The 57340-nt window shown below is 61.0% G+C and carries 54 protein-coding genes and 3 tRNA genes (2 of these 57 cut by a window edge); 37 read left to right on the top strand and 20 right to left on the bottom strand.

Features of this window, described 5'->3' with window-relative positions; all coding sequences use genetic code 11:
• From CENROD_RS11550 to CENROD_RS11530, 5 genes are all read left to right on the top strand, one after another.
• A protein-coding gene (locus tag CENROD_RS11550) for a type I restriction-modification system subunit M (RefSeq protein ID WP_022776554.1) crosses the window boundary here: on the top strand, positions 1–667 show its end. Its footprint begins 1772 nt before the window's first position; only the last 667 of its 2439 coding nucleotides appear in the window; its start codon lies beyond the left edge, outside the window; its stop codon occupies positions 665–667.
• A gap of 41 nt (positions 668–708) precedes the next feature.
• A complete protein-coding gene (locus tag CENROD_RS11545; protein ID WP_022776553.1) occupies positions 709–2088 on the top strand; it encodes a restriction endonuclease subunit S in 1380 nt (459 codons plus the stop codon).
• Positions 2075–3136: a PDDEXK nuclease domain-containing protein gene (locus CENROD_RS11540; protein ID WP_022776552.1), complete on the top strand. Its 1062-nt coding sequence runs from the start codon at positions 2075–2077 to the stop codon at positions 3134–3136. Before CENROD_RS11545 ends, CENROD_RS11540 begins: the two co-directional genes overlap by 14 nt.
• A complete protein-coding gene (locus tag CENROD_RS11535) occupies positions 3133–6258 on the top strand; it encodes a type I restriction endonuclease subunit R (RefSeq protein WP_022776551.1) in 3126 nt (1041 codons plus the stop codon). Before CENROD_RS11540 ends, CENROD_RS11535 begins: the two co-directional genes overlap by 4 nt.
• Positions 6259–6775: 517 nt before the next feature.
• Positions 6776–9226 (top strand): chemotaxis protein CheW, encoded by a 2451-nt coding sequence (locus tag CENROD_RS11530; RefSeq protein WP_022776550.1) that lies wholly within the window; start codon positions 6776–6778, stop codon positions 9224–9226.
• A gap of 119 nt (positions 9227–9345) precedes the next feature.
• Here CENROD_RS11530 and CENROD_RS11525 read toward each other — a convergent pair.
• The 8 genes from CENROD_RS11525 to folC all read right to left on the bottom strand — a co-directional run bounded on the left by CENROD_RS11525 (position 9346) and on the right by folC (position 15491).
• Positions 9346–9422, bottom strand: a tRNA-Asp gene (locus CENROD_RS11525).
• Positions 9423–9560: 138 nt separating this feature from the next.
• A tRNA-Glu gene (locus CENROD_RS11520) sits at positions 9561–9636 on the bottom strand.
• A 31-nt stretch (positions 9637–9667) separates the two neighbouring features.
• Positions 9668–9743: transfer RNA gene (locus tag CENROD_RS11515), tRNA-Ala, on the bottom strand.
• Between the two features lie 40 nt (positions 9744–9783).
• Positions 9784–11187 (bottom strand): glutamate--tRNA ligase, encoded by a 1404-nt coding sequence (gltX, locus tag CENROD_RS11510; protein ID WP_022776549.1) that lies wholly within the window; start codon positions 11185–11187, stop codon positions 9784–9786.
• Positions 11188–11217: 30 nt separating this feature from the next.
• Positions 11218–12711: an amidophosphoribosyltransferase gene (purF, locus tag CENROD_RS11505; protein ID WP_022776548.1), complete on the bottom strand. Its 1494-nt coding sequence runs from the start codon at positions 12709–12711 to the stop codon at positions 11218–11220.
• A 52-nt stretch (positions 12712–12763) separates the two neighbouring features.
• Positions 12764–13246: a CvpA family protein gene (locus CENROD_RS11500; RefSeq protein ID WP_022776547.1), complete on the bottom strand. Its 483-nt coding sequence runs from the start codon at positions 13244–13246 to the stop codon at positions 12764–12766.
• Between the two features lie 49 nt (positions 13247–13295).
• A complete protein-coding gene (locus CENROD_RS11495) occupies positions 13296–13982 on the bottom strand; it encodes an SPOR domain-containing protein (protein WP_022776546.1) in 687 nt (228 codons plus the stop codon).
• 87 nt (positions 13983–14069) lie between these two features.
• Complete coding sequence (gene folC, locus CENROD_RS11490) at positions 14070–15491, bottom strand: bifunctional tetrahydrofolate synthase/dihydrofolate synthase (protein WP_022776545.1); 1422 nt, start codon at positions 15489–15491, stop codon at positions 14070–14072.
• A 218-nt stretch (positions 15492–15709) separates the two neighbouring features.
• Here folC and CENROD_RS11485 point away from each other — a divergent pair, with 218 nt between their 5' ends.
• Positions 15710–16243, top strand: a complete 534-nt coding sequence (locus CENROD_RS11485) for a hypothetical protein (protein WP_151194629.1) — start codon at positions 15710–15712, stop codon at positions 16241–16243.
• Positions 16244–16283: 40 nt separating this feature from the next.
• On the opposite strand, the gene CENROD_RS11480 is transcribed toward CENROD_RS11485, so the two are convergent.
• Positions 16284–17189, bottom strand: a complete 906-nt coding sequence (locus tag CENROD_RS11480; RefSeq protein ID WP_022776543.1) for a DHH family phosphoesterase — start codon at positions 17187–17189, stop codon at positions 16284–16286.
• 137 nt (positions 17190–17326) lie between these two features.
• On the opposite strand from CENROD_RS11480, the gene CENROD_RS11475 reads away from it, so the two are divergent.
• The 11 genes from CENROD_RS11475 (at position 17327) to CENROD_RS13995 (ending at position 25006) form a co-directional block, all read left to right on the top strand.
• Positions 17327–17788 (top strand): nucleotidyltransferase substrate binding protein, encoded by a 462-nt coding sequence (locus tag CENROD_RS11475; RefSeq protein ID WP_022776541.1) that lies wholly within the window; start codon positions 17327–17329, stop codon positions 17786–17788.
• Complete coding sequence (locus CENROD_RS11470) at positions 17775–18119, top strand: nucleotidyltransferase family protein (protein WP_202961158.1); 345 nt, start codon at positions 17775–17777, stop codon at positions 18117–18119. The genes CENROD_RS11475 and CENROD_RS11470 overlap by 14 nt, the downstream gene beginning before the upstream one ends.
• 42 nt (positions 18120–18161) lie before the next feature.
• Entirely contained in the window at positions 18162–18905 is a 744-nt protein-coding gene (locus CENROD_RS11465) for an AAA family ATPase (RefSeq protein ID WP_022776539.1), read from the top strand.
• Positions 18906–18935: 30 nt separating this feature from the next.
• A protein-coding gene (locus CENROD_RS11455) for an IS3 family transposase (RefSeq protein ID WP_238551782.1) occupies positions 18936–20164 on the top strand; the annotation gives its coding sequence in 2 pieces (ribosomal slippage) (positions 18936–19233 and positions 19233–20164; 1230 coding nt in all).
• Positions 20165–20433: 269 nt separating this feature from the next.
• Positions 20434–20727 carry an AAA family ATPase gene (locus tag CENROD_RS11445; protein WP_041193591.1) on the top strand — a complete coding sequence of 98 codons (294 nt, stop codon included), beginning with the start codon at positions 20434–20436 and terminating at the stop codon, positions 20725–20727.
• Entirely contained in the window at positions 20724–21275 is a 552-nt protein-coding gene (locus tag CENROD_RS11440) for a hypothetical protein (protein WP_022776536.1), read from the top strand. Before CENROD_RS11445 ends, CENROD_RS11440 begins: the two co-directional genes overlap by 4 nt.
• Before the next feature lie 158 nt (positions 21276–21433).
• The gene (locus CENROD_RS11435) at positions 21434–23176 is read left to right on the top strand and encodes a class I SAM-dependent DNA methyltransferase (protein WP_022776535.1); all 1743 of its coding nucleotides are present in this window, start codon (positions 21434–21436) and stop codon (positions 23174–23176) included.
• On the top strand, positions 23173–24246 hold the full coding sequence (locus CENROD_RS11430) for a PDDEXK nuclease domain-containing protein (protein ID WP_022776534.1): 1074 nt from the start codon (positions 23173–23175) through the stop codon (positions 24244–24246). The genes CENROD_RS11435 and CENROD_RS11430 overlap by 4 nt, the downstream gene beginning before the upstream one ends.
• 144 nt (positions 24247–24390) lie before the next feature.
• Positions 24391–24552 carry a hypothetical protein gene (locus CENROD_RS13340; protein WP_022776533.1) on the top strand — a complete coding sequence of 54 codons (162 nt, stop codon included), beginning with the start codon at positions 24391–24393 and terminating at the stop codon, positions 24550–24552.
• 128 nt (positions 24553–24680) lie between these two features.
• Positions 24681–24854: a type I restriction enzyme-like protein gene (locus CENROD_RS14000; protein WP_022776532.1), complete on the top strand. Its 174-nt coding sequence runs from the start codon at positions 24681–24683 to the stop codon at positions 24852–24854.
• A complete protein-coding gene (locus CENROD_RS13995; protein WP_187292305.1) occupies positions 24851–25006 on the top strand; it encodes a hypothetical protein in 156 nt (51 codons plus the stop codon). The genes CENROD_RS14000 and CENROD_RS13995 overlap by 4 nt, the downstream gene beginning before the upstream one ends.
• A gap of 83 nt (positions 25007–25089) precedes the next feature.
• On the opposite strand, the gene vapC is transcribed toward CENROD_RS13995, so the two are convergent.
• The 3 genes from vapC to CENROD_RS11410 form a co-directional block, all read right to left on the bottom strand.
• Positions 25090–25491: a type II toxin-antitoxin system VapC family toxin gene (gene vapC, locus CENROD_RS11420; protein WP_022776531.1), complete on the bottom strand. Its 402-nt coding sequence runs from the start codon at positions 25489–25491 to the stop codon at positions 25090–25092.
• Positions 25488–25682 (bottom strand): type II toxin-antitoxin system VapB family antitoxin, encoded by a 195-nt coding sequence (locus tag CENROD_RS11415; protein WP_022776530.1) that lies wholly within the window; start codon positions 25680–25682, stop codon positions 25488–25490. The genes vapC and CENROD_RS11415 overlap by 4 nt, the downstream gene beginning before the upstream one ends.
• A gap of 141 nt (positions 25683–25823) precedes the next feature.
• Positions 25824–29621, bottom strand: a complete 3798-nt coding sequence (locus tag CENROD_RS11410; RefSeq protein WP_022776529.1) for a ribonucleotide reductase N-terminal alpha domain-containing protein — start codon at positions 29619–29621, stop codon at positions 25824–25826.
• Positions 29622–29982: 361 nt separating this feature from the next.
• Here CENROD_RS11410 and CENROD_RS11405 point away from each other — a divergent pair, with 361 nt between their 5' ends.
• Complete coding sequence (locus CENROD_RS11405; protein WP_022776528.1) at positions 29983–30225, top strand: hypothetical protein; 243 nt, start codon at positions 29983–29985, stop codon at positions 30223–30225.
• 253 nt (positions 30226–30478) lie between these two features.
• Here CENROD_RS11405 and CENROD_RS11400 read toward each other — a convergent pair whose 3' ends face one another.
• A complete protein-coding gene (locus CENROD_RS11400) occupies positions 30479–30832 on the bottom strand; it encodes a DUF5615 family PIN-like protein (RefSeq protein ID WP_022776527.1) in 354 nt (117 codons plus the stop codon).
• Positions 30829–31059, bottom strand: a complete 231-nt coding sequence (locus CENROD_RS11395) for a DUF433 domain-containing protein (protein WP_022776526.1) — start codon at positions 31057–31059, stop codon at positions 30829–30831. The genes CENROD_RS11400 and CENROD_RS11395 overlap by 4 nt, the downstream gene beginning before the upstream one ends.
• 242 nt (positions 31060–31301) lie before the next feature.
• Between CENROD_RS11395 and sucC the strand changes: the two genes are divergently transcribed.
• The 12 genes from sucC to acpS all read left to right on the top strand — a co-directional run bounded on the left by sucC (position 31302) and on the right by acpS (position 43234).
• A complete protein-coding gene (gene sucC, locus CENROD_RS11390; protein WP_022776524.1) occupies positions 31302–32474 on the top strand; it encodes an ADP-forming succinate--CoA ligase subunit beta in 1173 nt (390 codons plus the stop codon).
• A gap of 2 nt (positions 32475–32476) precedes the next feature.
• Positions 32477–33370 carry a succinate--CoA ligase subunit alpha gene (sucD, locus tag CENROD_RS11385; protein ID WP_022776523.1) on the top strand — a complete coding sequence of 298 codons (894 nt, stop codon included), beginning with the start codon at positions 32477–32479 and terminating at the stop codon, positions 33368–33370.
• Positions 33371–33384: 14 nt separating this feature from the next.
• Positions 33385–34560 carry a glutamate 5-kinase gene (gene proB / locus CENROD_RS11380; protein ID WP_022776522.1) on the top strand — a complete coding sequence of 392 codons (1176 nt, stop codon included), beginning with the start codon at positions 33385–33387 and terminating at the stop codon, positions 34558–34560.
• 177 nt (positions 34561–34737) lie between these two features.
• Positions 34738–36186 carry a DegQ family serine endoprotease gene (locus CENROD_RS11375; RefSeq protein ID WP_022776521.1) on the top strand — a complete coding sequence of 483 codons (1449 nt, stop codon included), beginning with the start codon at positions 34738–34740 and terminating at the stop codon, positions 36184–36186.
• Positions 36187–36328: 142 nt separating this feature from the next.
• Complete coding sequence (gene lepA, locus CENROD_RS11370; protein ID WP_041193589.1) at positions 36329–38140, top strand: translation elongation factor 4; 1812 nt, start codon at positions 36329–36331, stop codon at positions 38138–38140.
• Positions 38140–39105 (top strand): signal peptidase I, encoded by a 966-nt coding sequence (gene lepB, locus CENROD_RS11365; protein ID WP_041194745.1) that lies wholly within the window; start codon positions 38140–38142, stop codon positions 39103–39105. Before lepA ends, lepB begins: the two co-directional genes overlap by 1 nt.
• 26 nt (positions 39106–39131) lie before the next feature.
• Positions 39132–39500: a DUF4845 domain-containing protein gene (locus CENROD_RS11360; protein ID WP_022776518.1), complete on the top strand. Its 369-nt coding sequence runs from the start codon at positions 39132–39134 to the stop codon at positions 39498–39500.
• 5 nt (positions 39501–39505) lie between these two features.
• The gene (gene rnc / locus CENROD_RS11355) at positions 39506–40210 is read left to right on the top strand and encodes a ribonuclease III (protein WP_041194744.1); all 705 of its coding nucleotides are present in this window, start codon (positions 39506–39508) and stop codon (positions 40208–40210) included.
• A 45-nt stretch (positions 40211–40255) separates the two neighbouring features.
• Positions 40256–41179, top strand: coding sequence for a GTPase Era (era, locus tag CENROD_RS11350; RefSeq protein ID WP_022776516.1), 924 nt, complete (start codon positions 40256–40258; stop codon positions 41177–41179).
• Positions 41180–41202: 23 nt separating this feature from the next.
• Positions 41203–41952 carry a DNA repair protein RecO gene (gene recO, locus CENROD_RS11345; RefSeq protein WP_041193588.1) on the top strand — a complete coding sequence of 250 codons (750 nt, stop codon included), beginning with the start codon at positions 41203–41205 and terminating at the stop codon, positions 41950–41952.
• A gap of 6 nt (positions 41953–41958) precedes the next feature.
• On the top strand, positions 41959–42819 hold the full coding sequence (locus CENROD_RS11340; RefSeq protein ID WP_022776514.1) for a pyridoxine 5'-phosphate synthase: 861 nt from the start codon (positions 41959–41961) through the stop codon (positions 42817–42819).
• A 7-nt stretch (positions 42820–42826) separates the two neighbouring features.
• Positions 42827–43234: a holo-ACP synthase gene (gene acpS, locus CENROD_RS11335; protein ID WP_022776513.1), complete on the top strand. Its 408-nt coding sequence runs from the start codon at positions 42827–42829 to the stop codon at positions 43232–43234.
• Here the strand turns inward: acpS and CENROD_RS13990 are convergent.
• Positions 43231–43371: a hypothetical protein gene (locus CENROD_RS13990; protein WP_187292304.1), complete on the bottom strand. Its 141-nt coding sequence runs from the start codon at positions 43369–43371 to the stop codon at positions 43231–43233. The genes acpS and CENROD_RS13990 overlap by 4 nt on opposite strands.
• A gap of 287 nt (positions 43372–43658) precedes the next feature.
• On the opposite strand from CENROD_RS13990, the gene CENROD_RS11330 reads away from it, so the two are divergent.
• Positions 43659–45002 carry an OmpP1/FadL family transporter gene (locus CENROD_RS11330; RefSeq protein ID WP_022776512.1) on the top strand — a complete coding sequence of 448 codons (1344 nt, stop codon included), beginning with the start codon at positions 43659–43661 and terminating at the stop codon, positions 45000–45002.
• Between the two features lie 138 nt (positions 45003–45140).
• Here the strand turns inward: CENROD_RS11330 and CENROD_RS11325 are convergent, their stop codons facing one another.
• Both CENROD_RS11325 and CENROD_RS11320 read right to left on the bottom strand, forming a co-directional pair.
• The gene (locus tag CENROD_RS11325) at positions 45141–45767 is read right to left on the bottom strand and encodes a lytic transglycosylase domain-containing protein (RefSeq protein WP_022776511.1); all 627 of its coding nucleotides are present in this window, start codon (positions 45765–45767) and stop codon (positions 45141–45143) included.
• 6 nt (positions 45768–45773) lie between these two features.
• Positions 45774–47525: a proline--tRNA ligase gene (locus CENROD_RS11320; RefSeq protein ID WP_022776510.1), complete on the bottom strand. Its 1752-nt coding sequence runs from the start codon at positions 47523–47525 to the stop codon at positions 45774–45776.
• 123 nt (positions 47526–47648) lie between these two features.
• Between CENROD_RS11320 and CENROD_RS11315 the strand changes: the two genes are divergently transcribed.
• Complete coding sequence (locus CENROD_RS11315) at positions 47649–48245, top strand: RNA pyrophosphohydrolase (protein WP_022776508.1); 597 nt, start codon at positions 47649–47651, stop codon at positions 48243–48245.
• A 52-nt stretch (positions 48246–48297) separates the two neighbouring features.
• A complete protein-coding gene (gene pdxH / locus CENROD_RS11310; protein WP_022776507.1) occupies positions 48298–48960 on the top strand; it encodes a pyridoxamine 5'-phosphate oxidase in 663 nt (220 codons plus the stop codon).
• A 13-nt stretch (positions 48961–48973) separates the two neighbouring features.
• Here pdxH and CENROD_RS11305 read toward each other — a convergent pair whose 3' ends face one another.
• Positions 48974–49342 (bottom strand): DUF2934 domain-containing protein, encoded by a 369-nt coding sequence (locus tag CENROD_RS11305; protein WP_022776506.1) that lies wholly within the window; start codon positions 49340–49342, stop codon positions 48974–48976.
• Between the two features lie 276 nt (positions 49343–49618).
• On the bottom strand, positions 49619–53197 hold the full coding sequence (gene dnaE, locus CENROD_RS11300; protein ID WP_022776505.1) for a DNA polymerase III subunit alpha: 3579 nt from the start codon (positions 53195–53197) through the stop codon (positions 49619–49621).
• Positions 53198–53412: 215 nt separating this feature from the next.
• Between dnaE and rfbC the strand changes: the two genes are divergently transcribed.
• Entirely contained in the window at positions 53413–53964 is a 552-nt protein-coding gene (gene rfbC, locus CENROD_RS11295; RefSeq protein ID WP_041193585.1) for a dTDP-4-dehydrorhamnose 3,5-epimerase, read from the top strand.
• A 16-nt stretch (positions 53965–53980) separates the two neighbouring features.
• Complete coding sequence (locus tag CENROD_RS11290; protein WP_041194736.1) at positions 53981–54724, top strand: 16S rRNA (uracil(1498)-N(3))-methyltransferase; 744 nt, start codon at positions 53981–53983, stop codon at positions 54722–54724.
• A gap of 185 nt (positions 54725–54909) precedes the next feature.
• On the opposite strand, the gene CENROD_RS11285 is transcribed toward CENROD_RS11290, so the two are convergent.
• Complete coding sequence (locus tag CENROD_RS11285; protein WP_022776501.1) at positions 54910–55980, bottom strand: energy-coupling factor ABC transporter permease; 1071 nt, start codon at positions 55978–55980, stop codon at positions 54910–54912.
• Between the two features lie 289 nt (positions 55981–56269).
• Between CENROD_RS11285 and CENROD_RS11280 the strand changes: the two genes are divergently transcribed.
• Together CENROD_RS11280 and CENROD_RS11275 are read left to right on the top strand one after the other, a co-directional pair.
• On the top strand, positions 56270–56578 hold the full coding sequence (locus CENROD_RS11280; protein WP_022776500.1) for a BTH_I0359 family protein: 309 nt from the start codon (positions 56270–56272) through the stop codon (positions 56576–56578).
• Positions 56579–56625: 47 nt separating this feature from the next.
• Positions 56626–57340, top strand: partial view of a GspE/PulE family protein gene (locus tag CENROD_RS11275; protein ID WP_022776499.1) — the 5' portion only. The gene runs 890 nt beyond the window's last position; only the first 715 of its 1605 coding nucleotides appear in the window; the start codon lies at positions 56626–56628; the stop codon falls past the right edge of the window.

Here is a 57340-nt window from a genome sequence, read left to right as displayed (position 1 = left end):
CAGCAGTGACGACAACATCGGCGGCGACGACAGCGAAGCCCCCGCCGCCCGCAAAGCCGTGCCCGCCAAGCGCCGCAAGAAGCTGCTCGACGCGACCACGTGGCAGCGCGACAAGGCGTTGATGGATGTGGCGCGACGGGCGCAAAAGGCACTGGGCAGCGCCGTGTTCGACGACCACAATGCATTCCGCTCCCGCTTCGATGCTGCCCTGCAGGCGCAGGGCGACAAGCTCGGCGCGCCGGAGAAGAAGGCCATCTACAAGGCAGTGAGCTGGCGCGACGAAGCTGCGCCGCCGGTCGTCGCCAAGCGTAGCAAGCTCAAGGCGGGTGAGCATTTCAAGCCTGGCTTCGATGGCGTGTACCTGGAGACCGTGGGCAAGGATCGCTTCATGGTCGAGTACGAACCCGACAGCGTGCTGCGCGATACCGAGCAGGTGCCGTTATCGGCCCCGGGCGGCATCAATGCCTTCTTCGCCCGCGAAGTGCTGCCGCACGCGCCGGATGCCTGGATCGCCACGGACAAGACCCAGATCGGCTACGAGATTTCGTTCGCCCGCTACTTCTACAAGCCCGCGCCGTTGCGCACGCTGGAAGAAATCCGTGCTGACATCCTCGCGCTGGAGCAGCAGAGCGAGGGTTTGCTGCACAAGATCGTGGGGGGCGCGTGATGGCGGTGGCGAGCGCGTATCCGAATTACCGGCAGCCGAAGATGCGCTGGTTGCCTGCTGTGCCGGAACACTGGAACGAGCAACGCGCCAAGACCTTCTTTCGCGAAGTGGATGAGCGCTCGAAGACCGGTCAGGAAGAACTGCTGTCGGTGTCGCATCTGACGGGCATCACGCCGCGCAGCCAGAAGAATGTGACGATGTTCAAGGCTGCGAGCTACGTCGGCTCCAAGCTATGCCGTCCCGGCGACATCGTTATCAACACGCTGTGGGCGTGGATGGCGGCGCTGGGCGCGAGCAGGCACGTGGGCATCGTCAGTCCCGCTTATGGCGTATATCGCCCGCACCGTGCGGACAGCTTCAATCCGGCATATCTCGATTACCTGCTTCGCACCCGTGCCTACGTTGCCGAATACATCGGGCGCTCGACCGGCATCCGGTCCTCGCGCCTACGCTTGTATCCGAACCAGTTTCTTGACATCGCGCTGTTACAACCGCCACACCCCGAGCAAGACCAAATCGTCGCCTACCTGCGCGTGCAAGACGCGCACATTGCCCGATTCATCAAGGCCAAACGAGACCTGATCAAGCTGCTGACCGAACAGAAGCTGCGCATCATCGACCACGCCGTCACGCACGGCCTCGATCCTTCCGTCACGCTGAAGCCTTCCGGCATCGAATGGCTGGGCGAGGTGCCGGAGCATTGGGAAGTGGTCTTCATCAAGCACGTCGTGGACGTGCGCTTCAGCGGTGTGGACAAGCACTCCCATGACGACGAAACGCCGGTTCGCCTTTGCAACTACACCGACGTTTACAAGAACGACCGCATCACGGGTGATATGGACTTGATGCGCGCCACAGCAACTAGGGCGGAAATCGCTCGCCTGACGCTGAAAGCGGGCGATGTCATTCTGACCAAGGATTCCGAAACGCCAGACGATATCGGCGTGCCCGCGTGGGTGCCGGAGGATTTGCCCGGCGTGGTTTGCGCTTACCACCTTGGCCTGCTGCGCCCCGAACCAGATCGCGTGTTGGGCGAGTTCCTGTTTCTCGCCATCGGCTCGACGCGCACTGCGCAGCAGTTCCATGTTCTGGCCACCGGTGTCACGCGCTTCGCGCTCGGCAAGCACGATGTGAAGAACACTGTCATTGCGTTGCCGCCTGTCTCCGAACAGCAAGCCCTCTGCCGCTGTATCACCAACGAATGCCAACCACTGGACGACACCATCGCCCGCACAGAAGAAGAAATCAAGCTGATCCGCGAATACCGCGACCGCCTGATTGCCGATGTGGTCACCGGCCAACTGGACGTGCGCGGCTGGCAACCCGGCCCGGAGTATGTGGTGACCGAAGAAGAATTGGCCGCGCTAGGCGGCGACGAAGCAATCGATACCGATGGGGAGGAAGAGGATGGCAACGACTGACAAGGCCGCGAACGCCGTCGCCCTGCCCACATCCGGCGATCTGCTCGCCACGGTATCCGGCCTGATCGAGGAAGCCCGCCGCACCCTGGTGCGCCAGGCCAACAGCACCACGGTGCTGCTGTTCTGGCGCATCGGGCAACGGGTCAACAGCGACATCCTGAACCACCAGCGGGCGGAATACGGCCAGAAGATCGTGTCGACGCTGGCGACAGAATTGAGCGCCAGCTACGGGCGTAGCTTCGAAGCCCGCAACCTGCGCCGCATGATGCAATTTGCCGAGCAGTTTCCGGACTTCGGGATTGTGTCGCCGCTGGCGACAAAATTGAGCTGGTCACATGTGATCGAGGTGTTGCCGCTCAAGACACCCGAGGCCCGCCTGTTCTACCTCCACGAGGCGGCAAGCCGCCAGTTGGGCAAGCGTGCTCTGCGAGAACTCATCGCCCGCAAGACTTTCGAGCGCAAGGAGATCGCCAATGCGCAACTCTCTGAAGCCTGCGCCATCCCGCTCGACACCTTCAAGGACCCGTATCTGCTGGACGTGCTCGGGCTGCACGACGGCTACCTGGAGACTGACCTCGAAGCGGCCATCCTGCGCCAGTTGGAAGACTTCATCCTGGAACTGGGCGGTGGCTTTGCGTTTGTCGAGCGCCAGAAGCGAATGATCATCGACGGCGAGGATTTTTACCTCGACCTGCTTTTTTTTCATCGCCGCCTGAAGCGGCTGGTGGCCGTGGAGCTAAAGATCGGCAAGTTTGAGGCCGCGCACAAGGGGCAGATGGAGTTGTACCTTGGCTGGCTCAACCGCTACGAGCGCCAGGAGGGTGAAAACGCACCAATCGGCTTGATCCTTTGCGCAGAAAAAAGCCGGGAGCAGATTGAGCTGATGCAACTGGACAAAGACAGCATCATGGTGGCCGAATACTGGACGGTCTTCCCCGAGCGGCCCGTATTCGAGCAAAAAATCCATGCCCTGATGCAAAGTGCGAGGGAACAGGTCGCCCGCCGCAAGACCTTGTTGCCACACCCGAAGAAGGAAGACGAGACATGAAGCCCACCGACACCAGTGAAAAAGGGCTGGAACAGTTGATCGTGCGCCATCTGGCAGGTATCAGCGAACACCCTCAGACAGAGGATTCGCTGGCGGAGGAGGCGGAGGCTGTGTATCCCCCCGGCGGCTATGTACTGGGCCGTGCAGCGGACTACAACCGCGACGTGGCGCTGGATGTGGCGCAACTGCTGGCCTTCTTGCAGGCCACCCAGCCCAAGGCGGTGGACACGTTGGAACTGACGGCAGACGGCATCCAACGCACCCAGTTTTTGCACCGCCTGCAGGGCGAGATTACCAAGCGCGGCGTGGTGGACGTGCTGCGCAAGGGCGTGAGCCACGGGCCGATACATGTCGATCTCTACAAGCTGCTGCCCACGCCGGGCAATGCCGCCGCAGCGGATGCCTTCGGCAAGAACATCTTTAGCGTCACCCGGCAGGTGCGCTACAGCAACAGTACTGGCAACGACGGCGGCAACGAGTTGGACATGGTGATCTTCATCAACGGCTTGCCGGTGCTGACTTTCGAGTTGAAAAACTCGCTGACCAAGCAGACCTTGGCCGATGCCATCGTCCAGTACCAGACTACGCGCAGCCCGCAGGAGCTGCTGTTTCAGTTGGGCCGTTGCGTGGCGCACTTCGCGGTCGATGACGTGGAGGTGGCGTTCTGCACCGAGCTGAAGGGCAAAGCGTCGTGGTTCCTGCCGTTCAACCAGGGCTGGAACAGCGGCGCGGGCAACCCGCCGAACCCGGATGGTCTGAAGACCGATTACCTGTGGAAGCAGGTGCTGGCCCACGAGTCGCTGGCCAACATCATCGAAAGTTATGCGCAGATGGTGGAAGAGGAAGAAGCGGATGCCAGCGGCAAGAAACGCAAGAAGCGCAAGCAGATCTTCCCGCGCTTCCATCAGTTGCGCACGGTGCGCGCCCTGCTGCGCCGGGCCTATACCGACGGGGTGGGCAAGCGTTATCTGATCCAGCATTCGGCAGGCAGCGGCAAGAGCAACACAATTGCCTGGCTCGCGCACCAGTTGGTGGAGCTGCGCCGCAAGGACGACCCCGATGGTTCTACACCTTCGGCGCAGTTCGATTCCATCATCGTCATCACCGACCGGCGCGCGCTGGACACGCAGATCGCCCGCACCATCAAGGGTTACGACCACGTGGCGGCGATCTTCGGCCACTCCGACAACGCGCAGGAGCTGCGCGAGTACCTGCGCCGGGGCAAGAAGATCATCGTCACCACGGTGCAGAAGTTCCCGTGCATCCTTGATGAGCTGGACGACCTCTCCAGCAAAAATTTTGCTCTGTTGATCGACGAGGCGCATTCCAGCCAAGGCGGCAGAACCACCAATGAGATGCACCGCGTTCTGGGTGGTGAGGAAGCCTTCGAGGAGGATTCCACGCAGAATGCGGTCAACGCGGAAATCGAGAAGCGCATCGCCTCGCGCAAGCTTCTGGTCAACGCCAGCTACTTCGCATTCACTGCCACACCCAAGAACAAGACGCTGGAGTTGTTCGGCGAGAAGACCCTCGTCGGTGACAAGGTGCAATTCCGCTCGCCCGAAGAACTGACCTACACCACCAAGCAGGCGATCCAGGAGAAGTTCATCCTCGACGTAGTGGAGAACTACACCCCCTACGACAGCTTCTACCAAGTGGCCAAGACGGTGGCGGACGACCCGGAATTTGACAAGGTGAAGGCGCTGAAGAAAATCCGCCACTACGTCGAATCGCACGACAAGGCCATCCGCCGCAAGGCCGAGATCATGGTCGATCACTTCGTCGCACAGGTCGCGGGCAAGCAGAAGATCGGCGGCAAGGCGCGGGCCATGATCGTGTGCAACGGCATCGCACGGGCCATCGACTACTGGCACGAGGTGTCAGACTACCTCACGCAGATCAAGAGTCCGTACAAGGCCATCGTGGCGTACTCGGGTGACTTCGAGATTGACGGCAAGAAGGAGACCGAGGCCGATCTCAACGGGTTTCCGAGCAAGGACATTCCGGCCCATCTCAAACAAGACCCGTATCGCTTCCTAATCGTTGCCAACAAGTTCGTCACCGGCTTCGATGAGCCCTTGCTGCACACGATGTACGTGGACAAACCGCTGGCGGGCGTGCTGGCGGTGCAGACCCTGTCACGCCTGAACCGTGCGCACCCGCAAAAGCACGACACTTTCGTGCTCGACTTCGCCGACAACGCCGAGGCGGTCAAGGCGGCGTTCCAGGACTACTACCGCGCCACCATCCAGACCGGCGAAACCGATGCCAACAAGCTGCACGACCTGAAGGCCGAACTCGACGGGCAGCAGGTGTATAGCTGGCAGCAGGTGGAAGACTTGGTGGCGCTGTACCTGAGCGGCGCAGACCGGGACAAACTCGACCCCATCCTCGACGCTTGCGTAGCCGAATACGCCGACAAGCTCGGCGAGGACGATCAGGTCAAGTTCAAGGGTAAAGCCAAGGCCTTCATGCGTAGTTACGGCTTCCTTGCCGCGATCCTGAGCTACGGCCACCCGACGTGGGAAAAGCTGTCGATCTTCCTGAACTTTCTCATCCCCAAGCTGCCCGCTCCCAAAGAGGAAGACCTCTCCAAGGGGGTGCTGGAGACCATCGACATGGACAGCTACCGGGTGGAGGCGCAAGCGGCTCTGAAGATGGCGATGGCCGACACCGATGCCACGGTCGAGCCAGTACCACCGGGCGGCGGTGGCGGCAAGGGCGAGGCCGACATCGACAAGCTCTCCGCGATCATCAAGGCCTTCAACGACCTGTTCGGCAATATCGAGTGGAAGGACGAGGACAAGATCCGCAAGGTCATCGCCGAGGAGATCCCGGCGCGGGTGGCGCAGGACAAGGCGTACCAGAACGCGCAGGCGAACTCCGACAAGCAAAACGCCAAGCTGGAGCACGACAAGGCACTCAACCGCGTGGTGCTGGAGTTGTTGTCCGACCACACCGAGCTGTTCAAGCAGTTCAGCGACAACCCCAACTTCAAGCGCTGGCTGACGGACACGGTGTTCGATGCGACCTACCACCCAGGTGCGGTGCCGCAGAAGGCACCGCCGATTTGGGGAACATTCGGTCGGGATACGCAAACCCACCCCTTCCGAAGGGTGTGATGCAAAGTGATGTGGAGCTTGCCATGTCTGGTATAAGTTACCAAAATCATAGCGCTTTACGCAATTGGGACGGGCGTTAGAGGCCGATTTCTCAGAGGTAGTTTCAAGGGCTATAGGCCCATCAACCCTCACCCCAGCCCGCTGGGCCAGGGGAGCGTCGAACAGCCGCTTCGCGACTTGCACAGTAACGGTCAGCCCTACGCACCATGCCGGGGCACGCCGTTCACGAGAGCATGCATCGGCACCACATCACAGCGCGCTACCCACCGCTCCTTGCACCACTCCTCACTCCTGCAAGGCAACCAGATGCCGTCATCCAGCACTTCCACACAGTACAGCCATGGTACTGTGCTCGTGGCAATACGTCGCTGTCGGGATCGGTTCTTGCTTACGTGAATCCGCATTCGATGGATTCTTGGTCTGGAAGTGTGCATGTTCCCGCAGACGTACCAGAGAGCCCTCCAGACCATCCTTGCGACCATACCCATCGTGTCACCGCGTCCCGGAGAGCTGCTCCATGAAGGTCGTCAAAGGTATTGCGTTCCCCGACCACGTCGCGCCCTTCGTGCGGCACATGGCCTCGGTCAACGACCACCGCGAAGCGCTGACCAGCCTGCGCAGCACCTGGGACACGCTGTCGTTGCTCGGACACCTCTCCAATCTGCGCACCGACATGAGCGGCGTGCGACAAGGCTTTCAGGAACTGACCGGGGAATTGCTCTCCTGCCTGGCGGAAGAGACTTTGGCGCGCGTGACGACCGCACTGGGGTACCAAGCGCAAATCGCCGTCGATGTGCTGACGCGCAATCTCTACGAACGGACGGCAGACATTGGCTTTCTGTCCACGGACACCCCCATCGTCCAAGCCTGCCAAACACTGCGGCCCACCCCCAATACCCCCCACGAAGCCACCATGACCACGGTGCTGCGACAGCGGTTCCGTTCGTATGTGGACAAGTACTCTGTCTACAAGGACATCATCCTGACGGATACCCAGGGGCGGGTATTGATCCGGCTTGGTGACGGCTTCCATGGCCAATCCACATCCCCCATCATCAAACAAGCCTTGACGACCCGTGACAACTATGTGGAAACCTATGCGCAATCAGATTTGTGTGGCGACGGCGCTGCGTTGACCTACGCATTCCGGGTGCAAGCCGAGGGCAAGGCCATTGGGGTGCTCCTGCTCGTTTTCGATGTGCGAGAGGAAGTGCAAACCATTCTGGGCAATCTCGTCGACCAAGACGAAAGCATGGCTTTCCTCGGGCAAGATGGGCGCGTCATCCTCTCCAGCGACCCAGCGCTATTGCCCGCCGGATACCTACTGCCAATCCGCCCCGGCGTTCCGTACATCCGGCTCCATGGCGTGCAATACATCGTGGCGCAGCGCACCCCCAAAAACTACCAGGGCTACGCAGGCCCCGGCTGGACTGCGGTGGCCATGTTGGCTGCGGAAGTGGCTTTCGACGACCGCAATGAGGCGATGAAGGCAGTCGTCTTCAGCGGCGAAAACATCTTTTCCCAGCGCTTGCTCGACATTCCGGCACAGGCGCGCAACATCCAGGATCGCCTGGATCGGCTGGTGTGGAATGGCAGGGTGCAGCAGGCGGACGATTCCAACGCCTTTTCCCGCTCCTTGTTGGAGGAAATTGCCAACACTGGGCGCAAAACCAAGGACGTGTTCGAGCGATCCTCCCAGGAATTGCTGGCGATGGTGGCGCAAAACCTGTTGACCGAGACGCAATTCCTGGCGGCATTGTCCGTGGACATTCTGGATCGCAACCTGTACGAACGCGCCAACGACTGCCGGTGGTGGGCGCAAAGCCCCGCCTTGGCGAGCATGGATCCAGAGGTGTGCCGAAAAACGCTGCGCTACATCAACGGTTTGTATACCGTCTACAGCGAGATTCTGGTGTTCGACGCACGCGGCGTCGTGGTCGCGGCCAGCCAGTGCGCGCAATGGGAAGGCCAAGCGCTGCAAGAGCCATGGGTGGCCGAATGTCTGCGCATCCGCACCAAGGATGGCTACACGGTATCCCGCTTCGAATCGTCGTCTCTGTATGCCAACCGGGGAACGTACATCTACACCGCACCGATCTTCGACACAGGCAACCAGGTTCGCGGCGGCGTCGCGCTGATCTTCGATGCAGAACCCCAATTCACCGCGATGTTGCAATCGGTGCTGCCCCAGTTCGACCAAGCCGTAGCCGCGTTTTGCAGAACCGACGGCTGCTTCATCGGCATCACCGCTGCGTTGCCCATCGCGCTGCCACGCCAAATTCTGGCGCTGCAACCGGGACAGCGTTGGTCCGGCGTGGTGATGGAAAACGAACGGTGTTACACGGTAGGCGCCGCAGCGGGTGCGGGCTACCGCGAATTCAAGACGAGCGACGGTTATGCCGAGCAAATCCAGGGCGTGGTGATCGTGCCGTGCGGCAACCTTCGCGCAATGTCGTCCAATTCTGTCGGCAGCATGACCCCGGTACACGATGGCACCGAAATCGCCACCTTTTACATCGACGGGCAATTGCTCGGCATCGTGGCAGAAGAGGTGATCGAATGCGTCGAATTGGCGAACGTCGTCCGTGCTCCTACTGGCCCCGGAGAAAAAACGCGCCATGTGGGCTTTGCGCCGTATGGCACGCGGACCTTACCCTTGATCGACCTCAGCGCACAGACCTCGCTGATGCACAAAAAATCGACCCACTTGCATGCGTTGGTGCTCCAAGTCGACAACGTAGAGTTTGGTGTACTCATCACGGGCCTGGGGCCGGTGATGCACATGCATCTCTATACCATGCAACAGATGGCAGACATGGGCGTGGCAACCAGAATGGTTTCCCGAATCGCCCGGGCAGGCGACATGCTGGTCCCGGTACTTTCCACCAGCGCAGTGCTGGGTCTGTGCCATGCTTCAGGAGGGATTGCCAGCCTTTGTGGCTCCGCTATACCAGGGTTGACGGAGTGATTGGCAAAAAAAAGCCACCAGAAGGAACCAGTGGCTTTTGAAAAGTAACACTGCATGCCGTACGACATTTGCAGTGATTTACCATTTGCAGTGATTTACTATCAGTGAATCACTATATTTGGCGGAGCGGACGGGGCTCGAACCCGCGACCCCCGGCGTGACAGGCCGGTATTCTAACCAACTGAACTACCACTCCGTACCAATGTTCTTTATGGGAACACTTGGCAATAACCTTACAAAACTTTTGTCAAAAACCTTTGTCAAATCGATACTATCTACAAATAATACTTTATCTGCAAACACTATCCATTTGGCATATGCACAGCAAAAATGCTGGCGACCCCACGGGGATTCGAACCCCGGTACTCACCGTGAAAGGGTGATGTCCTAGGCCTCTAGACGATGAGGTCGTTGCAAAACCGTTTGCTGGAAAAGAACTCTTGGTGGAGGTAAGCGGGATCGAACCGCTGACCTCTTGCATGCCATGCAAGCGCTCTCCCAGCTGAGCTATACCCCCCCACCGAATCCTTCTGCCAAGACAGCAGGCGTCGAAAGGATCAGCATTCTAGTGCAAGCTGGGGACGGTTCCGGAGCCGGGCGAGCACTTTTTCGCGCCCCACCAACTCCAGCACCGCATCCAGCGAAGGGGTATGCGCGGTGCCTACCACGAGCACCCGCACGGGCATGGCCAACTGGGACATCTTGAGGCCATGCTGCGCCAGCACTTCGCGCACTGCTGCGGCAATGGCGGTGCGATCCCACGCGCACTGCGACAAATGCTGGGCCAAAGTCTCCAGCGCTGGCGCAATGGACGGGGTGCAATGCGTTGCCAGCTCTTGCGCAGATGCCGATACTTCCGTATAGAACCGCATTGCCCAATCCGCCAAGGCCACCGTCGTGTCACAGCGATCCTGGAACAACGCGCAGATCCGTGGCAAACGCTCGTCCCCTTCCACGCCCCGGCGTTCGAGCTGGCTGCGAACCAGCTCTGCGAGCGCCTCGTCCCCCATGGCCTTGAGATGCTGGGCATTGACCCAGCGCAGCTTGGCTTCGTCGAACTGCGCCGGGCTTTTGCCCAGGTTGTCCAAACCAAACCACTGCAAGAACTGCGCACGGTGAAAAAACTCGTCGTTGCCGTGGCTCCACCCCAGCCGGGCCAGGTAGTTGACGACGGCATCGGCCAGGTAGCCTTCTTCCCGGTATTGCGTCACCGCTTTGGCGCCGTTGCGTTTGCTCATCTTGTCGCCCTGCTCGTTCAGCACGGTGGGCAGATGGACGTATTCCGGCGGTTCCTTGCCCAGGGCGTGGAACAGGTGGATTTGTCGTGGCGTGTTGTTGACGTGGTCTTCCCCCCGGATGACGTGCGTGATGCCCATATCCATGTCGTCGACGACGACGCAAAAGTTGTACGTCGGCGTGCCGTCTGACCTCGCCAGCACCATATCGTCAAGTTCGGCATTGGCAATCTCGATACGACCCTTGACCTTGTCTTCCCACACCACCGTGCCATCCAGCGGAGTGCGGAATCGCCATACGGGTTGCCCGCCATCGGGAACCGGGGGCAGCACCTTGCCAGGCTCGGGGCGCCACGTACCGTCGTAGCGAGGCTTGCACTTCGCTGCGCTCTGGCGCTCGCGCAGGGCGTCCAACTCTTCCTGGCTCATGTAGCAGGGATAGGCATGCCCGGCATCGCACAATTGCGCGAGCACCTCACGGTACCGCTGCGTCCGCTGCGACTGGTAGTACGGCCCTTCGTCGTAATCCAACCCCAGCCAACGCATGCCGTCCAAAATCACATCGACGGCCTCTTGCGTGGAGCGCTGCACGTCGGTGTCTTCGATACGCAGAATGAACACGCCGCCCTGCGAACGCGCAAAGGCCCACGGATACAGCGCGGAACGGATGTTGCCGAGGTGGATAAATCCCGTCGGCGACGGGGCAAAGCGGGTACGGATCGTCATGGCAGTGATGGTGGCAGCAATGCCACAGAATCAATCTTCGTAAGTGGACGACAAATAAGCCGGTAGATCGTCCCCACACCCGGCGGCATGCTGGGCGCCCATGCGCACGATATCTTCGACGGTGATATCTCCGGTGATGTACACCCCGTCGAAGCAGGAGGCGTCGAAGCCCCGGATGTGCGGAGCAAGCTGGCCCACGGCGCGCTTCATGTCGTCGAGATCCTGGTAGATCAATGCATCGCAGCCGATGACTGCCCGAATCTCGTCTTCGGTGCGGTTGTACGCAACGAGTTCCCCCTGGGTAGGCATATCTATGCCGTAGGCATTGGGATACCGCACGGGCGGCGCTGCGCTGGCAAGGTACACCTTCTTCGCGCCAGCATCACGGGCCATTTGCACGATCTCCCGACTGGTGGTGCCTCGCACGATCGAATCGTCGACCAACAGTACCTTGCGCCCCGCAAATTCGCTGGGAATGGCGTTGAGCTTCTGACGCACGGATTTTTTGCGCACAGACTGCCCCGGCATGATGAACGTACGGCCCACGTAGCGGTTCTTGACGAAGCCCTCCCGATACAGCACCCCCAGGGTTTGCGCAAGCTGCGCCGCACTGGGGCGGCTCGACTCAGGAATCGGGACGACCACGTCGATGTCCTGCACAGACAACACCCTAACGACTTGGCGCGCCAGTGCCTCGCCCAAATTCAGCCGGGCCTGGTACACGGAAATGCCGTCGAGCACCGAATCCGGTCGGGCAAAGTACACGTACTCGAAGATGCAGGGATGCAGCGAGGTGTGATCAGCACACTGCTGGGATTGCACCGTCCCATCCATGCCGATAAAGATGGCCTCCCCCGGATCGATATCGCGTTCGAAACGGTGGCCGGTTCCTTCGAGCGCGACAGACTCGCTCGCCACCATCCACGTCGAGGCGCCGCGCCCCAGGCACAGGGGACGGATGCCATACGGATCCCGAAACGCAAGGATGCCGTGCCCGGCAATCAAGGCAATCGCAGCGTAGGAACCGCGCACCCTGGCGTGCATGCGGCGCACTGCGTCGAAGAGATGCTGCGGGGTCAGCGTAGTGCCGTGCGTGGTGGCCTCTACCTCGTGGGCCAGCACGTTGAGCAGCACTTCGGAATCGCTGTCGGTATTGATATGCCGGTGGTCGCTCTCCCGCAGCTCGGAACGCAGAAATGGCGTATTCGTCAGGTTACCGTTGTGTACCAAGACGATCCCGAACGGTGCGTTGACGTAGAACGGTTGCGCCTCTTCGGTATTCCACGCACTGCCCGCCGTGGGATAACGCACCTGCCCCAGCCCGCTGTTGCCGACGAGCGAGCGCATGTTGCGCGTGCGAAAAACGTCGCGCACCATCCCCTTGGCCTTGTGCATGAAAAACCGGCTGCCCTGCTGGGTCACGATCCCGGCGGCATCTTGGCCCCGGTGCTGCAACAACAGCAGCGCGTCATACAGCAATTGGTTGACTGGAGCGTCACATACCACTCCCACGATGCCACACATGGCTTTTCTCCTTATTTCGTCAACCGAGCGTCAACCTGGCGTCCACCCAACATCAACCAGGCCACCCCGCCTCACGTGAGAGCATGGGGCGAATCTCCGCCAGTACCTTCATGGACATGTCCACCCCGGCGGATTCTTTCCAGATCAATGCAGAACGCATCGGCGTCATGCCCAGCAATGCCGTAGTCAGCAACAACAACGCCACCCCGCGTACCAGCCCGAAAGAAGCACCCAGAAAACGATCCATCGGCCGCAATCCCACCGTGGCCAGCACCTTGCGCAACCCGACGGCCACCAGCCCCCCCAGCATGACGGCAACCAGAAACACCAGTCCAAACCCCACCGCGCCACGCAGGGTCTGGCTTGCGCCTTGCATGGGCAACCACGCGCCCACATCCGCATACAGCCAGCGTGCGGCAACGAAAGCACCCACCCACGCGAGCAGGGAAAAGACCTCGTACACCAGGCCGCGCCATGCTCCCAATAAACCGGAAGCCAGCAGCACGATCAGGAAAATCCAGTCCAACGTTGGCATCTGCTATGCACACGCACGGCATACCCGACTTCCGGGCGGGAATGGACACTCACCACGACGACACAACCGCTGTCAGGCCCAGAGCCTGCACCTTGCGCTGCGCTGCTTGCGATTCTTGCCGGGTGACAAACGGGCCTACCTGCACCCGCACCAGCTTGCTCTTCTTTCCACCAACCGGGCGAATGCGCGCCGACAACCCCGCGCGAAGGAGTTTCTTGCGTAGCTCATTCGCGCTTTCCACCGTCATATCTTTGCCCACCTGCACGACAAACCGCTGGGGCACCATGGGCCCTGGCGTCGCCGCCCCATCGAGCAAAGCCTGCGCCCGGGCAGACTCCAACCTGGCCACAACAGGTTGTTCCGCAGCCCCTCGCACTGGTCGGGACGAGGACGACAGCATGGGGACGACCCGCTTTGGCTGCTGCGCGGGCTGCACCGCAGACGCTGCCGGAAGAACGATTTCCTCTTCCATATCGACCGGGGGAAAGGCCTCCGCCGGAGGGAGCACAAGGGGGGGAGCGTCGTCCCGATCGGGAATTTCGATCTCTACATCGACATTGATGGGCCGTGGCTGTTTGTCAAATACCAAGGGCAACCCCACCACGCCTATGGCGATCAGAATGCCTGCCCCCAACAAACGATTGCGGGCACGCCGACGCAGACGCTCGACGCTTTCCACTGCGGGGACGATCGTCGTCGGAGTCTCGCTTATGTGGAAGGAAGGGAAAAAGCGCATGGAGGCGGGCGGCAAGGGCGCGGGGGCAAAGGTAGGGAGAAGGGCACAGAACAGAAAACAGAACCCCGGGAATCAGGAGCCTGCCAGTCAGGAGCCCGGCAGATGCGGCGCTCGAAGCTGGGGAACGCCTTGCCGCAACACGCCGCCGACGGTGTGGAACGAGCCGAAAACGATGATTCTATCGGTGCGTTCCGCCGCATCCAGCGCTACGCGCAAGGCCTGCTGCGGGGTGGCAAAACACCCTGCCGAGGCCGCTTTGGTCGCATCGACGGCACGCAGCGCATCGACAATCGCACAGGCCGGCGCAGCCCGATCAACCGTGAGATCCGTGCAATACCAGCGATCGACCAAAGGCGCCATGCGCCGCAGCATCGCGGGGATGTCTTTGTCGGCCATCGCCCCGAACACCGCATGCGTCGTGGGGAAAAACCCCATCGCGTCGAGGTTGTGTACCAACGCCCCCACGGCATGGGGGTTGTGGGCCACGTCGAGCACAAGCACTGGCTCGCCGGGGACGACCTGAAAACGCCCAGCCAACTCGACGAAAGCCAGCCCGTTGCGCAAGGCATGCGCGCTCACCGGAAGCACTGCACGCAACGCAGAGAGCGCAGCAAGCACCCCCGCTGCATTGACGAGCTGCTGCGCGCCGCGCAATGCCGGAAAGGCCAGCCCGCCCCACCTATGCCCACGCCCTTCCCACGACCACTGCTTTTCATCGACCGTCACGCGAAAGTCCCCCCCCGCGCACCAGACATCCGCCCCCACGCTGCGGCAATGCGCTGCGAGGCTGGGTGGCAAAGCGGGGTCCACCAAGATGATCGGCTTGCCTGGGCGAGCGATCCCCGCTTTTTCGAGCGCGATGTCTTCCCGGGTCGAACCCAGAAATTGCATGTGATCCAAATCGATGCTGGTGATGATCGCGCAGTCGGCATCGACGATGTTGACGGCGTCGAGCCGCCCACCCAGCCCGACTTCAAGAATCGAGACATCGAGCTTGCGGTGCGCGAGGATCCACAGGATGCCCAGCGTCGTGAACTCGAAATAGGTCAGCGACACCCCGCAACGAGTTCGTGCAGATTCGACCTGGACAAAGGCTTCGACCAACGCCGATGCGGTGACGCACTCCCCATCGATACGCAACCGCTCCTCAAAATCCACCAAATGCGGCGAGGTATAGACCCCCACCTTGTACCCCGCCTGCCGCAAGATGCTGGCAAGCATGGCGCACGTCGACCCCTTGCCGTTGGTGCCTGCCACCGTGATGACCGGATGATCCAGATGCAACGCCATAGCCTGCGCCACCTGATGGACGCGGCCCAGTCCCAGCTCGATGTGTAGAGGGTGCAAACGTTCGCAGTAGGCCAGCCACTGCGCCAGGGAATGTTCCCCCGTGGGCGCTACCGTGAAGACGGGAGGGGTGGAAAAAGCAGAATGCAAGGAAGAAGAAGACATCACGCGCAGCTCGCAAACCATGCCCAACCGGGCCAGGGGCGCAGATTGTCGCGGCATCCCCCCCTCCTTGTGGCACACCCCGCCCTCCCTAGAATGCCTGCGGGCTTGCGGGGGAACCAGCGTTTGTGCAGGTTCTGCCAAGCCCTTGTTCCTTGTTCCACGTTCCTTGTTCCACGTTCCTTGTTCCACGTTCCTTTTGGGAGTTTTGCATGAAGATGGGCACTGCTTTTCGTTCCTTGCCTCGGCCACTTTTCGCCTTCGCAATCTGGATAGGCATGGCCGTTGCAGTCGGCAGTGCCACTGCATCGCCCACCACTGCATCCCCTGCTACATCCTCCTTTTCCCCCGCATTGCAAGCCAAAGTGACGCAAGCCCAGAAGCTGCTGGCAGAGTGGGCATCCAACCCCATCGTCGTTGCCGCAGTCAAGGAAGCCAACGCCAAAGGGGGGATGTTTCCCGGCATGTCCAACGCCAAATGGAACGATCTGGAAGACGCTCACCCCACCGTGCAGTTATCCCTGACCAGCCCTGTGGCCAAACAACTCCAAAAGTGGGAAAAGAGCGCGCAGCTCGACAAGCTCTTTCTGCGTGACCAGAAAGCCAACCTGATTGCCGGGACGAGCAAGACCCTGCTTTTCAACAACAGCAGCCGCGCTGTCTCCGCACATGCCTTGCAGGGGCAAGAATGGTCAGATACCGACATTAAGGCCGACCCCACCACGCAGGTGCGCAGCGTGCAGATCGGCGCCCCCGTGCGCGATGGCGGCAAAGTGATCGGATTCCTCCACGCCAGCGTTAGCGCGGAATAAGCAGTAGCCCTCAGCCCTTTGCTACGCTGACCTTTGCTCTTCAGCCTTGGGGCGGCTCCGCGTCGAGGTTCCCGCCAAGCAATTCCGGCAATCGGCGGGGGTCGATCCGGAAACCGCAGGCTTGGGCATGCCCCCCGCCCCCCATGGGCCGGGCCAGCGGGATGCAGTCGAACCCCGATCGGGATCGCAGCCCGCATTTGATGCGCCCGTTTTGATCCACCGTCCACAGCAAGGCGAAAGTCCCAGACTTGCGGCAGAGCAAATCGCCCAGCAGGCTGTGGAACATACTGGGCGCATTAAGCATCAGCCCTCGCTCCCCACACAAGACGATGGGGCGCGCATCCTCCGCCATTCCCTGCGCAAGGTGACGGAACTTGGCATCCATTGCCTCCCCGCGCTGCACAAAAGCTGCTTGCTGCGCAGCGTCAAACGCCGCAATCTCGCGCCAGCGGCCAAAGTCCATCGGTTCCACATCAAGCGCAGCCAGAAACGCCGCGCTCTGCGGGTACTGCCATACCCACAAGTCCCGATCTTCCACATAGCGGACGAGATCGGGCGCCTGTACATCGGGATGGAAATACTCCCACGCCAGCCGTGCGCCAGACTTACTCATGTCGAAGCGCACCTCCCCCTTGCTGCAAACATAGCCCGCCAGATCGTCCGCAGCGCTGCGGTGGTGGTCGAGCACGACGAGCTGCGCTGCGCGCTCTTCGATCTGTTCCAGCAGTGCTCTGGGCAAACAAAAATCCAGCAAAAACACCTGCCGTGCATCGACCGCAGGCAAGTCCGCCAAGGTACGCATTGGCCCGTGATCCAGCGGCACATACTGCGCCTGGTCACCAAACACCATCCACGCGGCCATTGCCGAAGCAAAACCATCGGGGCAATGCGGCCCGTGGTGCATCACGAGCGGGGTGGTGGGGGCGGGGGCTTCGTTCGCAGACATGGATCGTTCTCCTGGTCGATGAACCCGGGCACAGCCGGGGATAGGGCGCAGGGCATCCTACCAAAGGGGTGTAGTGGCCCCCATTCCACGCACACTTTCGAACCAAAATATGGGATGGCTCGAACGGAGGGAAAAACATGCTGTACCTGAATACCGAGCACCTTGCGCGTTGCAAACAGACTTTAGAGTCTTCGCTCATTCTGTATCAACACGCCGCAATCGGGAGCATCGATCAGGAAGTATTCCGTAACGCGATTGTCAAAGGCTATGAGCTGACACAGGAAACGGCCTTCAAACTCATCAAGAAGGCACTGAAAGCCTATGGCCACAGTCCCAAAAAACTCGAATCCACACCGGTCAAGGAAATTCTCCGGCTGGCAGCCGTGCATGACCTCATGACGCTGGCAGAAGTGGAACGCTGGTTTGCCTATCGAGACAACCGCAACAACACCGCCCATGATTACGGAGAGGTCTTTGCGGAACAGACCTTGGTGCTGATTCCCGATTTTTTGGCGGATGTGGCGCAACTGGCAGAAACACTGGACAAAAAGCTGGGAAATAAATTGGAAAATAAACTGGAAAACCATGCCGATGACTGAATTTCATACTTTGTACCTGCCAGAAAAATACGCAGAACAGGTACGAGATTTGTTACAAAAGCATATACCAGAAGCAGAAGTATGGGCCTATGGCTCACGGGTGCGCGGTGACTTTTACGATGCCAGCGATCTGGATTTGGTGGCACGATTCCCTTCTACAAAAAAACGTGATGTGTTCCGTTTGTGTGCTATGGCAGAAGCTTTTCAAGAAAGCAATCTGCCGATCATTGTGCAAATAATCGATTGGGACGGAATTCCGAACTCCTTTCGGGAGGAAATTTTGGCGAAGTATGTGGTCGTGCAGAAGGGAGCGGGTGATGCGATGGATTAGGCAGTTTGTGCTACAACGCAATACCCAAATGGAAAATAACAAATGATTCATCAAATCAAACTTTGTAACTTTGGCCCACTCTCCGATATCCATTGGTCGGAATTAGGCAAGATCAACCTAGTCATTGGCGGCAATGGTAGCGGGAAGACGTTCTTACTCAAAGCCATGTACAGCAGCCTGCGCACGCTGGAAGAGTACAAGCGCGGTAACGAACAAAGATCAGCCTCAGAAATTCTGTCCGACAAGCTGTATTGGACATTTCAGGCAGAAAAAATTGGCGATTTGGTTAGCAAAGGAGCGGATGCACCCTTGTCAAGCTTGCTCACCATCGACAACAAGGACTTCTGCTACAGCTTTGGCAAAGACACCAGCAAGCAGATTTCCAGCCTGGAAAATCATGTGCCACCACGCGCCAGCAATTCGGTATTTTTGCCGGCCAAGGAAGTGCTGTCATTACATCAAGTCATTTTGAAATCGCGGGAACAGGATAAAGCCTTTGGGTTTGATGACACGTACTACGATCTTGCCAAAGCGCTGCGCATTTCTCCCCGAATGGGTAAGAACTACAAAGAATTCGCCCAGTCACGCACGACACTCAAGGACATTCTGGGCGGGGTGGTGGAGTATGACGAAACATCTGGCCGCTGGCATTTTTTCAAAGGCCGCCACAAGTTTCCGATAGGTGTCACAGCCGAAGGTATCAAGAAAATCGCCATTCTGGATACGCTGCTTGGCAACCGCTATCTGAATACTAAAGTGGGCCCCGAATTCAAGACAAAAATTTAAGATGTTCTTCAATCCAGGGGATCCAGAATCATGAGTGAAACGAAGAAGCGCAAAGTCCACACCGCAGAGTACAAAGCGAAGGTGGGGTTGGAAGCCTTGCGCAGTGGCAAGACCATCAACCAGATTGGTCAGGAATTTGATGTCCACCCGGTGCAGGTTTGCCAGTGGAAGAAAGCCATCCAAGAGCAGGCCAAGACACTGTTCGAAGGCAAACGCGGCCCCAAGCCGCTGGATGCGCAAAGCGAACCGGATCGCCTGTATAGCGAGATCGGGCGTCTCAAGATGGAACTCGACTGGCTCAAAAAAAAGTCCGGGATGAGCCTGTCATGAAACGCCAAGACTGGATTGACATGAATGACGACCTGGCGGTCACCCGCCAGTGTGATCTTGTAGGCGTTTCCCGTGCGACGGCCTACGCCCAGCAGCAGCCCAAGGTTGTCGACGAAGACGACCAGAAGCTCAGCCGCCTGATTGATGAGGAGTACACCCGACATCCGTTTTACGGGAGCAGGCGCATGGCGGTCATGATGAGCAAGGCCATGGGTTGCGGTGTCAACCGCAAGCGCATCCAACGCCTGATGCGTCAGATGGGCCTGCAGGGGATGGCGCCAAGCCCCCACAGCAGTAAGGCACACCCGCAGCATCCGGTGTACCCCTATCTGCTGCGCGGTGTGGAGGTCACCCGGCCCAACCAGGTCTGGAGCACCGACATCACCTACATCCGCCTGGCCAAAGGCTTCGTGTACTTGGTGGCGGTGATGGACTGGTACAGCCGCAAGGTGTTGAGCTGGCGCATCAGCAACAGCATGGATGCCAGCTTCTGTATGGACTGCTTGGAAGAGGCGCTGCGCAACTTTGGTAAGCCCGAGATATTCAACAGCGACCAAGGCTCGCAGTTCACCAGTGCGGACTTCACCGGCGTACTTGAGCGAGAAAAGATCGCCATCAGCATGGACGGGCGAGGCCGTGCGTTTGACAACATCTTTGTCGAGCGGTTGTGGCGCAACGTCAAGTACGAGGACATCTACCTCAAGGGCTATGCGACGGTGGACGAGTTGCTGCTGGGACTGAGCGACTACTTCGTGCTATACAACAGCGAGCGGCCACATCAGTCATTGCAATACGAAACGCCAGATGCGGTCTATGCGAACGCTAGCGGCGGCGGCGCGTTGATCATCGACAAATACGCAGATCAGGCCAGCAACGAAAAACCAGACAACCCGAGTACGCAGGCCCGCGCCATGGCACTTGCTGGATAAGCAGGGGGTCGCTGTGGGGATGTGGACAAGCTTGCAAAACGCCCAGCTTGCCCACATCCCCACAGCTCTCACCCGTGCTTACCCACAAGGGTTTGCCTTCGGCCTGACGCGCTTCGCTTGCCAACAGCCATGGGAGAGGAAAGAAAAGGAGACCAAAGACCAAGACAAAAACCGGGGCAACGCCGTGCAGTTGTGTGTGTCAACAGCTACAGCTTAAATCAACCGAAAAATTGTCTTGACATTCGGGTCCACTTTATACCAACTCGGTAGTGTGGATCGACGAGCCGGAGTCGGCCTTGCACCCCACTGCCATTTCAAAATTACTGGACATCGTGGCAATGCTGGCCGAGCGCGGTATCCAGTTCTTCATGGCCAGCCATTCCTATTTCGTGGTCAAGAAGCTGTTTCTGATCGCGCAAGAGCGGAGTTGGAACATCCCCGTGATTTCTGCCACCGAGAGCGACTGGGTATGCGATGACTTGAAAAACGGGATGCCGGACAACCCCATCATTGCCGAGTCGATTCGCCTCTATCAGCAGGAAGTTGAGCTGGCGCTGCGATGACCACGGAAGCCATTATCGAATCAGGGATGACATTCGGCCCTTATCCTGCCGGGCAGTGCTTTTACATCGAGAAGAGCGCGTGTTACAGCAAAATTCAGGAAGAGGTGCAGATAGCTGAATTCCTACTTCTACAGAATAAGTGCGAATTGTCCTCAGTCGTTTGGGTAGTAGAAGCGAAATCAAGCAGCCCGAGACCGGGAACACAGCCCAATTTTGCAGAATTCATCGAAGCAATCCGCAACAAACTCACCAATGGTTTTCTTCTTGGTATGGCAATGCGCTTGGGACGACATCCAAACGGGTTGGCTGAATTACCAGAGCCTTTTCAAAAACTTGACCTCCGCACCGCCAGTTTCCGCTTCGTTCTGGTCATCAAGGGCCACAAAGAGGAATGGCTGCCACCATTGCAGGAAGCACTATCGCTCGTGTTGAAACCAATCGTGAAGTCGTGGGCCTTACCACCGACATCGGTAGTGGTTCTGAATGAATGTGGAGCGCAACTGCATGGCCTAGTGCTCCCGGTTGCCAAAACCGCCGCGCTATGCTGAACGAACAACAACCCGAAGACCTATGCATCGTCTGATTCCAGGAATCCGGCTGGAAGTTTGTGCATGGGCCGGACATTGCGCCCGACGGTACAAATCTAGAACGGGCTGACTACCAGCAGGTGATCTTGCGTGACCGGCTGCTCATCAGGAAAAAATCCATGAACCCCATCGAACAACGATTTTTCAACGATCTCGAAAAAAAGCTCTGGACTGCCGCCGACAAGCTGCGATCCAACCTGGATGCCGCCGTCTACAAGCACGTGGTGCTGGGCCTGATCTTCCTGAAATACGTTTCCGACGCCTTCGAGGAACGGCAGAAAGAACTGCGCGAGCAGTTCCAGAACCCTGACCACGACTACTACATGGCCCCGGGGGACTACGCCTACGACTACGCAGGCCACCTCGCCGCCGAGCTGGAAGTGCGCGACTATTACACCGAGAAAAACGTCTTCTGGGTGCCGTTGGAAGCGCGCTGGCAAACCCTGCGCGACTGTGTCCAACTGCCGCCCAAAGCGCCGCTGCCGTGGAACAAGCCGGGCAAGCACGAGCCGGAAGAAATGCGCAGCGTCGGCTGGCTGATCGACAACGCCATGGAAGCCATTGAGCGCGAAAACGAAAAAAAGCTCAAGAACGTACTCAACAAGGATTTCGCCCGCACGCAGATCGACAGCCACAAACTGGCTGACCTGATCGCCCACTTTTCCGACACCGATTTCAACCGCAAGGACTACAACGGCCAGCCGCTCAATCTGCAAAGCAAAGACATCCTCGGCCACGTCTATGAATATTTCCTCGGTCAATTTGCGCTGGCCGAAGGCAAGAAGGGCGGCCAGTACTACACGCCCAAGAGCATCGTCACGCTGATCGTCGAAATGCTGCAACCCTTCCAGGGCCGCGTGTACGACCCGGCCATGGGCTCGGGTGGATTTTTTGTACAAAGCGAGGAATTCATCGAGCAACACGGCGGCAAGGTAGCCAATGGCAAGACCGGGCAAATCAGCGTCTATGGTCAAGAGAGCAACCCTACCACCTGGCGCTTGGCCGCGATGAATATGGCCATTCGCGGCATCGACTTCAACTTTGGTGGCGTACCCGGCGATACGCTGCTGAACGACCTGCACCCCGACCTGCGCGCCGACTTCGTCATGGCCAACCCACCCTTCAACATGAAGGAGTGGTGGAACGAAAAATTGACCAACGACCCTCGCTGGATCGCAGGAACGCCGCCGCAGAGCAACGCCAACTTCGCCTGGCTGCAACACATGCTCTACCACCTGGCCCCGGCGGGCAGCATGGCGCTGCTGCTGGCCAATGGCTCGATGAGCAGCAACACCAACAATGAAGGCGAAATCCGCAAAAAGCTGATCGAAGACGACTACGTGGAATGCATGGTCGCGCTACCCGGTCAACTCTTTACCAATACACAGATCCCGGCCTGCATCTGGTTCCTCACCCGCGACAAACGCAACGGCCTGAGCCTGAACAAAACCAAGCGCGACCGGCGCGGGCAGTTCCTGTTCATTGACGCCCGCCAGCTCGGCTACATGAAAGACCGCGTGCTGCGTGACTTCACGGTGGCAGACATCAAGACGATCGCCGACACCTTCCACGCTTGGCAACATTCGCTTCCCTCTCCCCTCAGGAGAGGGGCTGGGGGTGAGGGTGCGTACCAAGACATCCCCGGCTTCTGCTACTCCGCCACGCTAGACGACATCCGCAAGCACGAGCACGTGCTCACGCCTGGGCGCTATGTGGGCGCAGAAGAGCAGGAAGAGGACAGCGAAGCCTTTGCCGACAAGATGGCGCGGCTGACGGCGCAATTGGCGGAGCAGTTTGCCGAAAGTGCCAAATTGGAGGGGGAGATCAGGAAGAACTTGGCGGGGTTGGGGTACTCGCTATGAATGACGAATCTATGGCCATTGTCGATAAACCATTCGCCCCCGCTGACTACCGCCAGTGGTTGGGCGACCTCAAAACCCGCTTCCGGCAAATTCAGCTCAAAGCGGCTATCGCTGTAAACGCCGAGTTGCTCCAGTTTTACTGGGAACTGGGCGCCGACATCGTCAGCAAGCAAGCGACACAAGCCTGGGGCAGCGGTTTTTTGGCAAAGCTCTGCCAAGACTTGATGCAGGAATTCCCTGACGTAAAAGGATTCTCAAAGCGCAATCTGGAGCAGATCCGCCGCTGGTATGCCTTCTGGAGTCAAGACACCGCAATTGCGAAGCAGCCTGCTTCGCAATTGTTGGTCATCCCTTGGTGGCACAACGTGGTCCGCATCAGCAAGTGCCACAGCCACACCGAAGCCCTCTATTACGTGCAGCAAACCCAAGCCCACGGCTGGAGCCGCGCCGTACTCACCCATCAGATCGAAAGCGGCCTACGGCAGCGTGATGGCAAAGCCCTGACTAACTTCGCGCAAACCCTGCCCGCGCCCCAGTCCGATCTGGCTGTTCAGGTACTCAAAGACCCGTATATCTTTGATTTCCTGTCGCTCACGCCCGAGCACAACGAACGCGAAATGGAGCGGGCGCTGATCGACCATATCACCCAGTTTCTGCTAGAACTGGGCGCAGGCTTTGCCTACATGGGCCGGCAGGTGCCGCTGCAAGTGGGCGAGCGTGAGTTCTTTCTAGACCTCCTTTTCTACCACGCCCGCCTGCATTGCTACATGGTGGTGGAACTCAAAACCGTGGACTTTGAGCCCGAGTTTGTCGGCAAGCTCAATTTCTACCTGAAGGCCGTGGACGAACAACTGCGCGGCGAAGGCGACGCGCCCACCATCGGCCTGTTGCTGTGCAAAAGCAAAGACCGGCTGGTGGCGGAATACGCGCTCTCAGATATGCACAAACCACTGGGCCTGGCCACCTACACCCTGTCGCACACCCTGCCCGAAGCCCTGCGCGACAAGTTGCCGAGCATCGAGGCGCTGGAGGCAGAGTTGGGGGCTGATCTGGGGGAAAGCGATGCGTAGCAAGATGATGAGGCTGATGGCGCAGTTGGTAGATCAGTTTGCGGAGAGCGCCAAATTGGAGGGGGAGATCAGGAAGAATCTGGCGAGCTTGGGGTACGGGCCTGCTACCAGCATTGCGTACTGCAATATGTGCTGCGCAGGCAGATGACCAATCTGTCTTTGCGCGGGCGCTTCGGCTTGCCTGAGGGCAGCAGCAACACCGTTTCTCAGATCATCACGGCCACGATGGAGCAGGGCTTGGTGAAGGGCGACCCCAATGCACCCGACTCGCGCCGGTATGCCCGGTATATCCCGGCATGGGCGTAACCGTCATTTCATTGCCAATGGGAAGTCGCGGGCGGAATGCATACAACCCATTGATACATAAATGATTCCTTATTTCATCGCTAACCGGATAGGTAGCCAGCTAGCCTTGGGGGAGTAAGGCTTCAGCCATGCTAAACGAACAACAACTCGAAGACCTGTGCATCGTCTGGTTTCAGGAAACCGGCTGGCAGTTTGTGCATGGGCCGGACATTGCCCCTGACGGTGCGAACCCGGAACGGGCCGACTACCGGCAGGTGATCTTGCGTGAGCGACTGCTGGCTGAGTATTCCGGTCCAACGTGACCGCTGATTCCGGCAACGTGACCGGCGATTCCGGCGAAGGTGACCGGGTGGATTCCGGCAACGTGACCGCTGATTCCGGTGAACGTGACCGATACGAGCGGTCATGGAAGTCGGCACGGCGGTATACGCCATCGGAGCGGTGTTGCGCATAACGAAACCTACGGGCCAGGTAGCTTCGAGCTTTTTGCAAGGAGCTACCGATGCCCGCTGTACGAATCACTATGCGCAGATATCTTTAGGTTTCGGAGTACGCGACTTTGAGCCCGAGGTATTCAGTGAACGGATGGAAGTCCCTGTCCGCATGAAGCAAGGTCAAGTCGTCCTCAATGCATCGGGTCGCAATGAGCGTGTCGATGGTCTTCCGAATGGTGACTCCTTTGGCTCGCAGCGCCCGATAGTTTTCAGACGCTCTGACCGCAAGCGCATACCCAGCCAGATCAATGTGGTCAAACGCTTCCAGGGTCTTCTTCACCAGCTTGTATTCCCGGTCGTCTCGGATGCCTTGCAGAACCTCAGCAGCAATCAAGTCACCCACGGCAATCGGGCTGCGCCCAAAGAGCGAATCGAGCAGCGCAACCTGGGGCGTGTCCGCAGACCGGAAGTAGTCGATCCACACGCTGGAATCAACCAAGATCACCGGTCAGTCCTCATGGTGTTCAGATCACCTTCCCAGGTAATCCTGCCCTTGAGTTCCCGAGCCTTTTCTTGCGCCCGAAGCCGTACCAAGGTTTTCAAGCCAAGCTCGACCGCCTCCCGTTTCGTCTTGGCGCCGGTTGCCTTCAAAGCATCCATCATGAGCTTGTCGTCGATCTCGATGTTCGTTCGCATGTTGTGTACTCCAACAATCAGTGGTACACATACTAGCACCGCTCGCCGAACAACGAAACCTCATCGGGTCGCCAGGAGTTTCTCACTCCCAGCCCCCTCACCACCCACCGTGCGGGTCCACAGTGGCCCTTTTTGCCCCACTCACCCACACTGCCCCACATCCCCACAAGCAGTGCAGAAGTCGCAACCATCCTTGTGGATGACAGTGAAATTGCCACACTCGCTGCAGCGCTTGCCCGGCATGGTGTGGGGGGCATCGGGTTCGTCGGGGGTATCGAGCACGCCCATGTCCCGCAGGGGGTAGCCTTCCTGGTTCAAGATGCCGAGCATGGCGTAGCGGTGGATGATCAACCGTGCGATGTAGGCCACGGTCGAAGGCCAGGTTTGCTGGCGGCGCTCCCCGGGGGGCAGGCCGGGGACGAAAGCCATGAAATGCCCCAACGGTTCGGCGTAGTTGAGCAGCTTGCGCAGCTTCATGCCGATCCACGCCGGGTCGATAACGCGCATGTCTAGCGACAGCAGCCGTGCCAGCCCGTCGAGGGCGCGGGGATAGTTCCCACTGAAGCCCACAGCGCAGGGGCGGGTGACCACCCCGCCATCGTGCCCGGGCAGGTTGATCTCCTTGAGCGTGAGGGTGAATTCCTCGCCCGTCGCCGGGTTGTGGACGTCCACCGCCCAGGCCAGGGTGCCGGAGGGGCCGGTTTTGGGTTCGCCCCGGCTGAACATCGCGTCGAGCACCGGGGTACCCACCGGTTTGGCCGCTGCGCTATCGATCTTTTGGGCCTGCGCGGCCAGTTGCTCGCAACGCCAGCGAATCACCGCAGCCGTCGCCGCAACCACGCCGGGGAACAGGCGCTTTTCGCCATAGGGCGGGAAGGGCATTTCGAAGGCGTGCTCCTCGCTGACGGTGGCGAGTGCATCAAGCTTGAGCTGGAGCCACGCGGGGTCATTGGCGCGCAGATCCATCGACAAGGTTTTGGCCAGCGCGCCCAGCCCACGCGGCTGCTCTGCACCGTTGACCCAGACCTCGAAAGGCTGCGCCGGGGCGCCTTCCTCGCTGGCCAGTTCGCCAATGAATAGCGCAAAGTCGCCAAAGGGATGGTGGACCATGAAAGTCCATGCGGGGTTGCCCCCAGGCAATTCGGGTCTTCCCGGCCAGCGTAGGGATTGCAGCACCGGCTTGGGCAATCGCTCCAGCGCCAGGCGATGGTTCGTTGCGTCGATCTGCATCGGCGCTGCCGCTGCCGCAGAGGATTCGACGCTGAGCACCGACCCCAGCACGGCATTGGGGCGGTACGTGGACAGCCCCTTCAGCCCCGCCTTCCATGCGCGGCTATATAGATCTTGAAAGTCCTCGTAGGGGTAGTCTGCGGGGACGTTGACGGTTTTGGAAATGGCGGTATCGATGTAGGGCGCCACGGCAGCGACCATCTCCATGTGCGCCTGTGCGCTCATCTCCAGCGCAGTGACAAAAGCTGCGCTGAGCGCTGCGTCCTTGCCACGCAGATGCCGGTACAGCCGCCAAGCGTGGTCTTCGACCGCGTATTCCTTGAAGCTGCCGTCGGGCATGCGCTTCTTGCGCGAATACGTCCAACTGAAAGCGGGTTCGATGCCATTGCTGGCGTTGTCCGCAAAGGCCAGGCTGATCGTCCCCGTCGGCGCGATCGAGAGCAGATGCGAATTGCGCAGGCCCTCCTTGCGGATGCGGGTACGCAGCTTTTGCGGCAGACGCGCCGCAAAGCCTTCGCCACCCAAATAGGCTTGCGCGTCGAACAGCGGAAAGGCACCGCGCTCTTGCGCCAAATCCACGGACGCTGCATAGGCCGTATCCCGCATCAGGATCGTGATCTTCTGGGCCATGTCCCGCGCTGGTTGGGTGTCGTAGCGCAGGTTGAGCATCACCAGCGCATCGCCCAGCCCGGTAAAGCCCAGGCCGATGCGGCGCTTGTTGCGCGCCTCCTGCTGCTGTTGCGTCAGGGGCCAGACGGTGACGTCGAGAACGTTGTCCAACATGCGCACCGCTACCCGCGCCACGTCGGCAAAAGCTGCTTCGTCGAAGCGCGCATGAGGCTCGAAGGGATCGACGATAAAACGCGTAAGGTCGATCGACCCCAGACAACAGCAGCCATAGGGCGGCAAGGGTTGCTCTGCGCAGTTGTGGACGTAGAGGCCGTTGGCGTCGAAAGCGTGGGCTTGCTGCACCGTGGCGTCGTACACCTCTTCTTCGCCAGCATCGACGAGGGCTTCGACGGTCGCGACGAAGCGGGCATCCTGTACTGCGGGATGCCCTGCAGGATGCGCCGTGGAATGCCCGTTTATGCCGCCCACGCGCCGTGCGCAATGCACAGCGTGGCTACCCGCGATGCGCAGACGATTGCCGTCCCGCGCCGAGGCCACGCCCATCCGCAACAACATGCGTTGCGCCCCTTGGAGCACGCTCTCGTCTGCATGAGCAATAGCCAGCGTAGCCGTCGCATCATCGACCCGACCGCAGACATCAAGCAGCGCACGCAGCAGCCCTCGATAGCAGTCCGACGACAGGGCTTCGACTTGGGGTGTGATGGTGGGCAGCGCCGGGAGCATCCCCATCCGCTGCGCCAGGCCCCGCATCTGCGTCCACGAAGAAGAAGGCACGGCATCGCGCACTGCCGGTGCTGCGGCTTCGAGCGCCTGCACCCAGGCCGATTCCCCCGCAACCCCCCAGCCGATCAGCAGCCCCAGCAGGTAGCCTTCGTCCACGCTGCCGTCCCCATCCCAATGCTCTAGCCTGCGGTGGTCATGCAGCGCGATGGTGTCGCCACTGCGCAAGGCATCGGCCTGCACCCACTCGGTGCTGCGGTCTGCACGCACCCGTCGAACCTGGTGTTCGGCAGTCAGACGCAGGCAATAGCCCTCGCGGGTACGCAGTTCCTGCACCGGTTTGCGCCCGGTCGGGAAAAAGCCTTGCTCGGTCGAGGGGTACGCAACGCCATCGACGACAGCGAAAAAGGGCTGCTCCAGCAAATCGCCGACACGCCGCGCGCCGAGGGAAGTCATCACCCAGGCATCGCTGGTGACGCAAGGATTGGTGGTGGTGATCGTCTCGCAGTAGGCAAGGTTGTTGTCGCGGTTGATGCGGTCAAGGAATAACACGCCTGGCTCGGCGTGGTCGTAGGTCGAACGCATGATCTGGTCCCACAGCTCGCGCGCCCGCAATTTCTTGTAGACCCATACCCCGCGCCCTTCGTCGATATATGCCCCGGCGCGCTTCTTGTCCTTACCCGGCTCGCAGCGATGCACCAGGGCGAATTCCTCGTCGCGCTCCACCGCCTGCATGAAGTCGTCGGTCACCCCGACCGAGATATTGAAGTTCTGCAAATCCCCCTTGTCTTTGGCGTGGATGAATTCCTCAATGTCCGGGTGATCGCAACGCAGCACCCCCATTTGCGCCCCGCGCCGCGCCCCGGCGGATTCGACCGTCTCGCAAGACCGGTCGAACACGCGCATATAGCTCACCGGGCCGGAAGCGCTGCTCTGGGTGCTGCCCACCCACCCGCCGCGTGGGCGGATTCGCGAGAAGTCGTACCCCACCCCGCCGCCGCGACGCATCGTCTCCGCCGCTTCAGTCAACGCGGTATAGATGCCGGGATGCCCGTCTTCGACGTGCGCGATCGAATCCCCCACAGGCTGCACGAAGCAGTTGATCAGCGTGGCGGAAAGCTGGGTTCCTGCTGCGGACTGAATCCGTCCCGCAGGCAAAAAGCCCTGCTGTAACACAGACAAAAAGCGCTCTTCCCACACAGAGCGTTCTTCGGGCTTTTCGGCCTGCGCCAGGGCGTGGGCTACGCGCTTGCTCACATCGTCAGTGCAGCGCTCATCGCCCTTGGCGTACTTTTCTAGCAGGACTTCCGCGCTAATGGGCTGGGGGTCAAGGTACAGGGCAGAGCGTTCGTGGGTCATGGCAGTACGCGGCAGTGCGCAGAAGTTAGGGCGAAAAACGCAGAAAGCACAAAAAAAAACAGGGGGCAATGCGTTGATCTGCAAAGCCCCCTTGCGAGGAACCATCGCCCAGCAAAACACTAGATGTAGTGAATGACAGGCGCTTTGTGAACACGGGTAGTGTAGTGAGCTACTTTCGCCATAGCGCAAAACACCGAGTATTCGTAGGAGCGGCGTGCTGCGAACCACGGCGCATCCCCACCATCCCAGTACCTGGAATAGGCCGGTTTCTCGCCCGCTTTTCCCCATCAAGGAATTTTTGGGGACGCACACAGTGACTACATCGCGACAAATTTCTCCCCTCTTCACCTGGAGCCATGCCATGAACACCACTGCCGCCACCCAGGGTTCCGAAACGTTCCACACGACGCACGAATGCGCTGCATTGCTGCGCGAGGTGGACTTCAAATGGCTGATGGCAGGGCACGGCTGGTGGGTCGATACCAACCGCCTGCACAGCGATACCGCCTACGCAGACTATTGGCTGCACCAGGCCGAAGCTTCCGAGATTCCCGCGTTACGACACAGCGCGGCGCAGTTACGCCCCAGCTTCGGCCTGCATTGAGAACCAATTTCAGTAGGCAGGCGAGCCGAAGCAGTGTGCGTGGCGCCGGAGCGCAGGAACCGGAATGTACTGACGGTACATGAGGATTCCGAGCACCGCCGCCGCGTGCAATGCGATGGCGCAGCCCCTACTGGAATAGGTTCTGAACCCAAACAGCCTGCACCGTGATGTGGGAGCGACGGAAGTCGCGATCGACACCAGCAGAACTAGCACGGATGTAGCCAGGCGGACTCCAGGAAGCCAAGCCTGATCTTCATCCATGGCACACCAATTTCTCACGCCCTACCTCGACGTAATGACTGGTATCCAATGCAGTCGTTATATTCAAAAGGTTTTTATTCATCAATATTTCCAACTCTCGATTAGAAATATTGCCAGTAGCAACCAATAACAAACGCCGGGGCTGACCATGTACAAGATGCGATTGAACGAAATCGTCATCTTTGGTTACCACTATCCTGTCTTGTCCATCAGCAAATTCGATGATTTCTGCATCGGTCGTTCTATTGCCCATGGGCAAATCCAGCGTGTGGAGAGCATCGTGGCCAGCCAGCGCAAGCCAGTCACAAAAACGCCGTGGCAATTGCGCATCGATCAGAAATTTCATGCCTGCAAATACTCTAAGCGATGCACTTGCGTGATGCGTGCAGCAAAGTCCAGGCAAGCCAAAATATCAGCCTGTTCCAAATCTGGGTAATCAGTCAATATTTGTTGGATATCCATTCCGCTGGCAAGCCATTCCAATACTGTTTCCACAGGATAACGCAGCGCACGAATGCACGGCTTGCCGTGGCATATCTTTGGGTCAATAGTGATTCGTTCAGAAATTTTCATAAATTTTTATCTGTATTGTTGACGTATGCACTATATAAACGCTGCATCGCAACTTCCATCGCTCCCACAACGTGGTGGATGCGCGGCGCCGTGGACGAGGGTTGTGGGGGAGCGACGGAGGAAGTCGCGATGCAGCGCTTCCTGGGGCAACGAACATGGCACATCGGGCGCTGATTGTGCAATCCCCTGTTCGGCGAACTCGATAATGCCGGGCTCCCGACACCCCGCCATCGAGTCGCTCCATGAAGATCCACGAATACCAGGGCAAAGCGGTGCTCTCCCGCTTCGGCGTTCCCGTACCCCGGGGCCTGCCGGCCTTCACTGTGCAAGAGGCCGTCGAAGCCGCGCAGCAGCTTGGAGGGCCTGTGTGGGTCGTCAAGGCGCAGATCCACGCCGGTGGGCGCGGCAAAGGCGGCGGGGTGAAGCTGGCTCGATCGATTGAGGAAGTGCGCCAGCACGCCACGGCGATTTTGGGAATGCAGCTCGTCACCCATCAGACAGGCCCCCAAGGGCAAAAAGTGCGCCGCCTGCTTATCGAAGAAGGCGCAGACATCCGCCAAGAGTGCTATCTCTCCGTCCTGACCGACCGCGCCCACCAATGCGTCACGATGGTGGCTTCCGGCTCCGGGGGCATGGACATCGAAGAAGTAGCGCGGACGAACCCCGAACGCATCGTTTCCGAAACCATCGACTTCGACGCCGGACTGACGCCCGACCAGGCACAGCGGTTGCTGCAAGGAATGGGCATCGCGCAACAAGCCAACCCACGCGCCGTCGAGGTGCTGCAATCTATCTACCAGGCCTATGCGCAGACCGACGCCTCGCTCGTCGAAATCAACCCCTTGGTGCTGCGGGGCGATGGGGAACTCATCGCGCTGGACGCCAAGCTGGACTTCGACGACAACGCCCTCTTCCGCCACCCCGACATCGCCGCGTACCGGGACCTCGACGAAGAAGACCCCGCCGAGGTACAGGCCAGCAAATTCGACCTGTCCTACGTCAGCCTAGGGGGCAATATCGGCTGCCTGGTCAATGGCGCAGGGCTGGCGATGGCCACGATGGACACGATTCAGCTTTTCGGCGCCGAACCGGCCAATTTTCTCGACGTCGGCGGTGGCGCCACGCCGGAGAAGGTCACGGAAGGCTTCAAGATCATGCTCCAGAACCCCCGGGTCAAGGCCATTCTGGTCAATATTTTTGGCGGCATCATGAAATGCGACACCATCGCCACCGGGATCATCGCCGCGTGCAAAGCGGTACAGCTTTCCGTCCCCCTGGTGGTTCGCATGAAAGGCACGCACGAGGAGTTAGGCAAACAACTCCTTGCAGACAGCGGCCTTCCCATCCTCAGCGCCGACACGATGGCCGAAGCCGCCCAGCGGGTCGTGGCCGCAGTGCAGCACCAACCCGTCTGATCATGTCTATCTACATCGACCGCAACACCCGGGTCATCACCCAGGGCATTACCGGCAAAACCGGCCAGTTCCACACGGAAAAATGCCAGGCCTACGCCAACGGCCAGCAGTGCTTCGTCGCCGGCGTCAACCCCAAAAAAGCCGGGGAATCGATCTTCGGCATCCCCATCCACGCCACCGTGCGCGAGGCCGCAGCCAGCAGCGGCGCGACGGTCTCGGTGATCTACGTTCCCCCGGCAGGCGCTGCCGCAGCCATTTGGGAAGCCGTCGATGCCGATTTGGATTTGGTCGTCTGCATTACCGAAGGCATCCCCGTTCGTGACATGCTCGAAGTGCGCCACAAGATGCGCGCCAAGGAAGCGCGCGGCGGCAAGAAAACCTTGCTACTCGGCCCGAACTGCCCCGGCCTGATCACGCCCGACGAGATCAAGATTGGCATCATGCCCGGCCACATCCACCGCCGTGGCCGCGTGGGCGTGGTCAGCCGCTCGGGAACGCTCACCTACGAGGCCGTCGCGCAACTCACCGAAGTCGGGCTGGGGCAATCCAGCGCCGTCGGCATCGGCGGCGACCCGATCAACGGGCTGAAGCACATCGATGTCTTGCGCGCATTCAACGACGACCCCGATACCGATGCCGTCGTCGTGATCGGCGAAATTGGCGGCCAAGATGAAGTCGACGCCGCGCGCTGGTGCCGAGAGCACATGCGCAAGCCCATCGTCGGCTTTATTGCCGGCGTCACGGCCCCGGCCGGCAAGCGCATGGGTCATGCCGGCGCGCTGATTTCCGGCGGTGCGGACACTGCGGAAGCCAAGCTCGCGGTGATGGAGGAATGCGGGTTCCATGTAACCCGGAATCCTTCCGACATGGGCAGGCTCGTGCGTTCCCTGCTCTAGAGTGGGGAGCACGCATGTCCGAACACGACGCAACCCCAGGCCCTACGCTGCGCGAAGCCAAACGGCTCGTCGTCAAGGTCGGCTCCAGCCTCGTCACGGACGAAGGGCGCGGGCTGGATGCCACAGCCATTGGCCATTGGTGCGCGCAAATCGCCGCGCTGGTGCGCTCGGATCGTCGGGTCATCATGGTGTCCAGCGGGGCGGTGGCGGAAGGGATGCGCCGCCTGGGCTGGTCCCATCGCCCGCGTGAAGTGCATGGGTTGCAGGCTGCGGCAGCCGTAGGCCAGATGGGGCTGGTGCAGATGTACGAGACCTGCCTGCGCGAACACAATCTGACCAGCGCGCAAGTGCTGCTGACTCATGCCGATCTCGCCAACCGGGAGCGCTACCTCAACGCCCGTTCCACGCTGCTGACGCTGCTCGACCTCGGCGTCGTTCCCATCATCAACGAGAACGACACGGTCGTCAACGACGAAATCAAGTTCGGCGACAACGACACACTCGGCGCCCTGGTCGCCAACCTCGTCGAAGCCGACGCGCTCGTCATCCTGACCGATCAGCAAGGCCTGTACTCCGCAGACCCGCGCAAAGACGCTTCCGCCACGCTGGTGCGTACTGCCCGCGCCGGGGACCCTGCCCTGGAGACCATGGCAGGTGGAGCGGGATCGCACCTTGCGCGCGGGGGGATGATCACCAAGGTGCTCGCTGCCCGGCGCGCTGCAGGCTCCGGGGCTTCGACCGTCATCGCCTGTGGACGCGAGCACAACGTGCTCATTCGGCTGTGCGATGGGGAAGCGATGGGCACATTCCTGCACGCAACCACCCCCAAACAACAAGCACGCAAGCAATGGATTGCCGACCACCTGCAACTTCGCGGCGCGGTCACGGTCGATGCAGGCGCTGTTCGCAAGCTGCTCCACGATGGATCCAGCCTGCTGCCCATTGGCATGACATCGGTACATGGACGCTTCTCCCGAGGCGATGTGATCGCGATTCAAGACCAAACCGGCGCTGAGGTGGCACGCGGATTGAGCAACTACTCCAGCGCAGAAGCCCGGCTCATCGCCCGCAAACCTTCATCAGCCATCGAAGCCACCCTCGGCTACTGCGCCGAGCCGGAGATGGTGCATCGCGACAACATGGTGCTGCAAGCCGCACCGACAAACTGCAACACAGCCTGCACACCTTGAACCCAGATAGTCCATGAGGCGCACTTGCGGTGCTGTTTGCAAACAGGCGGCGCATTGGCGGCCATTTTTGCCCTGCAAACCTTCAGGGACTATCTGGGTTGAAAGTTCGACCCAGTGCATCCACTTTGGATCGTCTGGAACCACTCTCGTCCCCTTCCTCTCGCAAGGATCGTTGTCATGAAAACCCATTCCCACACTGCTTCCCTGGTATGGCTTGCCGCGCTGCTGTGGAGCCTGTGTGCTGCCTTCCCGGCGCTGGCGCAGGTTCGCACACTTCCCGACTTCACCGAGCTTGTCGAACAGGTCGGCCCCAGCGTCGTCAATATCCGCACGATGGCCAAGATCAGCCGTTCCTCGCCTTTAGGCCCGGAGTACGACCAAGACATGTTCGAGTTCTTCCGCCACTTCGGCCTACCCGTTCCAGCGCTGCCGCGCCCTTCGCCCCGGCAAGGCCCGCAACGTCGGCAGGATGAGGAACAGCCTCGCGGAGTGGGGTCGGGGTTCATCATCAGCGCCGATGGTGTCATCATGACCAACGCGCATGTCATCGACGACGCCGACGAGGTCTACGTCACGCTGCCGGACAAGCGCGAATTCAAAGCTCGCGTTGTCGGCGCTGACAAACGCACCGACGTGGCTGTCGTCAAGATCGACGCCAGCGGCTTGCCTGCCGTCCGCATCGGGGACGTAGGGCGGCTCAAGGTCGGCGAATGGGTCATGGCCATCGGCTCACCGTTTGGGCTGGACAACACCGTCACCGCCGGGATCGTTAGCGCCAAACAGCGCGACACCGGCGATTACTTGCCCTTCATCCAGACGGACGTCGCGATCAACCCAGGCAATTCCGGCGGCCCGTTGATCAACATGCGCGGGGAAGTCGTCGGCATCAACAGCCAGATCTATTCGCGATCCGGCGGCTCGATGGGCATTTCTTTCTCGATCCCGATCGACGAAGCCATGCGCGTCAGCGACCAATTGCGCCAACATGGCCGGGTATCGAGAGGGCGCATGGGCGTGCAGATCGACCAGGTTAGCAAGGACGTGGCCGAATCCGCCGGGCTGGGCAAGCCCCAGGGCGCGCTGGTTCGTTCGGTCGAAGAAGACTCCCCCGCAGACAAGGCAGGGGTCGAAGCCGGGGACATCATCCTGCGATTCGATGGCAAGCCGGTGGACAAGGCCAGCGACCTGCCACGGCTGGTTGGCGGCACCAAACCGGGAACGCGCAGTACCGTGACGGTCTTTCGCCGTGGCACGACGCGGGATCTGCGTGTGACCATCGCCGAAGCCGAATCGGACAAGGGATCGTCACGCCCCTCCGACCGCCCGCGTTCTTCCAAAGGATCGAACGCTGCCGAAAAATGGGGGCTGGAAGTGAGTGAATTGACCGATGCGCAAAAGCAAGAACTGCGCATTAAAGGCGGTGTCATGATCGATGCAGCCACGGACGCTGCTGCCCAGGCCGGGCTGCGTGAGGGCGACGTGATCCTCGCGATCAACAACACCAGTGTGTCGAACGTGCGCGAATTCGATGCTGCGATGGTCAAAGCGCAGGCATCCCGCCCCCTGCCCGTCTTCTTCCGGCGCGGCAATTGGGCGCAATACACGGTCATCCGCCCGGCGCGGTGAAGCCCCGTTGCCCCTTGTGGGGTGCCCCGTACAATCCCGCCACGCCCGCCACAGCCCCTGCGCTGTGGCGCTTTTTTTGGGGGCACGGTCTCGCTGGATCTGCGACACCGCCCCCTTTTTTGTGCCACCCCCGCTGCTTTCGATGACTCTCATCCGCAATTTCTCCATCATTGCGCATATCGACCATGGCAAATCCACCCTGGCCGACCGCCTGATCGAGCGTTGCGGTGGATTGCAACGACGGGAGATGCAAGACCAGGTGCTCGACTCGATGGACATCGAGAAAGAGCGCGGCATCACGATCAAGGCGCAGACTGCCGCGTTGCAATACCTTGCCTGCGACGGCCAAACGTACCTGCTCAACCTGATCGACACCCCCGGCCATGTCGATTTCTGCTACGAAGTCAGCCGCTCGCTGTCCGCCTGCGAAGGTGCATTGCTCGTCGTCGATGCAAGCCAAGGCGTCGAAGCGCAGACCGTGGCCAATTGCTACACCGCGCTCGACCTCGGCGTCGAGGTCGTTCCCGTCCTCAACAAGATGGATCTGCCCAACGCAGATTTCGACCGTGCGCGGGAAGAAATCGAGGATGTGATCGGGATCGACGCCTCGGAAGCCATCCCCTGTTCTGCCAAGTCCGGCATGGGCATCGATGACATCCTGGAAGCCGTCGTCCATCGCATTCCCCCACCCAAGGGCAACCCCGATGGTTCGCTGCGCGCGATGATCATCGACAGTTGGTTCGATACCTACGTCGGCGTCGTCATGCTCGTTCGCGTCGTGGACGGTCGAATGGCGCGGGGAGACCGCATCCGCATGATGGCCACGGGATCGACTTACCACATCGATGCCCTCGGCGTCTTCACCCCCGCCGATATCCCCCGGGATGCGCTGGGAGCCGGAGAAGTGGGCTACGTCACCGCCGGAATCCGCGAACTATGCGCAGCCAAGGTCGGCGACACGATCACCGTCGTGCGTACAGGCCCCGGAGGGCAAAGCCTTGCCGCCACCGAGCCCCTGCCCGGCTTCAAAGAAATCCAGCCCCAGGTCTTTGCCGGTCTATACCCCACGGAAGCCAACCAATACGACAACCTGCGCGACAGCCTCGAAAAACTCCAGCTCAACGATTCCTCGCTGCGCTTCGAGCCTGAGGTCTCTCAAGCGCTGGGCTTTGGCTTTCGCTGCGGGTTCCTAGGACTGCTGCACATGGAGATCGTGCAGGAGCGCCTGGAGCGCGAATTCCATCAGGAACTCATCACGACCGCGCCCAGCGTGGTCTACGAAGTCGTGCAGGCCGACAAGACCGTGCGCATGGTCGAAAACCCCTCGAAGATGCCTGAATTGGGCCGTCTCGATGAAATTCGCGAACCCATCGTCACCGTGCGCCTATACATGCCGCAGGAATACGTAGGCCCAGTGATGACGCTGGCCAACCAGAAGCGCGGCATCCAAAAAAACATGAGCTACCACGGCCGCCAGGTTCTGCTGACCTACGAATTGCCGTTGGCGGAAATCGTGATGGACTTCTTCGACCGGCTCAAGAGCGTCTCCCGGGGGTATGCCTCGATGGACTACGAATTCCTCGAATACCGGCGTGCAGATGTCGTCAAGGTGGACATCCTCCTCAACGGCGACAAAGTCGATGCCCTGTCGATCATCGTCCACCGTTCCCAAGCCCAGCAACGCGGGCGCGCAGTGGTCTCCAAAATGCGCGAAGCGATTTCCCGCCAGATGTACGACGTTGCCATCCAGGCCGCCATCGGCGCCCAAGTCATCGCGCGGGAGACAGTCAAAGCACTGCGCAAGAACGTCATCGCCAAGTGCTACGGCGGGGACATCACCCGCAAGCGCAAGCTCCTCGAAAAACAAAAGGAAGGCAAGAAACGGATGAAACAAATCGGCTCGATCGAAGTTCCCCAGGAGGCGTTCCTGGCCATCTTGCGCGTGGACGAATGATGCCGACGCTCACCGGGATCCTCCTCGCCGCATTCGGCACCTACATCGCTGCTTGGTACACCGGCAACGTCGAAGGCAATTTCGCGCTGCTGCTGTTCTGCGCCACCGTCGTCACGGGGGTGTACTGGCTGGCAGAGCAGTGGTATTTCGCGCCCCACCGCCGCAAGGCTGCGCTGCACTTCGAGCAACAGGCGCGGCTACGCAGGCAGGAACTGCAGCGCCTGGGCGTCGAACCCGACCCCGAAGACACAGCGCCTGCCAAGGCAGCCCTTCTGGCGCAACCCTGGTGGCTGGACTGGACGGCGGGGCTGTTCCCGGTCATCGCCGTCGTCTTTCTGCTGCGGTCTTTTCTTTTTGAGCCTTTCAAAATTCCCTCCGGCTCGATGATGCCCACCCTGCTGATTGGCGACCTGATCCTCGTCAACAAATTCGAGTACGGGCTGCGCTTACCTGTGCTCCACACCCGCCTCACCATGGGCGCCTTGCCACAACGTGGGGACGTGATCGTCTTCCGCTACCCGCCCAAACCCAGCCTGGACTACATCAAGCGCGTCGTCGGCCTGCCAGGGGACGAGGTGGCGTACCGCAACAAAACGCTGACGATCAATGGCTCCCCCATCCCTTCCGAGCAAATCGGCGACTTTTTCGACGACAGCACGATGCGGTACTACCATAGTTTTGAAGAGCAACTGGGGGCGCGGCCCCACAAGATATTGCTCGACGAACGCCACCCTGCGTGGATCGCCGGGCCACAGGAGTACGAGCACCGCAAACACTGCCGATACAGCGTCGAAGGCGTGGTGTGCCGCATCCCCGCCGGGCACTATTTCGTGCTCGGCGACAACCGGGACAACTCGCTAGACTCCCGCTACTGGGGCTTCGTCCCGGAACAAAACATCGTGGGCCGGGCATTCTTCGTCTGGATGAATTTCACCAACCCCCAGCGCATCGGCTCTTTCCACTAACCCCACTCCCAACACAAGAATCCCCCATGACTGCACACACCATGCATCGTTCTGCACTGCACTCCCAACGTGGAGTCACGTTCATCGGGTTTCTGTTCATCGCTGGTTTCCTCGCCGCGCTAGGCGTTGTCGTCGCGCAGATCGTTCCCACGGCGCTCGAATACCAAGCGGTTCTCACCGCCGTCAAGCGGGCCAAAGACGCGCCGACCATCCCCGACATTCGTATGTCGTTCAACAAGTCGGCCGGTATCGACAACATCTCCTCAATCAGCGGCAAGGATCTCGATATCCGCAAAGATGGCAACGAAGTGGTCATCAGCTTTTCTTACCAGCGTGAAATCCACCTTGCAGGCCCGGCGTACCTGACGCTCAAGTACACGGGCGACTCGCGTTGAGCACGCTGGATCGTGGCGCACTGTCTGCATTGCAAGATCGCCTGCGCTACCAGTTCCGGTCTCCCGCGCTGCTAGAAAGGGCACTGACGCACCGCAGTTTCGGCGCCGACCACAACGAACGGCTTGAATTCCTGGGCGACGCCGTGCTCGCGCTGGCGGTGTCCGACGCGCTATTTGCCAAGCGCACAGACCTGCCCGAAGGCGATTTGTCGCGCATCCGCGCACATCTCGTCCGGCAGGACACGCTATTCCATGCTGCCCAGGCGCTGGGGTTGCCCGCCTTGCTGCGGCTGGGGGAATGCGAGGTACGCGCCCAAGGCAGCCAGCGGCCTTCGATCCTTGCGGATGCGCTGGAAGCGATGCTGGGCGCTGTCTACCTTGATGGCGGGTATCTGGCGGCAAAGAGCGTAGTCGAGCGTATCTACGCCGAAGCGCAGATCGACCCTACCCCCGCCGCCATCGACAAAGACCCCAAAACCCGCTTGCAGGAATGGCTGCAAGCACGCAAGCGCGCCACCCCCGTCTACGAGGTGGCCGCAACGCACGGCGCCCCGCACCAGCAAACCTTCCAAGTCGCGTGCCATGTCCCCTCGCTGGGGCTCAGCGCGCAAGGCGTCGGCGCATCCCGCCGCGCAGCCGAACAGGCCGCCGCAGAAGCGATGTTGCAGAAGCTGTGCGCGGCTCCCGCCACGCATCCACAAACGTTGTAGGCGCGACGGAAGTCGCGATACAGCGCCGACCCCCTCCCCCCCCCCATGTCTGCCACCTTTCCCCCCACGCCCCCGGATGCCCCACGGCAATGCGGGCGCATCGCCATCGTTGGCAAGCCCAATGTCGGCAAATCCACCTTGCTCAACGCCCTGGTGGGGCAGAAGATCAGCATCGTCTCGCGCAAGGCGCAAACCACACGGCACCGCATCACGGGCATTCGCACCGTGGGGGCTGCACAGTGCATCTTCGTTGACACGCCTGGGTTCCAGACGCATTTCCACCAAGCGATCCACCGCACGCTCAATAAGGCAGTCACGGGAACGGTGCATGACGTAGACCTTGTACTCTTGGTCGTTCGTGCCGGGCATTTCCACGACGAAGACGCCAAGGTGCTCTCGCTGCTCGACCCCGCGATTCCCACCATGCTCGTGGCCAACCAGCTCGACCGGGTTCACCGTCGCGCCGAACTCTTTCCCTGGTTGAGCGCCATGCAACAGCGTGCCGACTTTTGCGATCTGGTACCCATGTCGGCCACACGCCCCAAGGACGTCGAACGCCTGCTGCACCTGTGCTGCGCTCGGCTTCCGCAGCAAGACTGGTGGTATCCCGCCGATGCGCTGACCGACCACAGCGAACGTTTTCTGGCCAGCGAAACCCTTCGCGAAAAGCTCTTTCGTCTGACGGGGGACGAATTGCCGTATTCCTCCACCGTCGTCATCGACACCTTCACCGAAGCAGGCACAGCGCCGCGCAAGGTGCGCATTGCCGCGACGATCGTCGTCGACCGCGAAAGCCACAAAGGCATCGTCATCGGAGATCGCGGGGAACGCATCAAGGCGATCGGAACGCAGGCGCGCATTGAGCTCGAACGCCTGCTCGACGCCAAGGTATTCCTCGAAACCTGGGTGACGGTACGCTCAGGCTGGGCGGATGACGAGGCCCGCGTGCGATCCTTTGGGTACGAGTAACCCTTGCCGGCAACACGGCTTCAATGCAACCCCGGCGCATTAGCGACGAACCGGCATACATGCTCCATCGCCACGACTGGAGCGAATCGAGCCTGATCGTCGAAGCCTTCACCCGCCACCATGGTCGCATCGCCGTGCTGGCCAAGGGGGCCAAAAGGCCCTCCTCCGCCTTGCGCGCCGTGCTATTGCCCTTGCAACCGCTGCTGCTGGGCTTTGGTGGCAAGGGCGAGGTGCGCACCCTGTACGGCGCGCAATGGCAAGGCGTACACACCATGCCACTGGGGGATGCCCTGCTTTCCGGGCTGTACCTCAATGAACTGCTGCTGCTCCTGCTAGCGCGGGAAGACCCGCACCCTGCCCTGTTCGACGTGTACAACCAAATCGTCCCGATCCTTGCCAGCAATCCCGGCGTGGCGATGGAACCCGCGCTGCGTGTTTTCGAACTACGGCTACTGCGCGAAATCGGCGTACTGCCCCGGCTGGACATGCAAACGCCCTCCTCGCAAGCACTAGCCCCCGCCGACGCATACCAATTGCACGCAGAGCTGGGCCTGCACCCGGCTCCCGCCCACCACCGGGCAACGCTGCGTGGCGCACAATGGCTGTGGTTGCAGCAGATGCTGGACGGCAACATCCCCTGGCCCGACGCCCTGTCATCTTGCGCGGCCTTGTCTTCCGCGCTCAAACCCCAACTTCGTGCGCTGCTGTGCCACCACGGCAAGGTACGCACCCTGCGTACCCGGCAGCTTTTGATCGACCTGCAATCCCTCTAGCCTGCGATGTCGAGCACCACTCTCCCCCGCACCACCCTGTCCGTCAACCTGAACAAGGTCGCGTTGGTACGCAATTCCCGTCTTTCAGGAATCCCCAGCGTGACCCACGCCGCCACCCTGTGCCTGCAAGCCGGGGCGCACGGCATCACCGTCCACCCTCGTCCCGACGAACGCCATATCCGGCCCAGCGATGTCGTGGAGCTTGCCACGCTGTTGCAGGACTGGCCGCAATGCGAGTTCAACATCGAGGGCAACCCCTTGCACAACCTGATGGACATTGCGGAAGAGCTAGTCCGCCGCAAACTGCCCATACACCAGCTCACCTTCGTTCCCGACGTAGTAGACCAACGCACCAGCGACCATGGCTGGAACCTGGTGCGCAACGCCGCCGCACTGGCCCCGTGCATCAAGCGTGCGCGAGGGTGGGGAATCCGCGTCAGCATGTTCGTCGATCCCGACGCTGAGGTCATGCCCCACGCCCACGCTCTGGGTGCGGATCGCGTAGAGCTGTACACCGAACCGTTCGCCGCAGTACACGGCACCCCGCAGGAGGCCCGCGAACTCGACCGTCTTGCACAGGCTGCCGACGCAGCACGGCAATGTGGGCTGAACCTCAACGCGGGCCATGACCTCGACCGCGTCAACCTCGTCACGCTGCTAGGCCGGGTGCCCCAGATTCGCGAGGTATCGATCGGCCATGCGCTGATCGCCGACGCGCTCGAAATGGGGTATACGGCGACCGTCCACGCATATCTGCGCTCCATCGACGAGGGCTTGCGCAGAGGGATGCAAGCGCCCTCCCCCCCCAGCCCCTCTCCCGCTGGGCAAGGGGAGCTTCGAGAAGCCGCTTCGCGACTTGCACGGTAACAGCACCATGCTGTACGGTGTAGGCACGGATCTCTGCGACATCCGCCGCGTGCGCGGCGTGGTCGAACGCCATGGCGAACATTTCGCGCTCAAGATTCTTGGCGAAGCGGAACTGGCCGTATGGACAGCGCGCAGCCAGCGGAACGAGGAACGCGGCCTGCGATATCTGGCTACCCGGTTTAGCGCAAAGGAATCTTTCAGCAAAGCCATCGGCCTGGGAATGCATGGGCCGATGACCTGGCGCGCCTGCGAAATCGTCAATCGCCCAGGCGGCCAGCCGCACATCGTGCTGCACGGCCCCCTGCGCGAATGGTTCGATGCCAGGCAACTCGTAGCCCACCTCAGCCTCAGCGACGAGGGGGACTATGCATCGAGCTTCTGCATCGTCGAGCGGTGCGACGGCGGTGCAGCCTAGCCTTCCAGCCATGTTGGAAGGGCTGCATCGCGAACGCTGCCCATGGCGCTACCCATAGGCAGCGGGGGTACCCATCCGGCGCTGCATCGCAATCCGCCAGCGCCGATGTTCGGGGACAACAAAACCCTGCCAGCCATCGGCGATACTCGATCGCGCACAGACGTCTTGCTCCGCGCAACGCTGTAGTGTCTGTTCCGGTTCCACGCCGGAATTGCACGATCCTCTCCCCGCCGGTGGCCGTTACGGCTGCTGTCTGGCACAAATCCCCACTTCTCCTGGTGCTCACGGCTTTCGTCGTGTTGGCATGGCTTTGCGCCTCTGCGCCACACCCTGGTGCAGGCTGTGGATGGCCCCTGACGGCATGGAAAGCGGGTTCGCGTGGGCATGTCTGTGGTGTTCTTCGTTTTTTTTACGCTTCCGATCTATGAAATTCCATCAGCCCACCGCCACCCTACTTTCCACCAGCACCTTGCTCCTCGCCACGACCGCCTATGCCACCAATGGCATGTTGATGGAAGGATACGGGCCAATCTCGACGGCGATGGGCGGGGCTTCGCAGGCCATCGAACACGGCAACGCCGCCATGGCGCAAAACCCAGCCACGCTGGGGCTGATGCCCGACGGCACTTCCCGGCTCGATCTGGCCATCGGGGAACTGGGGCCCAAGGTGCGCAGTAGTACCGCTGCGGAAAGCGCAGAGTCCGGTGGCGATTCCTACGTCATGCCCGCTGTCGGTTACGTCAAGCGCGTAGGCCCCCTGACCTATGGCGTGGGCATGTTTGCCCAAGGCGGCATGGGGACGGAATACGGCGCGGATGCCTGGCTGAGTGCACCGGCTGGGGTGTCTTCGAATCTCCCTTCCCGCTCCGAACTGGGCGTGGGCAATGTGCTGTTTCCCGTGACGTACCAGTTTCATCCAGACTGGATCGTCGGCGCGACGTTCCGGTTCATGTGGTCGTCGCTGGACATGCGGATGACGGCCAGCGGCGCGCAGCTTGGCCAGATGGTGGCGGATTCCGGGCAGGCGCCCAGTGGGAACTTCGCGCAGATGCTTCCAGGCATGGCTGGAGCCCCGTGGGCGAATATCAGCTTTTCCGACGACAACGACTTCACCGGCGCGGCCAAGGCCACGGGATGGGGTGGTTCGCTGGGAACCGTCTGGCGTGCAACCCCGGAAGTCACCGTTGGCGCGTCGTACCAATTCCAAACCGCCCTGGACGATATGGAGACGGGCGCAACGTCTGCGACGCTCAGCGCGATGGGAGGATTTGCAGACCATGGCCGCCTCACCGTCCTCGACTTCCAAATGCCCGCCGTCTTTGCCATAGGCGCAAGCTGGCTGGCCAGCCCCACGTGGCTATTCGCTGCGGACATCCGCAATATCGAATGGTCGGACGTGATGGAAAGCTTTCGCATGCGCTACGACAGCGCCAACGGCCTCGGGTCGGTGCATTTCACCATGCCGCAGCACTGGAAAGATCAGGTCGTGTTGAACCTGGGCGCTGCATGGAAGGCCAATGACCGGCTTACATTGCGTGCTGGGCTGAACCTCTCCGACAACCCGGTTCCCGATGGGTATGTTTGCCCGATGTTCCCCGCCACCGTCAGCAACCACGTGTCTGTGGGGGGCGGGTATGCGTTGTCCGACACCAGCGCAATCAATGTCTCGCTGACCCACGCCCCGTCGCATACGGTGCAAACCCCCACCGCCATTGACATCTCCCACGGGCAAACGAACCTGATGCTGATGTACAGCCAACGGTTCTGAGCACCGGTTGCGGCAGGGGCTGCATCCAAGATGCCCTCCCTCAGCGGGGGAGGGCCTGGGTGGAGGAGGGCATCCCGGCTTGGGCAAAAGCTACTGGGATAGGCATTTCACCCACCCCATCAGCAACCCCGGGTGCCCCTACAACGCCACGCGCCAACGTTCCTGCGCAGCAAGCACTGCGCGGGGATATGTGGGCTTACCGCGCGAGCCGTTGTAGCGACCCAGCGCCATCCACAAGTCTCCGCGCTCGATGTCGATGTAGTGCCGCAGGATTACGCAGCCAAAGCGCAGGTTGGTTTGCATGTGGAAAAGCTTGCTCGCGTCGCCGTCGCCGATGAGCCGTGCCCAAAAAGGCATCACCTGCATATACCCACGGGCACCGACCTGGCTGACTGCGTATTTGCGGAAATTGCTTTCCACTTGGATCAGCCCCAGGACGAGCGATTCGTCGAGCCGCGCCCGGCGCGATTCATACCAGACCGTTTGCAGGAATTCCCGGCGGGTGTCGAAGTCCGGCTTGCGGCTGCGCAAACGTTCGCTTTGCACGGCCAGCCAACGCAGATAGCGCAGCCGGGCCGCTGTGTCGGGAAAGTCGAATTCCGGCGGGGCATGGTTGGCGATGGCAGAACTCAGCGCGGTGCGTACCGCATCAGCCAGGCGTTCTTCCCGCTGCGCACCAGCCACCGCCGGACGCGCCACCGTCGATGCACAGGCCAGCAGTACGCGCCCGAGGACGGCCCGCCGCCCGAGGGGGTTCGCCGTCATGCGTCGTCATGCACGGCGTTGTAACCGGGACTGCAAGAACGCGATGATCTCTTCCTGCGCAACCAGGGTAGTGCCTGCATCGCGCCGGTGCTGGTATTCGACCTTGCCCTGTTGCAAGGTGCGCGCCCCCACGGTGACGCGATGCGGAACGCCGATCAGCTCCCAGTCTGCAAACATCACCCCAGGGCGTTCGTTGCGGTCGTCGAGGATCACGTCGATGCCTTGCGCCAACAAAGCGGCGTACAGCGCCTCGGCGGCGGCGGCGACTTCGGGGGATCGATCCGCCTGCACAGGGCAGAGCACGACGGTGAACGGGGCGAGCGCGTCAGGCCAAATAATTCCGCGTTCGTCGTGGTTCTGCTCAATAGCCGCTGCGGGAATGCGGGTGATGCCGATCCCGTAGCAACCCATCTCCATGTAGCGGGGCTTGCCGTCGACGTCGAGAAAGGTCGCGCCCATCGCCTGGCTGTACTTGGTTCCCAGGTAGAACACATGCCCCACCTCAATGCCGCGCTCGATACATAGGGTGCCTTGGCCGTCCGGGGAAGGATCGCCATCGACGACGTTGCGCAAGTCGGCAACGAGGTCAGGCTCAGGCACATCGCGCCCCCATTGCACGCCTGTGTAGTGAAAGCCTTCCTCGTTCGCGCCGCAGACCCAATCGGCCAGCACGGCCACTTCCCGATCCGCCAGCGTGCGAACGCCTGGGCAGCGTGCGGGCAGCACAGGCCCCAAGGAACCGGGCGGACAGCCCAAAGTCGCTTCGATCTCGCCCGCAGAAGCCAGCCGAAATGCCGACAGGCCCTCGATATGGCGCACCTTGACCTCGTTCATCTCGTGGTCCCCGCGCAGCAGCACGATCCACAACCGCACACTGCCTTGCTCGCCTGCGTCCTTGCTCTCGGTAGCCAGCACCACCGTTTTGACGGTGCGTTCCAGCGGAACCCCCAGGAATTCGGCCACTTGCTCACACGTCGTGTACCCCGGGGTCGCGACCTTGGTCAGGGGTAGCGTGGGCGCGGGGCGCGGGCCTTGCGGGGGGAGCGCTTCGGCCTTTTCCAGGTTGGCGGCGTAGGTGCTGTCAGGACAGTAGACGACGGCGTCTTCCCCCGTGGCGGCAATCACCTGGAACTCTTCGCTCAGATCGCCACCAATCGCGCCGCTGTCCGCAGCGACGGCCCGGTAGCGCAGCCCAAAGCGGTCGAAGATACGGCGGTACGCCTGCGCCATCGTTGCATAGCTGGCCTGGGCGCCAGCGGCGTCGCGGTCGAAGCTATAGGCGTCTTTCATCAAGAATTCCCGAGCGCGCATCACACCGAATCGCGGCCGACGCTCGTCGCGGAACTTGGTCTGGATCTGGTAGAAGGTCTTGGGCAATTGCTTGTAGCTGCGCACTTCCTGCCGGGCGATGTCCGTCACCACCTCCTCACTGGTCGGCTGCACGACGAAGTCGTTGCCATGGCGGTCGCGGATGCGCAATAGCTCGGCGCCCATCTTGTCGAAGCGCCCCGTCTGCTGCCAAAGCTGCGCGGGCTGAATCACCGGCATGCTCAATTCGATGCCCCCCGCACGATCCATTTCTTCCCGGACGATGGCCTCGACCTTGCGAACGACCCTCCACCCCATCGGCATCAGGATGTAAATGCCGGAGCCGAGTTTGCGGATCAACCCCGCACGAACCATCAGGCGATGGCTGACGGTTTCGGCATCCGCAGGGGAATCTTTGTACGTGGAAATGTGGAATCGGGAGGCTCTCATGACTACCAGTCTGGGCTATCCAAGGTCTATCAAGGGGGGCAATGCAGCACCTGCTCCGGCAATTCCCACCAGGGGGCCGGGCTGTGCATAATCCGAGCAATTGCTGACAATAGGAGATTGATTATGCTCGACAGGGACGGATTCCGGCCCAATGTCGGCATCGTCTTGCTCAACCAGAAAAATCAGGTGTTTTGGGGGAAACGGATCCACACGCACTCCTGGCAGTTCCCACAAGGCGGTATCGATCGTGGGGAAAACCCGGAACAGGCGATGATCCGCGAGTTGTACGAAGAGCTTGGGCTACAACGCGAACACGTTCGCATCGTAGCCCGCACCCGCGATTGGTTGCGCTACGAGGTGCCTGACGAATACATCCGGCGCGATTCCCGAGGCCTGTACAAGGGGCAAAAGCAGATTTGGTTCCTGCTACAGCTCGTTGGTCACGATTGGGATTTGAATTTGCGCGCGACAAGCCACCCGGAGTTCGACGCTTGGCGTTGGAACGAGTACTGGGTTCCGCTCGACGCAGTCGTCGCCTTCAAACGCGAGGTCTATGCCTCCGCGCTGACCGAGCTGGCCAGCTACCTACCACGGCAGGAATGCCGCAACCGCTACCTGCGACACGGGATGCGCTGCGTTGATGTCCCCAGCGGATATGCCGTATTCGCTACCGTGGAACAGTGCCCCGGCGCTACGCACGACGTCCCGCGTACGGAATAACCCTCTCTTGGCACCAAACGAACCAAGCGATCCTGGTTCGTCCCCCCGCCCCATGCCTACCCGCCGCCTGCATACCCTGCGCAAAAGTTATGAGCGCGCCGAGCTGGGCGAAGACGACACCCGAGATACGCCCTTTGCGCAATTCGAGCAATGGCTCAACGAAGCGCTGGCCGCCGAGGTGCCCGAACCCACAGCGATGACCCTCGCCACAGTGGATTGCGACCTACGCCCCAGCACCCGGGTAGTGTTGCTCAAAGAATGGGATGAACAAGGGCTGGTTTGGTACACCAACTACCAATCCCGCAAGGGCAAAGCCTTGGCTGGAAACCCTTACGGCGCACTGCAATTCCATTGGGTGGAACTGGAGCGCGTGGTGCGTATCGAGGGGCTGGTGGAGCGGGTGGATGCAGCGCAAAGCGAGGAGTACTTTCACTCCCGACCCTTGGACTCCCGCATCGGTGCATGGGCCAGCCCGCAGAGTGAAGTGATCCCGAACCGGGGAGTGCTCATCGTCAACGCAGCATGCTATGGAATGCAGTTCCTCTTGCAACCCCCGCGCCCGCCCCACTGGGGGGGGTACCGTCTGCGGCCCGATTGCTGGGAGTTCTGGCAAGGCCGAAAAAGCCGGTTGCATGACCGGCTGCGCTACACCAGCGTCTCCGCCCCCGGCGCACAAGTAGCTACGCGCTGGCTGCGGGAACGACTGGCGCCGTAGCGCACCCCCGCGCTTACTTCGGCGAGAAATGCCCGGTGGCAATGAGCCGGTCGATTTCGGCTTCCGCTGCGCACCAGTCTTCCATGGGGTTGCCGGGGGCAAAGCCACGGCGCTCCGCGATGTAGAACGCTGCCACTTCCACATAGTGCAAGCGCTGTTCTGGGGTAAGGCCATTGGCAGACTTGCTGCGGGAGCGGGTGCCGCAACCCTTGCGCGTGGCACAAGACTTGGATTCACATGCCTCAGCATCTGCCACGGTTTCCGAGGCAGGTGGTGCTGCCTGGGTTTCTGGGGCGGGTGCTGCCTCGGCTGGCACAGCGGCCACGGGGGCGGCGTCGGCAACTTTCTTCGATGCAGCGGAAGATTTTCTTGCAGTAGCCATACGGTTCTCCTAAGGTTGACCTAACCCAAACAAGCAATTTGCGTACCCAGCAACGCCGCAGGGGCCCCACCGGCAGATTACGCGGTACAACGCAGGAACCGGTTGGCGACGACACGAACCGTTGGGGAACCGCTCTCCTGACAGGGAGCGTCGCTACCCCAAACCTACCCTGCTGCAGCCCGCATTTCGGGGCGTAACCACGCGGTTTCATTGTATCGACCATACCCGTCACCCGTACCCTAGAGACGGTACCCAACAAGAAGCGCCCTTTCCCGTTCACGACACCGTCACCGCAGAAGACTCGTACACGACCTCGACTGCTCCCTCCCCCACCAACGCGCACCACTGCGCCAAGGCTGCACTGCTTGGGCGCACTGTTTGGGCAAGCTGCACTTCCGCCACCGCCGTTCCCTGCGCGCTGGGGCATTGCACGCATAGTCGCACAGGCAACCCCTGGGGGGATGCGCCGTTCGTCGTTGGGGCCATTCCGTGCTCGCGCAGCAGCGCAGCCAGTTCGGCATTGCCCCACCCCGGTGATAGCTGCACCCGCACCAACAGATGCTTGGCGAAATGCTGGCGGGCCTCTTCGATTCCCCATACCCGCTGCACGTTGATTTGCCAGCCTCCGCCAAAGCGGTCGGGCTGCACCTTGCCTTCGACAAAAACCAGCGCATCGTCCTGCAAGGCATCGCGATGCTGTCCCAGCACCTGATCGTCCGCACGGGCCTCGATCGCTGCCGTGCCGTCGTCGAGCCGGAACAGTCCCAGGCGGCCACGCTGGCCGTGAACGATACGCAAGCCGGAGACGATCCCTGCCAGCCACTGCGGCTCGCGCGAATCGACGAGCTGTGCCAAGGTCCGGGGCAGAAAACGGCGCACTTCGTCGGCCACTTCCTCGAATAAATGTCCCGTCAGACAAAAGCCGATGGCCTGCTTTTCCTGCCCCAGCCGTTCGCGTACCCCCCATGGGGCGGCTTGCTCCAATTCAGGCTCTCGCTGCACCGAACCATGGTCATTGCCGCCATCCCCGTCAAACAACCCCGCCTGCTTGGCATGCGCCGCGACTGCCGCAGCGTATTCAAAGGCCAAATCGACGCTGGCCAAGATGCGGGAACGCTCACCGGCATGATTGCCGTGCAGGGTATCGAAAGCCCCTGCCTTGACCAGCGCTTCGACGGTGCGTTTGTTCACACGGCTGCGGTCGACGCGGGCGCAAAAGTCGAAGAGGCTGCGGAATGGCCCTGCATCCCCCGCCACTGGCCCTACGCCCTGTCCCTCCCGCGCAGCGACGATCGCTGCAATGGCCTGCCCGCCACTGCCCTTGACCGCGCACAAGCTGTAGCAAATCGTGTGGTCGTCGAGCGGCTCGAAGCGCTGCGTTCCCCGGTTGATGTCCGGGGCGACGAACCGCAGCCCCATGCGGGTCGCGTCTTGGTAAAGGGCGTGCAGGGTGTCGGTGTCGTCCATCTCCACCGTCATGTTGGCGCAGAAAAATTCGGCACTGAAATGCACCTTGATCCACGCCGTCTGGTATGCCAGCAGGGAATAGGCCGCTGCGTGCGATTTGTTGAACCCGTAGCCTGCGAACTTCTCCATCAGGTCGAACACTTCGTCGGCCTTGGCTTGGTCGATGCCGTTTTGGGCAGCGCCGTCGCGAAAGATCTGGCGGTGCCGCGCCATTTCATCGGCGTCTTTCTTGCCCATTGCCCTGCGCAGCATGTCCGCAGCGCCGAGCGAATAGCCCCCCAGCACCTGTGCAGTCTGCATCACCTGTTCCTGGTAGACCATGATTCCGTAGGTTTCTGCGAGGATGCCTTGCAGCAGGGGATGCGGGTATTCGACGGTCTCGCGCCCATGTTTGCGTGCGACGAAGCTGGGGATCAGATCCATCGGCCCGGGGCGGTACAGCGCATTGAGGGCGATGAGGTCTTCCAGGCACGTTGGGCGGGCATCGCGCAACATGCCTTGCATCCCCCGGCTTTCAAACTGGAACACCGCTTCCGTCGCGCCCTGCTGGAACAGGCGGTAGACAGCGGGGTCGTGGAGCGGTAGGTCTTCCAAGCGAAAGTCGCGCTGGGTGGGGTGGCGGGCGATGATCATGTCCTTGGCCAGCTCCAGAATCGTCAGCGTGGCCAGCCCCAGAAAATCGAACTTGACAAGCCCAACGGATTCGACGTCGCCCTTGTCGAACTGGCTGATTGCAGCATCGCTCCCGGGCTGCTGGTAGAGCGGGCAGAAATCGGTCAGTTTGCCGGGCGCGATCAGCACCCCGCCTGCATGCATCCCGACGTTGCGGGTCAGCCCCTCCAGCTTGCGCGCCAGTTCCAGCACGGTGCGTACGTCTTCTTCCTTCTCTTCGCGCTGCGCCAACAGCGGCTCGGCCTCGACGGCGTACACCAGCTTGTCGTCGGGATCGCGCTTTGCGGGGGGCTTTTGCAGGGTGACGGCAACGCCAGGTTTGTTGGGGATCAGTTTGCTGATCCCGTCGCAAAAGGTGTAGCTCAACCCCAGCACCCGGCCTACGTCACGCACTGCGGCGCGTGCGGCCATCGTGCCAAAGGTGGCGATTTGGCTGACTGCTTCCTTGCCGTACTTCTGCTTGACGTACTCGATGACCCGGTCGCGGTTCGCCTGGCAAAAATCGATGTCGAAGTCGGGCATCGACACCCGCTCCGGGTTGAGGAATCGCTCGAACAGCAGTTGGTACTGCAAGGGGTCAAGGTCGGTGATCAACAGGGAATAGGCGACGAGCGACCCCGCGCCCGAACCCCGCCCCGGCCCTACAGGGCAGCCGTGGGTTTTGGCCCAGTGGATGAAATCGCCAACGATCAGGAAGTACCCCGGAAAGCCCATCTTGACGATGGTGTCCAACTCGAATTCGAGCCGATCCCGGTACCGTGGCCAGTGCTTCTCGCGTTCCTGGGGGTTGGGGTACAGGTGTTCCATTCGCGTGCGCAGCCCCTCGTGCGCGACATGGCGGAAATAGGCCTCTGCGTCGAGCACCTTGCCATCGATGGGCGGAATCGGAAAGTGCGGCAGACGCGGAGAACCGAGGTCGAGGCTCAGGTTGCAGCGGCGGGCAATTTCGACGGTATTGGCCAGCGCGGCAGGCAAGTCTGCGAACAACGCTTGCATTTGCGCGGAGGTTTTGCAGTACTGCTCGCGGGTAAAGCGCCGCTGGCGCCGGGGGTCGGCCAGGGTTTCCCCTTCGGCGATGCACACCCGCGCCTCGTGCGCTTCAAAGTCCGCTGCCGTGATGAACTGGATCGGGTGCGTCGCAACGACGGGCAAGCGCATACGGTGCGCCAACGCCACTGCCGCAGCAACGTGCGCAGCGTCGTCAGGCCGGTCTGCACGCTGGATTTCGATGTAGAAACGCCCGGCAAACAGCGCGGCGTACTCTGCGGCGATGTGCTCGGCGCGGGGTTCGTCCCCCGCCAGCAAGGCCACACCCAGCGGCCCGTGTTGCGCGCCCGAGAGCGCGATCAATCCCGCATTCCAGCGTCGCAGCGCATGGATGTCCACCGCTGCCTGCGTGCGGCTTGCGCTCGCCGTCCACGCCTGCGTCAACAGCTCTGCCAGGTGCAGGTAGCCCTGGCGGTTTTGCGCCAGGAGTAGGAGCCGGGAGAGGTCTTCCTTCCCCGGGCCTGCGACCCAGATTTCCGCTCCCAGAATGGGCTTGACCCCGGCTTTGCGCGCAGCCTTGTAGAACTTGACGGCGCCAAAGAGGTTGCCCAAGTCCGTGATGGCCAGCGCAGGCTGCGCATCGGCCACCGCAGCAGCGATGGCTTCGTCCACGCGAACCGTCCCATCGATGACAGAAAACTCGGTATGGAGACGGAGGTGGATGAACATGGGGATGCTGTGGGGTAACGGAGGTACATGTTGGGCGCTGCATCGCAATTGCCGTCGCTCCTGCAACGCAAACTTATGCGCCCTACTTTGCAATACCCGATGCTATGTCGTGGTAGTAGGAGCGACGGAAGTCGCGATCCATAGCGCCACCCTACACACCCTACAGGCCAATGCGGTTCCCGATAATCCCGCCCCTCGCATCGCCTGTCGCCATCATGCCGTACACCGTCACACCCACCACCCTCCCTGACGTGCTGATTTTGGAACCCCGGGTCTTTGAAGACCCCAGAGGTTTTTTTTACGAGAGCTACAACGCACGGGACTTTCTGCAGGCTACCGGGATCGATTGCGTCTTCGTGCAAGACAACCATAGCCGCTCGCAACGCGGGGTGTTGCGCGGGTTGCATTACCAGATCGAACACCCCCAAGGCAAGCTGGTGCGGGCGAGCCACGGCGAGGTGTACGACATTGCCGTCGATCTGCGGCGATCATCCCCCCACTTCGGCCAATGGGCCGGTGTCGTACTGTCTGCGCAAAACCGGCGCCAATTGTGGATACCGCCGGGCTTCGCCCATGGCTTTCTCGTCCTCAGCGAAAGCGCGGAGTTTTTGTACAAGACGACCGACTACTGGTACCCCGAACACGAGCGCATCCTGCGCTGGGACGATTCCCGCATCGGCATTCCTTGGCCGCTTGATGGCGCACCGATCTTGGCTGCCAAAGATGCCGCCGCACCTTTTCTGGATCAGGCCGAGACCTTTGTCTGAAGGCTGAGCGATGCCGATGCCCCGCCTGTATGTCGCGCAGGCTCTACATCCCTATGCGGAGCTTGCATTGCCACCGGATACGGCACGACACCTGCAGGTATTGCGAGCGCAGCCGGGAGATTCCGTCGTCGTGTTTGACGGCAAGCCGAACGATAGTGGGCAATATGGGGAATACACGGCAATAGTCACGGCCATCCAACGCCGTGGAGCCACGGTGCAGTTGGGCGCTTGGCAGCCAACGAACCGGGAACCTGGCCGTGTACTGCACCTGGCTATTGGTATGCCTGCGAATGACCGCATGGATTGGCTGGTCGAAAAAGCCAGCGAACTGGGCGCCGCAAGCATCCAACCATTGACGACAGCGCGCAGTGTGCTGCGATTGGAGGGTGCCCGCGCCGTAGGCCGACAAGAGCACTGGCAGCGGCTGGCGATTGCAGCGTGCGAGCAATGCGGGGGGAATCGCATCCCCATCGTCCACCCTGTCCAGCCTTTGCGAGACTGGCTGGCAGGATGGAGGCTTCCTCTCGGTGCTTGCGCTCCTTGGCTGCTGAGCTTGTCGGAACCCGACGCCGGACAGCCGTATGCAAAGGGCGATGCACTGACGTTGCTGTGCGGCCCCGAAGGCGGTCTGGATGCCGACGAAGAGCGGGCAGCGAGGGATCGCGGTTTTCTGGCGGTGAGCCTGGGAACGCGGGTATTGCGTGCGGAAACGGCGGCACTGGCCGCCGTGACCCTCACGCTACGCCAGGAAGCGCCATAAATAAGAACCTATTCCAGTAGGGGCTGCGCCATCGCATTGCACGCGGCGGTGGTGCTCGGAATCCTCATGTACTGTAAGTACATTCCGGTTCCTGCGCTCCGGCGCCACGCACACTGCTTCGGCTCGCCTGCCTACCGAAATAGGTTCTAAGCGGGACTGTAATCGGGGAGCGCCAGGCAGATGCACTATGCCTGTGCCTCGCGAGGTGCTGGAAGGCGACGGAGGATCGCACCCGCACCCACTGCCAGCAACAGGGTCACCAGCCCTCCGGCTAGCCCGGCCAACGAAGTGGAGGGATCTATGGAAGGCCACCGCTCTTCGTCCCGGACTGTGGCACGCACGGGAAAACGGTACTCCGGAAACAAAGCCACCTGATTCTGCAACGCTTGCAGTCGTTCATGCACTGGCGAAGGCGCAGCAGCCTGCATGTTGGAGCGCTCTGTGGTGGCGATAGACCATTCGAGCCCGTCCGGCAGGCTAGAAGCAAACCAGGACAGTACCCCTGCGGATAGACATGCCGCCGTACCCAGCCCAATGACCCACTGCCGGGGAAAGGGCAGAGTGGCGATGGAACCAGCAGGCACTGCATACAGCAATGCAGGCCTGGCGCCCCACAGGTAGGCTACGAGCGCGGCAGTCAACAACCCTTCCACCCCACCGATGGCGAGATGAATCGGCAGCATCGCGCCAAGGAACGCAGAGAAAGGCAAGGATGCGATCCCGGAAGCCTGGGTTTGCAGCACAACCCCCAGTGCGCCGAGCTGCAAACCCACGACCGAGGCCAGCAGAGCCAGTCCGGCCAGACCCCAGCGCCCCGTGCGGAGGAATACCAGCCGCTCGAACAGGGGATAGGCTACGAGACAAGGGAGCACAGCCATGTTGAAGATATTGGCCCCCAACGCCAACACTCCCCCATCGGCGAAAAGAAAGGCCTGTACCGCCAGCACTCCGGCCAACACCAGAAAGGCTACATGAGGCCCGAGCAAGGAAGCGAGAAACACCCCGCCGACCACATGTCCGCTCGAACCCGTACCCGGTATGGTGAAGTTGAACATTTGTGCTGCAAAAACGAAGGCAGCCAATACCCCAATCCAGAGCAGGGGGCGTGCATGGGCATCCATGCCAGGGCGCGACATGTCTTGTCCCAAGCCTTTCCCAGATCGAACGAACCGGACTGCCCACACGGTCGCCGCTGTGGATGCCGCCCAGAAAGCCGCTCCAACCGCAGGGCAAAGCAATGAATCTGCCATGTGCATGATGAATTCCTCAAGAATATCGAAGTACGACGAAAGCCGACGTCTGGCAGCCTGTGGCGGCGAACGAGGATCTACACCACATCCACGCTTTCTCGAAGCATTCTAGCCACGCAATAATTGGCCAATGACTTGGGCGACACTGCCGAAACAAGGGACTAGGCGAAGGTTGGGTTTTGCAACCTCCAACAGCGTCACGACATGGCTTGCAGATTCCTTTGGTCATTTGGCCGGCAGGGGCTGGTACTGTCGGCTTTTTCCACGGCACGGTGCATTCCCGGATAATTTCGCCATGCATACCCTCTACGACTCCGATTCCTTTTCCGTCACCCACGTCTTGGCCAACGCGGTGCCTGCTGATGTTTCCCCCGACGCGACTGCTGCCGGGGAACCTTTGCGGGTCGTGCCCCAACTGGCGCGCCACGGTTTCGAGATCGTGGACAAACGCAGCGGCAAAGAGGTCTACCTCGACGGCTCATGGGCCGAAATTTTTCAGCGAAAAATCTCCGCTTGGCAACGCCAGACCCCTTCGCAAGAAGAAGTCGAAGAGACGCTGGAGCAGTTCGCCAGCCTTGCGCAAAACCCTGTGCTAATCCACTGACTGCCTGCGCATCCCCGCGCCGGTTCCGGCTGCAGCACGCTGGCACGATGCATTCCGTCACTACGCACCTTGACGCAGCCTTCCTGCGCGACGCTTGGTCTCGTTCCCGTACGCAGCGCTGCTCCCTGGACGTCTACCTCTGCGACAAGACAGGGCTGTCCACCAGCGACATGCTCGCTGCGCTAGGCCAGGCATTCCACTACGGTGTCTGCCTTTTGGGGGAGGAAGGGGCACATACTGCCGCAGATACCCCGGCTCTCGACCGCATGGGCTTAGCCGAATGCAGAAGGCTCTCTGCGATGGTGGTGTTGCGGGGCACAGCTCCGGTTTTGCTCTTCGCCAACCCCATCGACGACGGCCTGCAACGCTGGGCTGACGCAACGGGTATTGCCGCGCACCGCCGCGAATTGGTACCGGAATCGGCACTGTTGGCCCTATTGGCGCGGCTGGAATCGGCGTCCAGCGCATTGCCCGGTGCGCTGGGGCAAGTGCTTGCAACGGCTGCGCGCCCCAGCGGGATCGAAGAAATCTCCCTCGCACGCATCGACGAAACCGCCAGCCCCGTCGTTCGCCTGATCCACTCCACGTTGTTCGACGCGATGGGCGCCGAGGCATCGGACATTCACCTCGAAGCTGTTTCCGGCGGACTGGTCGTCAAGTACCGTATCGACGGGGTGATCCACGAAGCCGCCAAGGTCGGCGGCGTAGAACTGAGCGAACAGGCCATTTCCCGCGTCAAGGTCATGGCCGAACTGGACATCA

The sequence above is a fragment of the Candidatus Symbiobacter mobilis CR genome (assembly GCF_000477435.1).
GTDB classification, from domain to species: Bacteria; Pseudomonadota; Gammaproteobacteria; order Burkholderiales; family Burkholderiaceae_C; genus Rhodoferax; species Rhodoferax mobilis.
Note: the sequence above shows the minus strand (reverse complement) of the source record. Positions and strands in the feature narration are given on the sequence as shown.

Excerpts from the sequence above, each read along its gene's own strand:
- CENROD_RS11545 (WP_022776553.1), top strand. The coding sequence starts at position 709 with ATGCGCTGGTTGCCTGCTGTGCCGGAACACTGGAACGAGCAACGCGCC.
- CENROD_RS11540 (WP_022776552.1), top strand. The coding sequence starts at position 2,075 with ATGGCAACGACTGACAAGGCCGCGAACGCCGTCGCCCTGCCCACATCC.
- CENROD_RS11535 (WP_022776551.1), top strand. The coding sequence starts at position 3,133 with ATGAAGCCCACCGACACCAGTGAAAAAGGGCTGGAACAGTTGATCGTG.
- CENROD_RS11530 (WP_022776550.1), top strand. The coding sequence starts at position 6,776 with ATGAAGGTCGTCAAAGGTATTGCGTTCCCCGACCACGTCGCGCCCTTC.
- gltX (WP_022776549.1), bottom strand. The coding sequence starts at position 11,187 with ATGACGATCCGTACCCGCTTTGCCCCGTCGCCGACGGGATTTATCCAC.
- purF (WP_022776548.1), bottom strand. The coding sequence starts at position 12,711 with ATGTGTGGCATCGTGGGAGTGGTATGTGACGCTCCAGTCAACCAATTG.
- CENROD_RS11500 (WP_022776547.1), bottom strand. The coding sequence starts at position 13,246 with ATGCCAACGTTGGACTGGATTTTCCTGATCGTGCTGCTGGCTTCCGGT.
- CENROD_RS11495 (WP_022776546.1), bottom strand. The coding sequence starts at position 13,982 with ATGCGCTTTTTCCCTTCCTTCCACATAAGCGAGACTCCGACGACGATC.
- folC (WP_022776545.1), bottom strand. The coding sequence starts at position 15,491 with ATGCCGCGACAATCTGCGCCCCTGGCCCGGTTGGGCATGGTTTGCGAG.
- CENROD_RS11485 (WP_151194629.1), top strand. The coding sequence starts at position 15,710 with ATGGCCGTTGCAGTCGGCAGTGCCACTGCATCGCCCACCACTGCATCC.
- CENROD_RS11480 (WP_022776543.1), bottom strand. The coding sequence starts at position 17,189 with ATGTCTGCGAACGAAGCCCCCGCCCCCACCACCCCGCTCGTGATGCAC.
- CENROD_RS11475 (WP_022776541.1), top strand. The coding sequence starts at position 17,327 with ATGCTGTACCTGAATACCGAGCACCTTGCGCGTTGCAAACAGACTTTA.
- CENROD_RS11470 (WP_202961158.1), top strand. The coding sequence starts at position 17,775 with ATGCCGATGACTGAATTTCATACTTTGTACCTGCCAGAAAAATACGCA.
- CENROD_RS11465 (WP_022776539.1), top strand. The coding sequence starts at position 18,162 with ATGATTCATCAAATCAAACTTTGTAACTTTGGCCCACTCTCCGATATC.
- CENROD_RS11440 (WP_022776536.1), top strand. The coding sequence starts at position 20,724 with ATGACCACGGAAGCCATTATCGAATCAGGGATGACATTCGGCCCTTAT.
- CENROD_RS11435 (WP_022776535.1), top strand. The coding sequence starts at position 21,434 with ATGAACCCCATCGAACAACGATTTTTCAACGATCTCGAAAAAAAGCTC.
- CENROD_RS11430 (WP_022776534.1), top strand. The coding sequence starts at position 23,173 with ATGAATGACGAATCTATGGCCATTGTCGATAAACCATTCGCCCCCGCT.
- CENROD_RS13340 (WP_022776533.1), top strand. The coding sequence starts at position 24,391 with ATGACCAATCTGTCTTTGCGCGGGCGCTTCGGCTTGCCTGAGGGCAGC.
- CENROD_RS14000 (WP_022776532.1), top strand. The coding sequence starts at position 24,681 with ATGCTAAACGAACAACAACTCGAAGACCTGTGCATCGTCTGGTTTCAG.
- CENROD_RS11415 (WP_022776530.1), bottom strand. The coding sequence starts at position 25,682 with ATGCGAACGAACATCGAGATCGACGACAAGCTCATGATGGATGCTTTG.
- CENROD_RS11410 (WP_022776529.1), bottom strand. The coding sequence starts at position 29,621 with ATGACCCACGAACGCTCTGCCCTGTACCTTGACCCCCAGCCCATTAGC.
- CENROD_RS11405 (WP_022776528.1), top strand. The coding sequence starts at position 29,983 with ATGAACACCACTGCCGCCACCCAGGGTTCCGAAACGTTCCACACGACG.
- CENROD_RS11400 (WP_022776527.1), bottom strand. The coding sequence starts at position 30,832 with ATGAAATTTCTGATCGATGCGCAATTGCCACGGCGTTTTTGTGACTGG.
- CENROD_RS11395 (WP_022776526.1), bottom strand. The coding sequence starts at position 31,059 with ATGAAAATTTCTGAACGAATCACTATTGACCCAAAGATATGCCACGGC.
- sucC (WP_022776524.1), top strand. The coding sequence starts at position 31,302 with ATGAAGATCCACGAATACCAGGGCAAAGCGGTGCTCTCCCGCTTCGGC.
- sucD (WP_022776523.1), top strand. The coding sequence starts at position 32,477 with ATGTCTATCTACATCGACCGCAACACCCGGGTCATCACCCAGGGCATT.
- proB (WP_022776522.1), top strand. The coding sequence starts at position 33,385 with ATGTCCGAACACGACGCAACCCCAGGCCCTACGCTGCGCGAAGCCAAA.
- CENROD_RS11375 (WP_022776521.1), top strand. The coding sequence starts at position 34,738 with ATGAAAACCCATTCCCACACTGCTTCCCTGGTATGGCTTGCCGCGCTG.
- lepA (WP_041193589.1), top strand. The coding sequence starts at position 36,329 with ATGACTCTCATCCGCAATTTCTCCATCATTGCGCATATCGACCATGGC.
- lepB (WP_041194745.1), top strand. The coding sequence starts at position 38,140 with ATGCCGACGCTCACCGGGATCCTCCTCGCCGCATTCGGCACCTACATC.
- CENROD_RS11360 (WP_022776518.1), top strand. The coding sequence starts at position 39,132 with ATGACTGCACACACCATGCATCGTTCTGCACTGCACTCCCAACGTGGA.
- era (WP_022776516.1), top strand. The coding sequence starts at position 40,256 with ATGTCTGCCACCTTTCCCCCCACGCCCCCGGATGCCCCACGGCAATGC.
- recO (WP_041193588.1), top strand. The coding sequence starts at position 41,203 with ATGCAACCCCGGCGCATTAGCGACGAACCGGCATACATGCTCCATCGC.
- CENROD_RS11340 (WP_022776514.1), top strand. The coding sequence starts at position 41,959 with ATGTCGAGCACCACTCTCCCCCGCACCACCCTGTCCGTCAACCTGAAC.
- acpS (WP_022776513.1), top strand. The coding sequence starts at position 42,827 with ATGCTGTACGGTGTAGGCACGGATCTCTGCGACATCCGCCGCGTGCGC.
- CENROD_RS13990 (WP_187292304.1), bottom strand. The coding sequence starts at position 43,371 with ATGGCTGGCAGGGTTTTGTTGTCCCCGAACATCGGCGCTGGCGGATTG.
- CENROD_RS11330 (WP_022776512.1), top strand. The coding sequence starts at position 43,659 with ATGAAATTCCATCAGCCCACCGCCACCCTACTTTCCACCAGCACCTTG.
- CENROD_RS11325 (WP_022776511.1), bottom strand. The coding sequence starts at position 45,767 with ATGACGGCGAACCCCCTCGGGCGGCGGGCCGTCCTCGGGCGCGTACTG.
- CENROD_RS11320 (WP_022776510.1), bottom strand. The coding sequence starts at position 47,525 with ATGAGAGCCTCCCGATTCCACATTTCCACGTACAAAGATTCCCCTGCG.
- CENROD_RS11315 (WP_022776508.1), top strand. The coding sequence starts at position 47,649 with ATGCTCGACAGGGACGGATTCCGGCCCAATGTCGGCATCGTCTTGCTC.
- pdxH (WP_022776507.1), top strand. The coding sequence starts at position 48,298 with ATGCCTACCCGCCGCCTGCATACCCTGCGCAAAAGTTATGAGCGCGCC.
- CENROD_RS11305 (WP_022776506.1), bottom strand. The coding sequence starts at position 49,342 with ATGGCTACTGCAAGAAAATCTTCCGCTGCATCGAAGAAAGTTGCCGAC.
- dnaE (WP_022776505.1), bottom strand. The coding sequence starts at position 53,197 with ATGTTCATCCACCTCCGTCTCCATACCGAGTTTTCTGTCATCGATGGG.
- rfbC (WP_041193585.1), top strand. The coding sequence starts at position 53,413 with ATGCCGTACACCGTCACACCCACCACCCTCCCTGACGTGCTGATTTTG.
- CENROD_RS11290 (WP_041194736.1), top strand. The coding sequence starts at position 53,981 with ATGCCCCGCCTGTATGTCGCGCAGGCTCTACATCCCTATGCGGAGCTT.
- CENROD_RS11285 (WP_022776501.1), bottom strand. The coding sequence starts at position 55,980 with ATGCACATGGCAGATTCATTGCTTTGCCCTGCGGTTGGAGCGGCTTTC.
- CENROD_RS11280 (WP_022776500.1), top strand. The coding sequence starts at position 56,270 with ATGCATACCCTCTACGACTCCGATTCCTTTTCCGTCACCCACGTCTTG.